This is a genomic window from Parabacteroides acidifaciens, from assembly GCF_003363715.1.
GTDB lineage: Bacteria > Bacteroidota > Bacteroidia > Bacteroidales > Tannerellaceae > Parabacteroides > Parabacteroides acidifaciens.
The window spans coordinates 1-57,671 of the sequence record NZ_QREV01000011.1 but is presented as its reverse complement, the minus strand read 5'-3'; the positions used below and the strand labels follow the sequence as shown (position 1 = coordinate 57,671).

39 protein-coding genes (1 of these 39 running past the window's edge) are annotated in these 57,671 nt (G+C 45.1%); 12 read left to right on the top strand and 27 right to left on the bottom strand.

What is annotated here, in order from left to right; translation table 11 throughout:
- The 13 genes from sppA to DWU89_RS20520 all read right to left on the bottom strand — a co-directional run.
- Positions 1-1,597: the 5' portion of a signal peptide peptidase SppA gene (gene sppA / locus DWU89_RS06800; protein WP_115498888.1), read on the bottom strand. It extends 179 nt beyond the left edge of the window; only the first 1,597 of its 1,776 coding nucleotides appear in the window; its start codon is at positions 1,595-1,597; its stop codon lies beyond the left edge, outside the window.
- 154 nt (positions 1,598-1,751) lie between these two features.
- A complete protein-coding gene (locus DWU89_RS06795) occupies positions 1,752-2,426 on the bottom strand; it encodes a DUF2461 domain-containing protein (protein WP_115498887.1) in 675 nt (224 codons plus the stop codon).
- A 19-nt stretch (positions 2,427-2,445) separates the two neighbouring features.
- Positions 2,446-4,656: a patatin-like phospholipase family protein gene (locus DWU89_RS06790; protein ID WP_187574923.1), complete on the bottom strand. Its 2,211-nt coding sequence runs from the start codon at positions 4,654-4,656 to the stop codon at positions 2,446-2,448.
- Between the two features lie 22 nt (positions 4,657-4,678).
- Positions 4,679-5,257: an ORF6N domain-containing protein gene (locus DWU89_RS06785; protein WP_115498935.1), complete on the bottom strand. Its 579-nt coding sequence runs from the start codon at positions 5,255-5,257 to the stop codon at positions 4,679-4,681.
- Between the two features lie 234 nt (positions 5,258-5,491).
- A complete protein-coding gene (locus tag DWU89_RS06780; RefSeq protein ID WP_115498885.1) occupies positions 5,492-6,688 on the bottom strand; it encodes a 6-bladed beta-propeller in 1,197 nt (398 codons plus the stop codon).
- A gap of 8 nt (positions 6,689-6,696) precedes the next feature.
- Positions 6,697-7,890, bottom strand: a complete 1,194-nt coding sequence (locus tag DWU89_RS06775) for a 6-bladed beta-propeller (protein ID WP_115498884.1) — start codon at positions 7,888-7,890, stop codon at positions 6,697-6,699.
- Positions 7,891-7,910: 20 nt separating this feature from the next.
- Positions 7,911-9,077 (bottom strand): 6-bladed beta-propeller, encoded by a 1,167-nt coding sequence (locus DWU89_RS06770; RefSeq protein WP_115498883.1) that lies wholly within the window; start codon positions 9,075-9,077, stop codon positions 7,911-7,913.
- A 7-nt stretch (positions 9,078-9,084) separates the two neighbouring features.
- Positions 9,085-10,260 carry a 6-bladed beta-propeller gene (locus tag DWU89_RS06765; RefSeq protein WP_115498882.1) on the bottom strand — a complete coding sequence of 392 codons (1,176 nt, stop codon included), beginning with the start codon at positions 10,258-10,260 and terminating at the stop codon, positions 9,085-9,087.
- 20 nt (positions 10,261-10,280) lie between these two features.
- Positions 10,281-11,858, bottom strand: coding sequence for a tetratricopeptide repeat protein (locus DWU89_RS06760; RefSeq protein ID WP_244205871.1), 1,578 nt, complete (start codon positions 11,856-11,858; stop codon positions 10,281-10,283).
- Between the two features lie 33 nt (positions 11,859-11,891).
- A complete protein-coding gene (locus DWU89_RS06755; RefSeq protein ID WP_115498881.1) occupies positions 11,892-13,445 on the bottom strand; it encodes a tetratricopeptide repeat protein in 1,554 nt (517 codons plus the stop codon).
- A 33-nt stretch (positions 13,446-13,478) separates the two neighbouring features.
- Entirely contained in the window at positions 13,479-15,218 is a 1,740-nt protein-coding gene (locus tag DWU89_RS06750) for a M56 family metallopeptidase (protein WP_115498880.1), read from the bottom strand.
- A gap of 20 nt (positions 15,219-15,238) precedes the next feature.
- Complete coding sequence (locus tag DWU89_RS06745; RefSeq protein ID WP_115498879.1) at positions 15,239-15,601, bottom strand: BlaI/MecI/CopY family transcriptional regulator; 363 nt, start codon at positions 15,599-15,601, stop codon at positions 15,239-15,241.
- Positions 15,602-15,860: 259 nt separating this feature from the next.
- Positions 15,861-16,220 carry a hypothetical protein gene (locus DWU89_RS20520; RefSeq protein WP_147292098.1) on the bottom strand — a complete coding sequence of 120 codons (360 nt, stop codon included), beginning with the start codon at positions 16,218-16,220 and terminating at the stop codon, positions 15,861-15,863.
- Between the two features lie 160 nt (positions 16,221-16,380).
- On the opposite strand from DWU89_RS20520, the gene DWU89_RS06735 reads away from it, so the two are divergent.
- The 12 genes from DWU89_RS06735 (at position 16,381) to uxaC (ending at position 33,714) form a co-directional block, all read left to right on the top strand.
- Positions 16,381-16,935: an RNA polymerase sigma-70 factor gene (locus DWU89_RS06735; protein ID WP_115498877.1), complete on the top strand. Its 555-nt coding sequence runs from the start codon at positions 16,381-16,383 to the stop codon at positions 16,933-16,935.
- 195 nt (positions 16,936-17,130) lie between these two features.
- Entirely contained in the window at positions 17,131-18,120 is a 990-nt protein-coding gene (locus DWU89_RS06730; RefSeq protein ID WP_115498876.1) for a FecR family protein, read from the top strand.
- A gap of 156 nt (positions 18,121-18,276) precedes the next feature.
- On the top strand, positions 18,277-21,705 hold the full coding sequence (locus DWU89_RS06725; RefSeq protein WP_115498875.1) for a TonB-dependent receptor: 3,429 nt from the start codon (positions 18,277-18,279) through the stop codon (positions 21,703-21,705).
- 19 nt (positions 21,706-21,724) lie between these two features.
- On the top strand, positions 21,725-23,293 hold the full coding sequence (locus DWU89_RS06720; RefSeq protein WP_115498874.1) for a RagB/SusD family nutrient uptake outer membrane protein: 1,569 nt from the start codon (positions 21,725-21,727) through the stop codon (positions 23,291-23,293).
- 189 nt (positions 23,294-23,482) lie between these two features.
- Positions 23,483-24,277: a cupin domain-containing protein gene (locus DWU89_RS06715; protein WP_115498873.1), complete on the top strand. Its 795-nt coding sequence runs from the start codon at positions 23,483-23,485 to the stop codon at positions 24,275-24,277.
- Positions 24,278-24,288: 11 nt separating this feature from the next.
- Positions 24,289-25,005, top strand: coding sequence for a 3-keto-disaccharide hydrolase (locus tag DWU89_RS06710; protein WP_244205870.1), 717 nt, complete (start codon positions 24,289-24,291; stop codon positions 25,003-25,005).
- Between the two features lie 19 nt (positions 25,006-25,024).
- Positions 25,025-26,368, top strand: a complete 1,344-nt coding sequence (locus DWU89_RS06705) for a Gfo/Idh/MocA family protein (protein ID WP_115498871.1) — start codon at positions 25,025-25,027, stop codon at positions 26,366-26,368.
- 166 nt (positions 26,369-26,534) lie between these two features.
- Positions 26,535-29,090 carry a glycoside hydrolase family 95 protein gene (locus DWU89_RS06700; RefSeq protein ID WP_115498870.1) on the top strand — a complete coding sequence of 852 codons (2,556 nt, stop codon included), beginning with the start codon at positions 26,535-26,537 and terminating at the stop codon, positions 29,088-29,090.
- A gap of 29 nt (positions 29,091-29,119) precedes the next feature.
- The gene (locus tag DWU89_RS06695; RefSeq protein WP_115498869.1) at positions 29,120-30,124 is read left to right on the top strand and encodes a BF3164 family lipoprotein; all 1,005 of its coding nucleotides are present in this window, start codon (positions 29,120-29,122) and stop codon (positions 30,122-30,124) included.
- Positions 30,125-30,465: 341 nt separating this feature from the next.
- Complete coding sequence (locus DWU89_RS06685; RefSeq protein WP_115498867.1) at positions 30,466-31,509, top strand: sugar kinase; 1,044 nt, start codon at positions 30,466-30,468, stop codon at positions 31,507-31,509.
- 112 nt (positions 31,510-31,621) lie between these two features.
- Positions 31,622-32,290 carry a bifunctional 4-hydroxy-2-oxoglutarate aldolase/2-dehydro-3-deoxy-phosphogluconate aldolase gene (locus tag DWU89_RS06680; protein WP_115498866.1) on the top strand — a complete coding sequence of 223 codons (669 nt, stop codon included), beginning with the start codon at positions 31,622-31,624 and terminating at the stop codon, positions 32,288-32,290.
- Between the two features lie 20 nt (positions 32,291-32,310).
- The gene (gene uxaC, locus DWU89_RS06675) at positions 32,311-33,714 is read left to right on the top strand and encodes a glucuronate isomerase (protein WP_115498865.1); all 1,404 of its coding nucleotides are present in this window, start codon (positions 32,311-32,313) and stop codon (positions 33,712-33,714) included.
- Between the two features lie 62 nt (positions 33,715-33,776).
- On the opposite strand, the gene porW is transcribed toward uxaC, so the two are convergent.
- The 14 genes from porW to DWU89_RS06605 all read right to left on the bottom strand — a co-directional run bounded on the left by porW (position 33,777) and on the right by DWU89_RS06605 (position 57,311).
- On the bottom strand, positions 33,777-37,391 hold the full coding sequence (gene porW, locus DWU89_RS06670) for a type IX secretion system periplasmic lipoprotein PorW/SprE (protein ID WP_115498864.1): 3,615 nt from the start codon (positions 37,389-37,391) through the stop codon (positions 33,777-33,779).
- A gap of 41 nt (positions 37,392-37,432) precedes the next feature.
- Positions 37,433-38,236, bottom strand: coding sequence for a metal ABC transporter permease (locus DWU89_RS06665; protein ID WP_115498863.1), 804 nt, complete (start codon positions 38,234-38,236; stop codon positions 37,433-37,435).
- Between the two features lie 88 nt (positions 38,237-38,324).
- Positions 38,325-38,747 carry a phospholipase gene (locus tag DWU89_RS06660; protein ID WP_115498862.1) on the bottom strand — a complete coding sequence of 141 codons (423 nt, stop codon included), beginning with the start codon at positions 38,745-38,747 and terminating at the stop codon, positions 38,325-38,327.
- 93 nt (positions 38,748-38,840) lie between these two features.
- Positions 38,841-40,067 (bottom strand): 3-phosphoshikimate 1-carboxyvinyltransferase, encoded by a 1,227-nt coding sequence (locus tag DWU89_RS06655; protein ID WP_115498861.1) that lies wholly within the window; start codon positions 40,065-40,067, stop codon positions 38,841-38,843.
- 72 nt (positions 40,068-40,139) lie between these two features.
- Positions 40,140-41,414 (bottom strand): hypothetical protein, encoded by a 1,275-nt coding sequence (locus DWU89_RS06650; RefSeq protein WP_208642460.1) that lies wholly within the window; start codon positions 41,412-41,414, stop codon positions 40,140-40,142.
- A gap of 27 nt (positions 41,415-41,441) precedes the next feature.
- Entirely contained in the window at positions 41,442-42,878 is a 1,437-nt protein-coding gene (locus DWU89_RS06645; protein ID WP_115498860.1) for a RagB/SusD family nutrient uptake outer membrane protein, read from the bottom strand.
- 11 nt (positions 42,879-42,889) lie between these two features.
- Positions 42,890-46,180: a TonB-dependent receptor gene (locus tag DWU89_RS06640; protein ID WP_115498859.1), complete on the bottom strand. Its 3,291-nt coding sequence runs from the start codon at positions 46,178-46,180 to the stop codon at positions 42,890-42,892.
- A 135-nt stretch (positions 46,181-46,315) separates the two neighbouring features.
- Entirely contained in the window at positions 46,316-47,299 is a 984-nt protein-coding gene (locus DWU89_RS06635) for a FecR family protein (protein ID WP_115498858.1), read from the bottom strand.
- Between the two features lie 64 nt (positions 47,300-47,363).
- Complete coding sequence (locus tag DWU89_RS06630; RefSeq protein ID WP_115498857.1) at positions 47,364-47,903, bottom strand: RNA polymerase sigma factor; 540 nt, start codon at positions 47,901-47,903, stop codon at positions 47,364-47,366.
- A 210-nt stretch (positions 47,904-48,113) separates the two neighbouring features.
- Positions 48,114-49,709: a sulfatase family protein gene (locus DWU89_RS06625; RefSeq protein ID WP_115498932.1), complete on the bottom strand. Its 1,596-nt coding sequence runs from the start codon at positions 49,707-49,709 to the stop codon at positions 48,114-48,116.
- A gap of 23 nt (positions 49,710-49,732) precedes the next feature.
- Positions 49,733-51,265 (bottom strand): sulfatase family protein, encoded by a 1,533-nt coding sequence (locus DWU89_RS06620; RefSeq protein WP_115498856.1) that lies wholly within the window; start codon positions 51,263-51,265, stop codon positions 49,733-49,735.
- Between the two features lie 34 nt (positions 51,266-51,299).
- The gene (locus tag DWU89_RS06615; protein WP_115498931.1) at positions 51,300-52,784 is read right to left on the bottom strand and encodes a RagB/SusD family nutrient uptake outer membrane protein; all 1,485 of its coding nucleotides are present in this window, start codon (positions 52,782-52,784) and stop codon (positions 51,300-51,302) included.
- A gap of 18 nt (positions 52,785-52,802) precedes the next feature.
- Positions 52,803-56,099 (bottom strand): SusC/RagA family TonB-linked outer membrane protein, encoded by a 3,297-nt coding sequence (locus DWU89_RS06610; protein WP_115498855.1) that lies wholly within the window; start codon positions 56,097-56,099, stop codon positions 52,803-52,805.
- 216 nt (positions 56,100-56,315) lie between these two features.
- A complete protein-coding gene (locus tag DWU89_RS06605) occupies positions 56,316-57,311 on the bottom strand; it encodes a FecR family protein (RefSeq protein ID WP_115498854.1) in 996 nt (331 codons plus the stop codon).
- Positions 57,312-57,671 lie beyond the last annotated feature (360 nt).

Sequence of the window (57,671 nt, the reverse complement as noted above, 5' to 3'; positions counted from 1 at the left end):
CAACCGTTACGGAGTAATCAGTCAGTTCAGCTAAAGAAGCCGCCTCTTTAATAGCATCATCCATACCGCCTAACTTATCGACCAGACCTCTTTCCAAAGCCTGTTCACCTGTCCAGACACGGCCTTGTCCGATTGAATCGATCTCTGCCTTTGTCATACCGCGGCCATCGGCGCAACGAGTCAGGAACAGATCATATGTTTGTTCAACACCACGCTGGATCAATGCTTTTTCATCTTCACGCATCGGACGGGTGAAATCGCCCAGGTCGGCATATGTATTGGTTTTCACGATATCGGTAGTGACACCCAGCTTGTCAAATGTTCCGGTAAAGTTGCGGACTACGCCGAACACGCCTATTGAACCGGTCAGTGTCGTACGTTCGGCAATGATCTTGTTTGCAGCACAAGAAATATAATATCCGCCGGAAGCAGCATAATTGCTCATCGAAACGACGATCGGCTTCTTTGCTTTCAGCTCAACAACCTCTTTCCATATCTGTTCGGAGATATACGCACTACCGCCCGGAGAATTTACGCGAAATACAACAGCTTTCACATCATCGTCATCTTTCAGCTTACGCAATTTCTTTGCCATTTCTTCGGAAATAACCTGTTCGTTTGCTCCGAAAGGAGAAGAAGAATCTTCGTCCCTGATTTCACCTTCGGCATAGAGGATTGCAATCTTATTCTTACTGTCTTTTTCTTTGACTTTGATTGAAGCGACTTTATCAACACCGGCTGTCTTCAGCTTGCCTTTCACGTCCTGTCCGGCCATTTCCTTTACTGCATTTTCCACTTCATAGCGGTAGCAAAGTTTGTCGGCCAACTTATAATCTACGGCATTCGTTGCCTGTCCCGTTGCTAAACCTTCATTCAGGTAACGGTTCAATTCGTCGGAAGAGATATTGCGGCTCTTTTCAATTGCAGATGTCATATTTCCCCAGACGCTACCCAGAAGAGAAGTAAGCTGTTCGCGGTTAGCGTCGCTGAACTTCTTCAGGAAATAAGGCTCCACTGCACTTTTATAGGTTCCAACCTTAAAGATATAATGCTCAACTCCGATCTTTTCGGCAAGGCCAGTATAGAAAATACCTTGTGAAGCAAGCCCGACAAGTGAAACGCTTCCCTGCGGATTCAAGAATATAGAGTCGGCTACGCTACACAGATAGTAGGAGCCTTGTGTATAGAAGTCGCCATAAGAAACGATAAACTTTCCGCTACTCTTGAAGTCTTCCAACTCGCGGCGGATTGCCTCAACTCCGGCAAAACCGGAAGAAAGGGAACCGGCTTCCAGATAAATACCTTTGATATTATCATTCGCCTTTGCACGACGGATCGCTTTGATCACATCCGGCACAGCCAACTGACCACTGTTCTCGCCCATCAACTCGGAAAAAGGATTCTTAACCGACTGTTCTACCAACATACCGTTCAAAGAAAGTTTGAACACCGTGTTCTTACTCGGTTTGTATTCAGTAGAACCACCAGAGCTGGCTGCTACTCCGATGAAAAAGAAAATGGAACCCATCGTTACGATTCCCAGCGCAATCAGCACGCCCAGCGTGGATGCAAATACTGTTTTGAAGAACTGTTTCATAATGTTTTATCTGTTTGTAGTTTGTTTCTCAAATAATATTTATCGTTATTCGATATGCAAAAGAATATATTATTTCCGAGACTACCAAACTTTTTTTATTGTTTTTCGATAAAAATATTACGAAACACATAAAATATATATTGAAAAACTCACATCAGACCCTTCCGGCATACTCATCCACCGTATAATTAAGGAATTGGTTGAACGGGTGCAACAATTTGAAATCGGCAACCGCTTTATCCATCCAGTCAGAGGCGAAGAAGAATTCGTCCGGTTTGTAGGAGACGACACTAAAATCTTTATGGCGAAGGATTTCATCGTATTTGAAATCGGAAGGATAGCCGGCAGGCATACGTTTCAGGACTTCACCTTCCATCACCGGATATACTTTCTTGAAAGCCGGTTTCTCCATGATCGCCACAAAATCCTCTATATTCTCATAAATATCCTTGCGAAGCGCCTTCAACAAAGCCGGCGGCGGACACCAGACACCGCCCGAAAGCAGACAACCACCCGGTTCGAGATGGATATAATAGCCCGCCCGTTCACTACCGCGGCCACCGCAAGAGGCAATATAGGCCGCAAAATGCGTTTTGTAAGGAGTCTTATTCGGAGAGAAGCGGATATCCCGGTAAATACGGAACAGGCAATCTTTCGCCTCCAACCCGGCAACCTCCGGATCGAACAGGGCAATCCGGTTGATTAGTTGTTGGACTTCGTCGATAAAGCCTTTGCGAAGAGCATCATAACGATCTTTATTTGCCTGGAACCATTCACGATTATTGTTCTGACGCAGTTCCGTCAGGAATTGTATTATTTCTGCATTCATACCTTTATATATTATATCGTTAAAACATAAATCCTAAATTCATATAAAACTGCAAGCTCGAGTTGCGGTTAGACATCCCGAACGTCGCACTCAGCGGTCCGGCTATGCTGTTATAGGCATATCCCAGGCTGCCTCCCCAAAGGCTTTTTCCTTGCAGTAAATGGAAAAAGTCGCCGTTATGGATACCATAGTTACCGGTCAATGTGATGTAATTGTTACCGGCAATACGTTGCCGCAACTGCAAACGGGCGATGACAACCGAATTGTCCAATATCTCCATATGGCTAATGCCGGCAAAAGGCAACTGCTGCGGCAAATAGCGTCCAAACGTCTCACCGCCTACCGCATTCAAAAACGGATAAGCCGTGTTTCCGCCGATCAGGACACGGCCGTAAAGCGCCGGCAAAAGACTCAGGCGCGAACTGATGGGGCAAACCGTCATAAACTTCAACCCGATAGCCGAGAAAGGAGAACTGCCGTTATACCCCACAAAGTTATCCGTATAAAGTGAATAATCCGCCTCTAAGGATACGCCCTTGTTCGGGAAATAGCGCCGGTCGAACGTCTCGAGGTGTGCCGTAGCAAAATAACTCAGGAAGCTCTCCGGGCGCACATCATACTGCTCGCTGTTTCCCGTATAAAGAAATGAATTATAATTGAAATACTCATAGCGGAGCCCAGCCCGGATCTTAAAGCTCAACCAGTTCATGTCCGAATAGGCAAACTCGGCCAGGTGATGCGTATAAGCCGTATTAAAACGCTTATCCCCCTTCTCATAAATATCCAGATCATTATAGCTGAATTTATACGACAGGTTAAAGTTACGAAGTGGCGAACGTTCAATCGAATACTCCAATTTGGCCGAAGATATCTTGCTTCCCACGCGCCCGGTAAAGGCAAACCGCGAATGATTCCGCTTGCCTTGATGATAAGTAGCGTTGAGCAGTACCCCGATAATCTCTTCCGAGTCGAAGCGTACTCCCAGGTTGACCGAGCTTTCCGATTTCGGCTGCAATGTCAGGATCAGGTCCTGCTGGTCCTCACCCGCGAGTTTATAATTCACATACGCGTATGCATTTGTCCCGACCAATACGGACATGGCCTTCCGAAGTTCTTTCAACGTGATACGACTGTTTTCTTTCAAAGCACAGATACGGTGCAACCAACCGATATCCCGCGGATCGGCGCCATCAAAACGGATATGACGGATATTGAACGTATCGGCAGGGAGGACCGGTCGGTGTTTCTGCCGGGAGGCCAAAATGGGAGGCGTATAATCATCCGGAAGGCCGATCTTCTGTTTCAAGGCAATGATCTCGTCCCAACGGCGGCGGGCATCCATCTCTCCCCGCCGCATCATCGTGTCGAGGGCGGCTGTTGTAAAACTGGCCGAGCGGTACGGCTCCATATCCGGCCGGAAAAGCAAGTCCGTCCGGTCACGATTACGGGCATATTTGTCATAACCATGCAAGGCGATGATCTGCGTCACGATATCACCGGGCGAATGCAAACGGTCGAAGGTACGCAGATCGCTGGTTGCCAGGTCTACGCCAATAATGATATCGGCCCCCATCGCAAGCGCGACATCCACCGGATAGTTGTTATTCAATCCTCCGTCGACAAGCACCATACTATCCAGCCGCACCGGGGTAAAGACTGCCGGAATCGCCATACTGGCACGCATGGCAAGCGGAAGGCTGCCTCCGTGAAACACATAGTCTTTGCCGCTGACCATATCTACGGCCACACAGGCAAAAGGTATCTGGAAGGTATTGAAATCGACCGAGTCATGATAGCCCATCGTCAGGTCGGAAAACAGGTTTTGCAAGTTTTGTCCCTTTACCACACCGTCGATCACACGGTCTTTCTTTTCACGTCCGAAAGGCAGGGAAAGGATATATCGTTCAGCTTTCTCCTTTTCGGGGAAAAACAGGTGGCTGCGCTTCACCTTATCGCTAAGCAGCATCGGCCAGTCTTGCGACTCGACCATCTCTTTAATCTCATCCGGGCTATATCCGATCGCGTACAGTCCACCGACAATCGCTCCCATACTGGTCCCTGTTACAATATCAACCGGTATGCCCGCTTCCTCCAGAACTTTCAACACCCCGATATGCGCCACACCTTTTGCCCCGCCACCGCCCAACACGACAGCAACCTTCTTGCGCTCCCCCGCCATCGCAGGCCACACAAGCAGAAACATGAGCAAAAGAGACAGGAATTTCTTCATCATTGCAAATCTTGAAGCAATCTTATTTACTTTTTTCTATTTCTTTCAAAATAACATCATATCCTACCGGCTTATGAGTTTCAGGAAACCGTCCTCGCCCTTGCAACTGTGCAATCGCCTGATTTATAAGTTCCAATTGCACTCTTGTGTCATCATTTATATCATTATAATCAGTAAATACATCTTCTATGTATTCCTTCAATTCTTTCATCTCATTCTGTAGCCTTTTAATATCATTATCCGGGGACATAACCATCGTGCGACGGATGGCAACAAAAGCACGCATAATGGAGATATTCACCTCTATAGCTACATCACTGTTCAAGACACCCGATAGCATAGCTAAACCTTGTTCTGTAAACGCAAATGGGAGTTTACGGGTTCCACCTCTACTTGATGTCGCAAATTGCGACATCAAACTTTCAAACTCTCCTTTAGTCAGTTGAAACATAAAATCAGAGGGGAAACGTTTGATATTTCTTTTGACAGCTTCATTCAATCGCCTTGTTTCCACCTGATAAAGCTCTGCCAGATCTCTATCAATCATGACTTTCTGCCCCCTAATATCATATATTCTATTCTGTATAATAGCTAATTCCATAGTCATATTTATATTTTACAAACATACTCATCATTTCGTTAGTACACAAGTAGCAGGAGTACTAAAAGATGAATTTGCATAAACTATCTCTTCCCTAAGGAGAAACTAACCCAAAGCTCCCCATCCACTAATTCATGGACAGGCTTTGTAGGGGCAGTTCGCGAACTGCCCAATAGTGACGAAGGATATAGAAATGTATTAAATGCCGAGTCTGTGCCGGGTTAATAAAATTACTTATTTCAAATAGACCAACATCAATACCGGATTATCATCCTCTGTCAATTTCTTCAATTGGGGATGATCCAATACAGCGGGATTCTTTTCAGCCTCTTTCATGATCTCTTCAACCTCCCAAACCGAGAGCAGAAGATTCTTATCCAGAGATGTTGCCGGACGCAAAGGTAAGGCACCGGGAAAGTCATTCTTTATATAACCGCCCGGGATGGAAAAACATTCCTTCGCTTTTTTGTCATAAAGCACCATGTGGCGGGTTCTCTCTCCCGCCCAATAATTATAAGGCATGAAAAGCAGAGAATCCGTTTCAATCACCTGGTTGCGGATATAAGGGGCTGCGACTGTGGCATACGTTTTCCAATCTCCATCACATACTTCCATCCGGCAGTCGAGAGGAATGGAATATTTACCCAGATCAATGATATAACGCGGTTGAAGTTCATCATTCGTAACAACAAATAAGGTATCACAATAAAACTCTTTATAACAAACCTTGCCATCATAATGGAACATATACCGGTCAATTCCACTCATCATTAACCTCCGGATTCCGCTTTTCATCTCAAACAAATCGGAACGGTAAAAGGTATTCAATATCTCACATTTCGGGTTCGAGATATGAATACGCTCTTTCTGTTGCCCACTGCTGTTAAGCATAAAGGTCGCAACCAGGCTATCATTCAACATGGCAAACTGAGCCGGATCTCTGTCGGGCGTCTTTATATCATAAAGAAACTTCCCCGTCTCCATATTATACACATTTATCTTCCCGGAAGTCGTCAGCATAAAGACCAACCCGGAGTCTTCATTTACGTCGACTTGCTGGAAATAATTGAATTGTCCGGGACCTCCACCCCGTGAACCGATCGTCCGGATAAATTTCCCGTCTAACGTATATTGGTATAACACTGTATTACTCGATACGAACCAGTATTTACCGGTTTTAACCACAGTACCCGAATTAATAAAATCAATCAGGCAATTATCTTTCGTCTCCAACGGAATATACCGTACCGAGTCGGCAATATCGCTCAGTTTCATTTCCCGTTCCACACCGACTCCCGCTTCAAACGGAACAGCTATGGGATATTCGGGTTCTACCGGTTCCACTTCGGCTACCGACTGTTGTTCGGTCTGCTTTCCACCACAGGCAAAAAGAGAGAACGCCAGGCTAATTAGAAATAAATGCTTACACATAGCTATTCTTATTTTAATGTTACCAACATCACCACAGGATTATCGTCATCCTTTAGTTTCTTCAATTGTTCATTTTGCCGGATAGCGGGAATGCTTTCCGCCAATTCCAAAAGTTCGGAGGCTTCCCAATAATAGAGCAGAACATCATCTGCCACACGGACAGCCGGATAGAAAGAAACTCCGCCTTGCATGTCATTCCTGATCTGCCCGTCTTTCACCTTATAGCATTCTCCCGTTTTCTTATTATACATCGCCAATTGAGGACGCTCGTCTTTATTGGTCACATCCCAAGTTGCATAAGGGAGAAACACCCATTGGGAAGTTTCCAAGAAATCCGGACGCAGATAAGCGCGCGCCGGTTCGGAATAAGCCTGCCAGTTTCCTTCCAACAGTTCGAAACGTCTTTCCTTCGGAATCTTATACTTCCCCAATTCCAGAATATAACGCGGTTGGAGTTCTTCCGGGGTAATCGTAAAGACTGTGTCATTATAATATTCCTTACAACAAGCCTCGTCTTTATAGGAATAAACATAACGGTCATAACGCCCCCACAAATAATAGTTCAGCCCGCTCTCGATCGTAAACTGATCGTATTGAGGGAAAGACTTCAAGGTATCACCTTTCTGGTCGACCAGAATCAGGCGATCTTTCTTCTGACCTGTATTATTATAAATATAACCTGCATAAATGCTGTCTCCCAACAAAGTGAACTGCCAGCAAAAAGGAATCTGGCTCTCCTTCAGAAATGTACCATCCAACGAATAGGAATGAACCTTTCCGTGATCCATCAGATAGACCTGTTTCAACCGGTCACTCACTGCGATATGGCGAATCATATTGTATTCTCCCGGCCCTTGCCCCCGTTTTGCAACCGAACGGACAAACTTCCCGTCATCCGTAAACTGCAACAAGCCTTCGCTGCACGGAATAAACAAATTATGGTCCACCATCTGAATCATTCCCCTGTTCACTTTGGCAACCAGACACTCCGGTCTTGTTTCCAGAGGCACGATCTTTACCTCTTTGGCGATCTCACTTAACAGCACTTCGCGCTCCGTCTCGATCCCTTTATCAAAAGAGATCGTGACCGGATATTCTAAAACCCGGGCTTCCGCTTCTTCCGGTTGCTCCGCCTGTTTGTTACCTCCACATGAAAAAAGGGGGAAAGCCAAACCTATTAGAAATAAGGGCTTGTATGTCATAAATATGTATTATTAAATTATCATTTAGTGTTTAATGTAATGACTTGCAACACTTGATTATCATCTTCCATCAAATCTTCTATCACCTGCCTTAAAGAACCTTTTGCCTGACCGGGCTTTACCTTATCCAGCAAGACAGAGGCAGGAACAACACCTATCAACTTGCCATCCCGCAGGAAATAAGGCATCACCGGGCAGCCCCCTTCCAGATCATCCGTAAAGCCATCCTTATCGGCATGAGGAGAACGGACACGGCAGACTTTCCCGGTTTGCTTGTCATACCAGGCAAAACGACGTTCATCTTCCTGCGCATAATAAATCCCCATCTGCTTACCGGTTTCCATAAGGGTATAGAAATAAAACTTCTTTTCATTCGAAAGGGCGGTGCCTGCTTTGTTTTTGGTATCTAATAAAAGTTTCTCTTCTTCTGCGGATAGTTTCTCATACTGTGACAAATCCAACTTGTAGACCGGCACCTTTTTCTTTCCATCCAAGCGGAAGATTGTCGATTCCAACGGATTCTTATAAAAGAGATTACCATCATACGGATAGAGTATAGCCGGAACAAACACGATTCCGGGATAACTTTTCCCCTTTTCAAAATGGAACGGCAAGCCATACAATCGTTTTCCATCCTGATTATAAACAAATAAGTCATCTCCCTTCCGGTCTTTGGAATGAAGATATTCGCTTGACATTGTAAATAAGTTTCCGGCCGCATCCACATAAGGACTTGTCGCCCCCACTTCCGTCTTTATATCTTTTATAAACGTCCCGTCAAAAGAATAGACCAGCACTTTCCCCTGCCGCATATCGCTCAAGAATATCTGTTTCTTTGCGGCATCATAGGCTACAGCCAAAACGCTTTGGTTATATTCACCCGGTCCTTGCCCCACTCTTCCTATCTGGCGGACAAATTTACCTTCCGGTGTAAACTGAAACACCTTGCCATAATCGCAGACAAACAGATAACCTCCGGCAAAAGTAACATCCAAAATATCTTGTCCCAACAAAGACTCTGCAGTTGTCTCCAATGGAATATATTTGATACCAGAAGCAACCTCACTTAACCTAATCTCCTTTTTCGTCTCAACACCTTTGGCAAAAGGGATTATCGTTTGCGCCTGCAATGAAACAGAAGCAGACATCAAAAGCGACACAAAACTAATTAATAAACGACATTTCATTCCGGGATTATTTTAAAGTTACCACTTGTAACACAGGATTATCATCCTCCAACAGATTCTCCATCGCTTTCTTTAGGGAACCTTTGGCCTGCGAAGGATTCACCTTTTCCAACAAGTATTCTGCCGGGATCATATTTATCAGAATCTTTTCATTCCCCCGAACAGGCATAAACGGAGTACCGCCTTCCAGATCATCTACAAATCCATCCTTTCCCATTTTGGAAGAGCAAACCCGCAAGACTTTTCCTGCCTGCTTGTCATACAAGCCCAGACGCCATTCTTCCTGTTGGTAAAAACGGATATACAAATAAGAATCTGTTTCAAATAGATTCGTAAACGTGAAACGTTTCTTTCCTGCTTCTGTCGGTAAAACTCCGCCAACACCATTCTTCTTATCCAATGCGATCTTTGAGGGATCTTCTTTCTCATATTTAGCATAAGTCCCCAAATCCAATTCGTAAGCCGGAACCTTCTTCTTTCCTTCAATTCTGAATATTTGATTCTCAAACGGGTTCTTATAATATACATTCCCTTGATAATTATAAAACAAGCCATCTTCGAAAATGGACGGATAACGTTTCCCTTCCACATAATTAAACCGGAACTCTTTCAACTTCTTCCCCTCGTCGTTCATCATTATCAAATCCACTCCTGTCCTATCTTTCGAGAATACATAATTTCCTGTATATTCATAGAGCCCATCGGGAGGAAGAAAAGCAAGGATTTGCCCTTTAATTTTAAAATCATACAGATATTTGCCTTCAAAAGAGAAAACGATTGCCTTCCCTCCTAAATAATCGGTTGCGATAATATGTTCTTTCGTCTCATCATAGACAACAGCAAGGATATGTTTCTGAAATTCTCCCGGCCCTTGCCCTCTTTTTCCGATCTTGCGGATATACTTCCCCTCTGGGGTAAACTGATAAATATGATGTCCATCACAAACAAACAGGTATTTGCCGGCAAAAGCCACCTTTAAATGAGTAGCTCCCTGATCCAACAGATTATCCGGTGTCGTTTCCAACGGAATATATTTTACACTTGCAGCAATTCTACTCAATGGTATTTCTTGCTTCGTCTCAACACCTTTGGCAAAAGGGATTATCGTTTGCGCCTGCGATGAAAGACAATTCACCAACAGGAATAATATTAGGCTGATATGTAGAAAGAAACAGTGCCTCATACAATGTGTTTATTTGTTGTTTAGTTCTCTTTCTGTTTAGCTTCGCCCTCTTGTTCTGCTTTCTGTACAGCTTTCCTGCCTGCGTTGAAAAGGGCGGTGTCCGTCTGGCCGTTCTTTTTCATTTCACGGGATTTCTTGATTGCGGCATCCATTTCGTCCATAAACTTTTTCTCATTGGCGGGGATTTCCGGCAGGCGGTCGATTAATGTCTTTAAGTCTTCAACAGCCAGTTTGCTCCTTTTTCCATTAGGAGCAATCATTACCAGTTCTTTTTTATTCTGGAAGAAGGCCTCTTCATACATATATTGCAGGAATCTCCGGTAGGCATGGAAACCTTCTGTCTTACGACGAGTACGGAAACACTCGTTCAGGAAAAGGTTCTTGATAAACAAAGCGCGTGACTTCCGCTCGTCAGTTCCGTAATCTACCACTCCCCAATTGCCATACTGCCGGTCAATACGAAACAGCAAATCGAGACGATCCTTATTTTCCAGCCAAGCTTTATAGAACATGGCATCCGCCTTATATCCCTGCCCGTCGGCCCATAAAGTCTCACCACGGGAAAACAGCAACATATTGGCCAACGCTTCATTCGGACGCATCAACTGCTCCGCCCGGTCAAACAGTTCGAGGGCGCGCTTCCGGTCATATGTCTTTCCTAAGGCCGCCCCTAAAAGCAAAGTCGTTTCCACATCCGCCGTATCTTTCAAGTAAGCTTTCTCGAGCAACGGGATTGCGTCGAAAGCGCGTTCGGACAGATAACGGGCCGCACCGCCATACTTCAACGTAAAGAAGGAAGAGTCTTTCTCCGCCAGCAAGACTTCATAAATGGAGTCTGCCTCCTCATAGTTTTTATTCATATAATAGGCCATCGCCTTGTTTCCCATCAGAGCATGGTTTCCGGGATTATAATACAGAGCTGTGTCGCATACCTCAATGGCATCCAGCACATTCGGCCCTCCCTGCCGGAGCAGGCAGTTGACCAAAGCACTGGCAAGACCGGCATTCTCCCGGTTGGCATCATGCGCCTGGAAATAGCAGATCGTAGCCGAATCGATCGCATTAATCTTCATATAGCAGTCTGCAAGATTCCGGTAGATGACAGGATTCACAACCGCAGTATCCTGATTCCGCAAAACATCGAAGCGGCGGATCGCATTCTCATAATCACCCAACTGGACATACAGGCGGCCTAACTGGTAATTGGCAAAGAAGTCCGTACTGTCGTTCTGCAACACTTTCTGAAAACAATCCTGCGCGACAGAAGCCTTCCCTAAATTCATAGCCATGCGTGCAACGGAACTCAGGGCATCATAGCTCGTCGTATCCATCCGATAACAATATTGATAACAGGCATACGCATCCCTATATTGAAGCAAACCCTCATAGGCTTGTCCGATAGCAGACATCGTAGCATAGTCGGCCGAGTCAGCCGGCGTAAGGCTTCCGGCGCGCGCCACGGCAGCAGCAAACTGTTTGCGGTTTACCAACTCCTGGAGTGTCGGGATCTGTTCCTGTCCGAAAACAGACAGCGAGCAAAGGGCCAGGCACATCCAAACCACTACCCGCTTCCGTATCGTTTGAATCTGCTTTTTCATATTATTTATCGATTTAATGTTTAGATATTCCGTTTATTCCAGCCCTGCCTCTTTCAACAATTTTCGCGCCTTTTCTTTTTCTTCTTTGGTGAGAGCGATCGTGTCGAGTTTCGCTCCGCTTTTATGTAGCGTTTTTTCCTTTTCCATGGCTTTCTTCATCTGGGCCTGCATCTTCTCACGCCTCTCTCTTTCTTCTGCCGGCATTTCGGGCAATTGGCTGATCAGGGCACGCAGGTCGGCAACCGCCAGCTTTGTTTTCTTTCCGTCGGGGGCCAGCATCGTCACTTCATCGTCGTTCTTGAAAAAGGCATCTTCGCAAACGGCTTCGAGGAAAGGACGGTAATTATACAGGTACTTCTGCGACTTATCCGTCTTCATATAGGCGGTCAGGTACGTATATTTACTGAAAATAGTTTTTTGCAGTTCTTTCTCGTTCTGAAACAAGGCGGGGTTCAAATCCCAATAGTGCCGGTTTATTTCATACAGGAAATTCAACTGTGTCGGGTCTTTCTTCCAAGCTGCATAATACAATTTTTCCGCTTCATTCCAACGTCCGTCACGTCGCAACGCATCTCCCCGGAAGGTTGTCAGCAGGTTGACAAAGAATTTCTTCGGTTGCATATTCAGTTCCGCCTGATCGAACAGCTCGTAAGCCCGTTTCCGGTCATAGGTCTTCCCGAGCGAAGCGCCGTACAGCATGGCTGTTTCCACGTCTGTCGAATCTATTTCATAAGCCTTCTCCAAGAGTTCGACTCCGTCCAGCGCATGCCCCGACATATAACGGGCAGCTCCTCCGTATTTCAGATTCAGGAACGAAGAATCGCCGTCAGCCAGCAAGCCGGTGTAAACCGTATCTGCCTGCAGATAATCTTTTGTCATATACAAGGCCATCCCTTTGCTTTGCCTTATCTGGCTGTTATCCGGATTATAGAACAAGGCAGTGTCGCAGACCTGCAAAGCGCCTTTTCCATCTCCCATCCGGAGCAGTGTGTTGATCAGGGAAGAGGCGACGCGTACGTTTTCCGGATTCAGTTCCAGTGCACGGGTATAGAGGGAAAGGGCAATCAACGTATTGGGTCCCGTGCCCCTTTTGATATGGCAATCCGCCAGGCCGGTGAGGATGGAAGGATTCTCGCCTTCAATGGAGGCAAGCACATGATAGTGTTCCGTCGCCCTGCCGTAATCTCCTAATTGGTAATAGAGACGCGCCAACTGGTAGTTTGCATAAAAGTTCAGGCTGTCGGCATCCAGCACCTTGTGGTAACAACGTTTCGCTTCCGCTATCCGGCCGAAGTTAATCGCATTCCGCGCAACGGCATTCAAGGCATCCACATTGTTCGTATCCATCTGCAGGCAATAGGAAAAACATTGGTATGCATCCTTATAGCGCAACAGACCTTCGTAGGCCTGCCCGATGGCAGACATGGTGGCGTAATCAGCCGAATCAGCCGGGGTCAGGCTGTCGGCGCGTGCTACAACTGCCTGAAACTGTTTCCTGTTGACCAGTTCCTGGAGTGTAAAACTCTGCGCCTGCCCCCAAAGGGACAGTGCGCAAAGAAACAGTAATAGAGAAAACTTACATTTCATATAGTATCGTATTTCGTATAACTCCAAAGCAAATTACTGCAAGCGGAATGTCACAGGAACGGTATATTTCACAGCAACCGCCATATTATTCTGGACACCCGGTTTCCATTTAGGCATCGATTTGATAACCCGGACAGCTTCCGCATCCAGCGAAGGATCCACGCCCCGGATTACTTTTACATCGCTCAATGCTCCATCCGCCCCTATGACAAAGGAGCAAGAGACGCGGCCTTGTATTCCGTTTTCCTGTGCTATGACCGGATATTTAATCTTTTGTGACAGATATCGCAACAACGAATACTGCCCGCCCGGAAATTCGGGCATCCGCTCTACAACTGTAAAAATGCGGCCGGAAGTATCGATTCCTTTTGCCGGCGTCCCGGATACAGAGGCCTTGTGCTTATTGGCCAGGCGGAAAGATACCGGCACCGTATATTTCACATTAACCGCTTTCCCTCTCTGCTCGCCGGGCGACCATTCCGGCATAGCGTTTATGATACGCAACGCCTCCGCATTCAATGCCGGGTCCACACCCCGGATCACTTCCGCATCCGTTATAGAGCCATTCTTCCGGACGATAAAGGAACAACTTACGCGTCCTTCGACTCCGTTCCGCATCGCAGATTCCGGATATTTGACACTGGAAGCCAAGTATTTCAACAAAGCTTTTTGTCCACCGGGATACTCCGGCATTTTCTCGACCACCGTAAAGACTTGCTCTTCGGCCCGCTTAATAGCAGCCAATTCTTCTTTCGAAAGGACATATCCTCTGTGCATTTCAGCCGGTTCCTCCTTATTCACGGCAGGGAACAATTGTATCGGCAACTGTATGGCCTCCGGCATAAGAGCTTCGGCAAAAGAACTTTCCACCAGCTCATCCGTGATACGTGCCACGGCATCTATATTGCTAAAGATCAGCAGCCCTCCCACGATCGGTATAAAGATCAGGTATTTGGCCCTGCCGATACCATGCGAACGTTTCTTGTTCATCATGCTGATCCGGTTCTTCAGGTGCAGCATATTAAAACTATTGGATAAAGAGGTTGCCGATTTATTCGTATGGGACAGCCCCAACAGATGGTATTGATAGCTTCTGCTGTCGTAGCCAGACTCGAGCACGGTATCGTCCGCCAGATATTCGAGATTATGGCGCACTTCCCTCTTCAACAGCCACACAAAGGGATTCACCCAGCAAACGATACAGATCAGCTCACAAATGATCACGTCGATCGAATGCCATTGGCTGACATGCGTACCTTCATGTGTCAGGATTTCGTCGATCTCCTTGTCCGAATGACTACCGGGATGCAGGAATATCAGCCGGAAGAAAGAAAAAGGTCCGGCCGGACGGTCTAAAACATGCACACGCGTATCATAAATCTGCATGACCTTCGATTTGCGCGCCAATAATAATATACTGCTCAACTGCACCAGGAAACGGAGCAACAAGGCGAGAACGCCTCCCCAATACAAATAGGATACACCGGAAAGAAGCAAGCCATGCCAATCTGTTTCAGGGACATTATCGGGAGTAATCGTGGTTTCGGGTAAAATGGCCGAATACATCTGAATGACTTCCACCATCGGTTCCTGTTCCCGTATCCAATCCTGAATATTCATCAACGGATAAAGCAACGCCACCCCGAAGAACGCCAACAAGGTCGTACGGCGCAATTTGAAGAATGTGTCCCTGTAAAAGAACAGTCTATAGAAGGCATAAAGGAGTACAAAAGCTACATTTACCTTCAAAAAGTAGGCAAATTCCGGTGTCATGGCAATACGGATTTAACGGTTTATTCTCGTCCTTTCTCTATCATATCGATGATCTCTTTCAGCTCATCAGCCGAAATCTTCTGCTCTTTGGCAAAGAAGGAGACCATTTCCTTGTATGAGTTCTCGAAGTAGTTGTTCACCACACTTCCCATAAACGTCCGTTTATATTCTTCCTGTGGGATCAGCGGCCTGTACTCGTAAGTATTACCGTAACGCTTCGCTTTCACGTACTTCTTGCGTTCCAGATTTTTCACAATAGAGGCGAGTGTCGTATAAGGAGGTTTAGGCTCTTCATACTGCGCCAAAATGTCTTTGATAAAGCAAGGAGCGATCTGCCAGATCCAGCGCATCACATCCTCTTCTTGTCTTGTTAATCTTTCCATGTTTGTATATTAATTTTACGATCGTATCGCAAAGCTACGAATCCATCGTAAATATGCAAGAGATAATGCGTTAATTTGTATTAATGTCTCGTCTTTTTATAAAACCCCGGGATTTTCCGCCAAATCTTCTATAAGGTGTCGATACGCCAATTATAAGAGTATTCGAACCTTCTGCAAACCATCGAAATATACAAGAACCCCCTTTCCGGCCGTTTTTCTATTTCGTCCAAAATTCTGATCCATTTTGGATTGACTCTTTTCACGGTTTAAGCTTTCCTTGCTGACAATAAGAAAAACGAGGTGCGCAGCCCGTTTCGATAAACGGGCAATTTGATTGCCGAAAGCCGGAAACGCCGACAAAGTGATAAAGCTTAACTCCCGGAGAATCGAATATTTGAAAACAAAACGGACGGCGTTCCAAATATCGCAAGGAATTTTTAGGGGCCTTGTCGCCGTGACGACCGTCTTCATCGCCTTCGCGACCGTCTTCATAGGGTATGACGACCGTTCTCATGGCGATAAAGTGCCGGAAAAACGAAATAAAGTCCGACTTCACGGCAATAAACTCCCGAAAAAGAGAAAAGAGCACCTTTTTGACGGCTGAAAAGATGGTTGACATTTGCTTGGTCTCGGATGCTTTTCAAGGATGGAAAATACGTTTTTTACAATAACCCCCTCCTATTTTTCATATTCTCCCTCAAAAAATTGTCCCTTCAAATTATTTTCCATACCTTGCGTTGCTCATTTGTAAAGTAAAGAGAGTTCAATACATTATAGAGATGGATATCAGCCTTGAATCAAAATATCTGAAAGAGCTTGGGAATGGAAATCATAAAGCCTTCGACACGCTTTACATCCAATACAGCCCGAAGGTGAAGCATTTCTTAACCGGCTTCATCAAAAATCCGGACGAAGCCAGCGATATGGCACAAGATATCTTTTATAAAATCTGGACAAACCGTGAAACGATCTCAAAAGTCGATTCATTTAAAGCGTATCTCTTCCGCATGGCCCGCAATATGATCTACGATTATTACGAGCACAGCCTGATCGAAGAAAATTACCAACAGAAGGAACAATACAAATCCGACTACAGCGACTTGATAGAAGAAGAGCTGTATGCCAAAGAGTTATCCCTGCTTATTGACATCGCCGTAGAAAAAATGCCTCCCCAACGGCGCAACATATTCATCATGAGCCGAAAAGACGGATTAAGCAACGAAGAAATCTCTCTGCGCCTGAATATCAGCAAACGAACCGTCGAAAACCATCTGACACAAGCGCTTGCCGAACTGCGCAAGATTGCATATTCTATTATTTTGCTTTTTTTCTGATTGATTAGCTAATTTACCAGATAATATTACGATATAGCACCATGACAAAGTCAATATTATGTTCCTAAAAATGGCAAAAGCGCACAAAACAGGTTCCTGTTTGGTGCAAATATAAAATAATAAAGGAATAAAAATCATTTCCCAGCTGTGTGTGTTCGTCCACTTGTCCGTCTGCTATAATATAAAGACGAAAAAATGGACAAAAGCTATATACATATACTAATTGCTAAATTTTTCGGTAACGATCTGTCCCCGGAAATACAAAAGAAGTTTCACACCTGGCTTCTTGACGAGAATTTTCAGAAGGAAAAAGAAAAAGTATTAGCTGCTTTATGGGAGGAAGATCCGGCTGTGGCAGACGATTCAACGTTCCAAGAACTCGAACAACTGCATAAACGGATGAAAACAACCGACCGGCAGCCTTATAAATCCATTGGTTTGTATGTCCGGAGAATTGCCGCGATCCTGCTTTTGCCTTTACTCGGAGCTTTTGGAACGTACTTTTATTTAACGGAGATAAACCCGGTTGTTGAAAAAACAGAGTTGGTGGAGTGTTCGACTTCTTATGGAGAGAAAAAACAAATCACCTTGTCGGATGGGACGATTGTCTGGTTAAACGCAGGTTCGCTTCTTGTCTATGAAAAGGATTTCAAAGGTGCCACTCGTACTTTGTTTTTAAGCGGAGAAGCCAATTTCAAAGTAGCCAAGAATCCCCGGAAACCATTCATCGTAAATACAAAATACATGGACGTCGAGGCATTAGGGACCATTTTTAACGTACAATCCTACCCGGATTCCCCTAATACAATCGCGACATTAGAAGAAGGAAAAATCAAAGTCGACACGAAATATCCTGTCCGGCAATCATTTATTATCAAACCCAATGAACAAGTTGTGTACAATCATATAAATAAGAAAGTATCCTTCAGCAAGGTTGACGCAAACAAATGCTCCTACTGGAAACAAGGCTACCTGATATTCCAGGGAGCTACATTCGGGGAAATCGTACAAACGATCGAACGTAGCTTCGGGGTTACCGTCAACTATGAAGCCGGCCGATACAAAGAGCGGACATTTACAATCAAGTTCACTCCGGATGAAGGATTGGAGCACGTGATGGATATTCTCCAAAAAATAATCGGCTTCAAATACAAGGTAGAGAACAATAACGTATTCATTTATTAAAAAGAGGAGGCACATACCATGAAAAAAAGAAACCGGGGAGCCGACGCCAATCATTCTCCCCGGAATTGAAATCGTAGAACACCACGCCTGATATCTTTTTACAGATAAGGGCATTTTATTCTAAGTATTCAACTAAAAAATCTAATTTACAAAGATATGGAAATAAATAAAGAATCACAACACGGCAGGCTAAATAGTCTGTTCATCTTTACTTTTATTTGTTTACTTCTTACACTCCCGCAACAAATCTTTGCGGAAAACCAGAAAGTAACATTGACTACAAAAAGTATAACCTTAAAGACTGCATTTGAAGAAATCGAAAAGCAAACAGGATACTCTGTCGATTATGAAGATACAAACATCAGTTTGAATAAAATCGTAAATGTTTCTATCAATAATCTGAATTTGCCGGATGCTATAAAAACCGTGTTGAAAAATACCGGATATACCTACTCTATCGAAGGGAAACACATCGTTATTTCAACACAGAAAGTCAATCAGGCACAGAAACGTAAAATCACCGGAAAGGTGAATGACGCCAATGGCGAACCGATTATCGGAGCCAATATCGTTGAAAAAGGGACGACTAACGGTACGATAACAGACATGAACGGAGATTTCACATTGGAAGTCCCGGAAAAAAGCATATTGCTGATCAGTTACATCGGATATGCTCCACGTGAAATCGCGGTCGGAACTCAACAGAATATCAGCATAAAACTGAATGAAGACACGGAAATGCTGGAAGAAGTGGTCGTTGTCGGTTACGGTACACAGAAAAAGTCGGATGTAACAACGGCAGTCGCTTCTGTTTCCTCCGAAAACTTGAAAAACCGGGCAGCCGTAAGTTTTGGCGAAGCAATGGCCGGACAGGTTCCGGGTGTACTTATCCAACAAACGAATGGTGCTCCCGGCGGTGAAGGATTGACGATTAAAGTCCGTGGAACAGGCTCTATCACACAATCCAATGACCCGCTCTATGTAGTAGACGGTTATCCGATGGAAGGGGGAGCCTTCCGCCTGTTGAATTCTTCCGATATAGAGAGTATCCAGGTACTGAAGGATGCATCTTCCACTGCAATTTACGGTTCAAGAGGTGCAAACGGCGTTGTGATTATCACGACGAAGAAAGGACAGATAGGGAAACCGAGCGTACAATTGAATGCATACGTCGGATTCCAGCAACGTGAGAAAAAGGTCGAGATGATGAACCGCGACCAATATGTACAGTGGTTTATCGACGGCCGCAACCAGGCATGGTTGGACGCAAAGGTCATTTCATCCGATCCGGACCAGTCCCCGCATACAATCAACGATCCGAATTCCCGCCGTGCCCTCTATTCGGGAGCAAGCAGCCAGTATATGATACCGGACGGGACAGGCAGCTACAAATACAACTTCCTCGATCCGGCTTCCGTTGCACAAATGCCGGACAACGATTGGCAAGACCTGCTATACCGGAATGCGATGATGCAACAATATGAGCTGTCGGTTTCAGGAGGTGCGGAAAATACGCGCTATACATTCTCCGGCAGTTATACCAGCCAGGATGGTATCGTCTTGAATACGGACTATGAACGTTATAATTTCCGTACCAACATTTCTTCCAAGATCGCAAATTGCCTGAATGTCGGCATGAGCCTGATGGCTTATTATGCAAATGGAACGGAGCAGGCCAACGGAAAAGACTCTCCTGTCATGTACGCATTGAACCTGCCGCCTATCTATCCTCTTTATAATGATGACGGTACATACGGCTCGATGGTCCGCAATCCGGAAATTCTGGCAGGCGACGTAGCCAACCCGATCGGGATAGCCGAACAGGTCATGAACAAACGGAAACGTCACGGATGGTTGGGTACGATTTTCGCAGAGTGGGAAATCATTAAAAACCTGAAATACCGTATCAGCATAAATGGTAGTATTCAAGACAATATCAACAAGAAGTTCGAACCGTCGTATGTCGATTTCGATAGTTCCAAAGCGCCGCGTCCGGCAAAAGGGATCAATGAACGTTGGACAGATCGGGACTGGGTAATCGAAAATACATTAAACTATTCATTTACACTGGCAGACAAGCATAGTTTCAACGCCTTGTTAGGATATACCACACAATCACATTCTTACGAACATATGTACGGAGAAGCCAGAGGGTATGCGAACGACAACATCACGACGTTGAACGCAGGAACCATGTATTCCTTGACAAGTGACGAATCCGAATATTCGATGATCTCTTATCTGGGACGTATCAATTATGTATATGATAACCGGTATATGTTGACAACGACTCTCCGTGGCGACGGTTCCTCCCGCTTCGGACGGAATAAGAAATGGGGTACCTTCCCGTCCGTCTCCTTAGGATGGCGTATTTCACAGGAAAAGTTCATGCAGGATGTGAAACAGATCAGTGACCTGAAGATCCGTGCCAGCTTCGGTATTTCCGGTAATAACCGTATCGGTAATTATTCTGCCATCGGCTTGTTATCCACCGGATTCTATCCGACAGGAGATGCAGTCCAGAACACGGTTAATCCGAACACGATGACAAACGACGATTTGGGTTGGGAACGTACACGCCAATATAATTTGGGTTTTGAATTAGGTATGTTCAACAATAGAATCCGTTTGGAAGGCGACTTCTATGACAGCCGGTCTATCGACTTGCTTTTGAACGTCCCTGTCCCGACCATTACAGGCTATTCCACTCAGATGCAAAATATAGGAAAAGTCCAGAATAGAGGTATGGAATTTTCTTTGAATACCAAGAACCTGACAGGAGCATTTACCTGGTCCAGTAACTTTAACATCTCATTCAATAAGAATAAAGTGTTAGAGGTTGGCGTTGACGGCCGCCCGATCTACGGAAGCGCACCGAATGCCAATAATGCGTTCATCACCCAACCGGGATATCCGATTGCCAGTTTCTATGGATATAAATATCTCGGAGTTTTCCAGAGTGAGGAAGAATTAGCCAAATATCCTCATCTGAGTGGAGATAAAGTGGGTGACGGCCGCTATGAAGATGTAAACAAAGATGGGAAACTCGATCAGAATGATAAAACGATATTGGGAGACAACAATCCGTTATTCACAGCTGGTTTCAGCAACTCTTTCAGCTATAAGAATTTCACGCTGGACATTCAGTTTACAGGTTCATACGGTGCAGAAGTATTCAGCTTCTATAAACGCATGTGCGGCATCTATCACGGTGATCGTAACGGCATGATTGAACAAATGGGACGCTGGCGTTCGGAAAACGAACCGGGTGACGGTATTCACTTCCGCCCGACCCGTACACCTTCCGGCTGGCAACGCGATCCTTCTTCAGCCTGGGTACAGGATGCATCCTACCTGCGATTGAGAAACCTGACTTTCGGCTACAACTTCGACCAGAAAGTGTTGGATAAAGTAAAGATGAAAGGGTTGCGCCTGTATGTAACAGGACAGAACCTCTTCACTATTACGAATTATGTAGGCTACGACCCGGAGACCAGCAGCCAAAGCGGCCTTTCACAAGGGGGTGACTATCTGGGATATCCGACTGCCCGTTCATTTATAATCGGTGCCAATATTACGTTCTAAATGCTTAATACTATTCATTATGAAAAAGATATATTTATTATTCGTACTATCGCTTTTATGTATCTCTTGCAGTGATGATTTCATCACCAAGAATCCCCCTTCCGATCTAAACTCCGAAGGGTTCTACAAGACTGAGTCAGATATGAACCAGGCTGTACTGTCGGCTTATGCTAATTTACGATCTCTTTATAATCAGACTTATGTCAGATTGGGGGAAATCCGTTCGGACAACACGACTTATTCCTGGTTAAGCGGAAACCCGGCTAACGAGAAGGGAGTGGATGAATTTGCTTCGCCTCTGTTACCTGAAAACAATTTTTTAGCCAGTTGCTGGAATGACAGTTACAAAACTATTTTGCGTTGTAACATTGTTATCGGGCGAATCGGAAATATCGAGTTCAAAGACGAAAAGCTAAAGACTCAGTATATTGCGGAAACCCGTTTCTTACGTGCATTGCTCTATTTCTACCTGAATCGTACGTTTGGCGGTTACGGATTAAACGGCGAATTGCTGGGAGCGATCAAAGTGGATAAAGAAATCACCCAGGTCGAAGCGTATGAATTGGGCAGAGCTCCTTTGCAGGAAATGTACGATCTGATAATCGAAGACTTGAAGTATGCGGAAGGCAATTTACCTGAAGCATACGGTTCTACCGATATCGGCCGTGTGACAAAAGGAGGAGCAACCGCTCTATTGGGGAAAGTATATATGACAATGGCCGGTTATCCGCTGAACAAAGGGGACGAATATTACAAATTGGCGATTGAACAGTTCAAATCGACAATCAATAATCCCCGCTATTCTCTGGTCGCGACCTATAAAGACTTGTTTGAAGTCTCCAACAAAAATACGTCAGAGTCTCTGTTCGAAGTCCAATACAAAAAAGGCACTCAGGGCGGAGCTACCGGAAGTCCTTGGAATAATAATTTCGCACCTCGATTCTCCGACAAAGAAGTGGTCCTGGTCGGAGATAAAGGAGGGGAAAACTCGCCTACACAAGATATGTCTAATGCATATGAAGTCGGAGATCCCCGTAAATATGTATCCATGCGTGATGGTTGGACAAATGCAAAAACCGGAAGCTGGGAAAATGAGAAATATGTCTGCAAATATTACGACGTTTCATCCAGTGGTTCGGATAATGACAACAATTGGATCGAGTTGAGACTGGGAGACATTTACCTCTTATATGCAGAAGCTCTTGTCCGTACAAACGGAGATAAGCAAACAGCGATTAATTACGTGAATAAAATCAGGGAACGTGCACGCAATACACCGGGAGATCCGGATATTACACCGGCAGCTGATTTACTACGTGACTATGCACCCGGCGATTTCCCAACGGCGAATGATTTATTACTCGCCATTGAAAAAGAGCGCCGCGTGGAACTGGCTTTTGAGAACCACCGCTGGTTTGATCTGGTCCGTACCGGAAGGGCGAAAGACGTAATGACTGCCGAACAAAAGTTCGACGGATATCCCGAATTTACTTGGAGTGATGATGCATTGGCTTATCCGATTCCGATGACCGTTATGCAGTCTAATCCGGGAAAAATCATTCAGAATAAAGGATATACGCAATTATAAACTATCTTTGGAGGTGTGTCAAAAGTAAGTTCTAACGTTTTAGCGTGTCATTGCGGGCTTGACCCGCAACCTCACACTAAACTGATTTACAATAATTAGGATGAGATGGCGGGTCAAGCCCGCCAGGACACAGACGTTATAAATAGGACTTTTGACACACCCCCAATAAACTTATAATCCTATATTGTTATGAATAGATTAAGAATTACATTCAGTCTTTTATTATGCAGCCTTTCTTGTGTCTGCCTTGCTCAAAAAGAAGAACAAAAGTGTACAATCTCAGATTGCATAACCACTTTTTCGGAGGAACATGTGAATAAGAACAGTACAGGCTGGGCTTTCTGGTTCATCCCTGCGGACGGAATTGCGGATACGCTTTCGGTTAAAATGTCCTATGTAGACAAAGGGATAAAAACCCATGAGCCGCATTCCCATTTTGAAGATGAGCTATTCTATATGGTCGAGGGAACATCTATTGTCCGCCTGAATGAAGAAGAACATGTTCTCAAGCCGGGGGATGCTTTTTATGCGCCGGGAAATTCCTCTCACAACATCCGCAGGACAGACGATCATCAAGCCATTAAGTATGTCATGTTCAAACGTGAAATTCGTGGGAAGCTGTCGGAACCGTTTTTGCCGGGAATAAAAAATTACTCGATGAAGGACTGCCTGATTCCTTTCAAAGAATCAGCTCTGACTAAAAACGGCAATGACAAGACCATGTGGTATCTGACAAAAGAAATGTCTGCCGGAGGACTGAATGCCCGACTTCATATCCTTTCCGGTTCTGCCTTGCATGAAGCGGATGGCTATTCAGGACAAGAGGTTTATTTCATACTGGATGGAAAAGCAAATGTTTCGGTTAACGGTGAAAGCCGGACCATCGAACCGCTTTCATCCTGCTATTGCCCTGCCGGCTCCAAACATAGTATCCGGAATGCCGGCAAAGACGTTTTGAAATTTATTGTAGTAAGGACAAAATAATTAAAATCGATATGACTAAAATAATCACATTTCTAACAATGTTCCTGTTCTTATGGACAGGGAACATTTATTCTCAGAATAACCAGCTTACAGCTAAAGAAAAAAAGGAAGGCTGGGTCTTGCTCTTTAACGGGAAGAATCTGGATGGATGGACTTCCGTCGGGAAAGACACACCGCCTGCATTCGGCTGGGTTGTTGAAGACGGTATCCTGAACGTGCGTAAACAGGGTGACAAAAGGGGAGGTGACATCATCACCCGGGATCAATATTCGGACTTCGACCTGAAAGTGGATTTCCGTATCACCAAAGGAGCTAACAGCGGGATCAAATACTTCTTTACCAAATACGAAAAAGGGGGATGGCTCGGGTTGGAATATCAGATTCTGGATGATGAAAACCATCCGGATGCCAAATTGGGACGCGATGGGAACCGGTTGGAAGGCGGACTATACGACATGTTGCCGACCTCACCCAAGCAAGTCAATCCGATAGGAGAATGGAACCAGGCACGTATCGTGGCAAAAGGGACAAAAGTCACCCATTATTTGAACGGGAAAAAGATCCTTTCTTTCGACCGCAGCAGCGAACAATACAAAAAAGCATGGCAATTAAGCAAATACAAAAATTCCAAGCCGATGTTCGGTGATGTCAAGGAAGGACATATCCTTTTACAGGACCATGGAGACGAAGTTTCTTTCCGCAATGTGAAAATAAAAGTATTCAAATAATCTTATAACAAATTGAGACATGAAAAATACAACAAGAAGAGGTTTTATCAAACAGGTAGCCGCCACGGGTGTGGGGCTGACAATCGGTGGTATGTCTTTCAAGGCATCAAGTGCAAAAAGTTATGCAAATATCGTAGGGGCGAATGAACGGGTGAACATGGCTGTTATGGGAACAAACGGACGTGGCGCAGGTATGGCACGCAACTTCCAGAATCATAAAGATGTAGAGATGCGGTATGTCTGCGATGTCGAAGAAAAGGCATTGGCAAAAGGGGTTGCAGCCGTGAAAAAAGCGGGCGGTAATCCGAAGACGGAAAAAGATATCCGGAAAATATTGGAAGATAAAAACATCGATGCGATCCTGGTAACAGCTCCGGACCATTGGCATGCACCTGCTACTATCATGGCTTGCCAGGCTGGAAAACATGTCTACTGCGAGAAACCGTGTAGCCACAACCCGCACGAAGGGGAACTAAGCATTGCCGCCGCCCGCAAATATAACCGTGTCGTACAGGTCGGTGCACAACGCCGTTCCTGGCCCGGACTGACAGAGGGCATCGAAGCGTTGCACAATGGCGTTATCGGACATATCCATTTTGCAAAAGGCTGGTACACGAATAACCGTGCATCCATCGGTTTCGGGAAGGAAGTTCCTGCTCCTTCAACGATCGACTTCGATCTGTGGCAGGGTCCTGCACCCCGCCGCTCCTACCGCGACAACCTGATCCATTACAACTGGCACTGGTTCTGGCATTGGGGTACAGGCGAAGCATTGAACAACGGCACACATGAGATAGATGTCATCCGCTGGGGATTGGGATTGGATTTCCCGACAAGTGTCAGTTCCGAAGGCGGCCGTTTCCGCTTCAAGGATGATTGGGAAACACCCGATACACAGACAATCGATATTCGCTTTGGCGATAATTGCCTTGTTTCCTGGGAAGGACGCAGCTGTAATTCCCGCAATACGGAAGGACGGGACCGTGGAGTCATATTCTATGGAGAAGGCGGCGCGCTGGAAACGGGTGAGAACGGATATCGTATTTTCGATATGAAAAACAAGTTGATCAAAGAAGTCGCATCCAAAGATGTGATCGATGGACGCGACCCTTCCAGCCCGAGTGCAAACCTGGATATGGGACATATCGCTAACTTTATCGAATCCATAAAGACAAACAGCCGTCCGAATGGAGACATAGAAGAGCTGCATAAAAGCACACTGCTGGTTCAATTAGGCAATATCGCCTGGCGCACAGGACACCGCCTGATGATCGATCCGACAAACGGACACATCATCAACGACCCTGAAGCACAACGCCTGTGGAGCCGCACTTACGAACCGGGTTGGGAACCCATTGTTTAAAGCGTCATATCATGGTAAAATAGACGATGAAAAGCCGGACATTTGTTTGTGAAAGCAAATTCCGGCTTTGTTTTTTTACCAAAATAGGCACTTGCAGACATTAAGAATCAGGGATATTTATGTATGTTTGCAACCAAAACACTTTTTTGTATAATCTAAAATCACCATGAATATGCGCATTATTCCTTATTTCGTTTTCTTTTTATGTTTCGCTGCGTGTACGGGAACACCACAAAAAGAGCCTCTCACCCTTTGGTATCATGAGCCGGCACACAATTGGGACGAAGCCCTGCCGGTAGGAAACGGACGGGCCGGAGCGATGGTCTTCGGAGGAGTTGAGAAAGAACAACTGCAATTGAATGAAAACACCTTGTACAGCGGGGAACCATCGGTCGTCTTCAAAGATGTGAAGATCACGCCGGAGATGTTCGACCGGGTTACCGGACTGATGAAAGCCGGGAAATATACGGCTGCATCCGACCTGGTCTGCAAGAACTGGCTGGGACGCCTGCATCAGTATTACCAGCCGTTCGGAGACCTGCACATCCAAAACAATAAACACGGAGATGCCGGACAGTACAAACGGACACTCAACATTTCAGATGCTATCGCAACAACAGCATACGAACAAAACGGCATACGCTATGAACGGGAAGTCTTCGCCTCCCATCCGGACGATGTCATCGTCATTCATCTGAAAAGCGAGACCTCAAAAGGCATCGATATTTCACTCGACTTCACCTCTCCCCATCCGACAGCCGTACAGAAAGGGGAAGACGACCGCCTGATCCTGCACGGACAGGCTCCCGGCTATGTGGAACGGCGCACATTCGAACAACTCGAGCAATGGGGCGACCAATATAAACATCCCGAACTCTACGATGCAAAGGGAAACCGCAAATTCAACAAACGCATACTCTACGGAGATGAAATCGACGGAAAAGGGATGTTCTTCGAAGCCCAATTGAAACCGGTCCTTCCGAAAGACGGAAAATGCGAAATCACGGATTCCGGCATACACGTCTACAATACAGGAGAAGTCTATTTCCTGCTCAGCATGGCAACCAGCTTCAACGGTTTCGACAAAAGTCCGAGCCGGGAAGGTATCGATCCAGCCGCCAAAGCAGCCGATATCCTCGACAAAGCGCTTGCCTATGATTACCCGACATTGAAACAACGCCATACGGAAGACTACCGTTCTCTCTTCGACCGTGTCAATTTAGAACTGGTATCTTCTCCCGGACAAAAGGCGATGCCGACCGACACACGCCTCGAGCGGTTTGCACAAACTGCCGATCCGGATCTGGCCGCACTTCTCTTCCAGTTCGGACGCTACCTGATGATCAGCGGTTCACGTCCCGGAGGGCAACCTTTGAACCTGCAAGGAATGTGGAATAAAGACACGATCCCCGCCTGGAACTGCGGTTATACAATCAACATCAATACGGAAATGAACTACTGGCCGGCCGAACTTACCAACTTGTCGGAGTGCCAGGAACCGCTGTTCCGGATGATCCGCGAGTTAGCCGTCTCAGGAGCTGAAACCGCTCAAAACATGTATGGCCGCCGTGGCTGGGTAGCGCATCACAACACTTCCATCTGGCGGGAATCCCTGCCGAACGACAATGTGCCGACAGCCTCTTTCTGGCCAATGGTACAAGGTTGGCTTTGCAGCCATCTCTGGGAACACTACCAGTTTACACAAGATACGGACTTCCTGAAAAACGAGGCATACCCGCTGATGAAAGGAGCAGCCGAGTTCTTCGCCGATTGGCTGATTGACGACGGCAACGGACATTTGGTTACCCCGGTAGGCGTCTCTCCCGAAAATACCTTTATCACGGAAGACGGGCAGCAGGCGGCCATGAGCATGGGACCGACAATGGATATGGCGATCATACGGGAAACTTTCACACGCACACTCGCTACTGCCGAGATGTTCGACCTCGACGAACCGCTCCGCGCCGAACTGAAGGACAAACTGGAACGCCTACTCCCCTACCAGGTCGGGAAACGGGGACAACTACAGGAGTGGATGTACGATTTCAAAGAACGTGAACCCCAACACCGCCATTTCTCCCATTTATACGGCTTCCACCCGAGTGACCAGATCACACCGGATAAGACGCCGGAACTTTTCAATGCCGTCCGCAAAACCCTCGAATTGCGCGGTGACCTGGCTTCCGGCTGGTCGATGGGATGGAAGATCAACTGCTGGGCGCGTTTGTTAGACGGTAACCACGCCTATAAAATCATCGCCAACCTGTTCAACCCGGTCGGATTCGGCAACAGCGAACACAAAGGCGGCGGTCTGTTCCGGAATATGCTTTGTGCGCATCCGCCTTTCCAGATCGATGGGAACTTCGGCTATACGGCCGGTGTCACGGAAATACTGTTACAAAGCCATGCCGGCTACATCCACCTGCTTCCTGCCCTGCCCGATGTATGGGCGGAAGGTACGGTTTCCGGCTTGAAAGCAAGAGGAAACTTTGAAGTCGCAATGAATTGGAAAGAGGGTAAGCTGACGGATGCAAATATCCATTCCCTGGCAGGAAAAAGCTGTACGCTGCGTGCCGGACAACCTTTTACAATCAAACAAAACGGCAAAGTCGTTGCCACTTCTACTCCTATCCGATCGAACGGCAAGGAATACCACCAAGCAACATTCCAATCAGATACGCATTTGTCGAATAGTTACAAATTAACACTTTTATTCGATTAACTATTTAGCAATCAATAATAATAACAATCATGAAATATTATAAACAAATTCACATTGCCGCCTTTCTTTTTTTACTTATTGGCTGCAATCAGCATCCTCAAAAAATAGAACGAATCAACATGATTCCAAAAGTTATCACCAATGAACTATATATTTCAAAGAATTGCAAACTAATCAAGACAAATGATTTTTTCTATATATCCGATATAAAAGAAACCGATGGATTTATTAAAATCTATAATCCGGATGGCTCTTTTAATACAAGTATCGGGAAAATTGGAAACGGACCGGAAGAATTTACAACTCCCTATATCACTCCCTATAAAGATGAGGGCATCTTGGTATGGAATCAATGGGGAAGATATAATTCTGCAATTTCTCAAAACACAAAAGAAGGCATGCTTTTAAATCCTATTACGACTTGTTTTATCAATGAAAACGTAGCCTCTTTACAAACAGATTTTGAAGGGAATTTCATTATTTACAATCCAACTAAAAAAGAGGGTATTATCACACTCTATTCTAAAGATGGAAAAGAAATCGCTTCTGCCGGGAAGTTGCCATATCCACAAGATATATCTAATAGACAAGAATGTTTTTCGGGCAATATCATGTACAACCCTTATAACAAAAAACTTGTGCTTGCTTTAAACACGCTTCCATATACAGCTGTTTATCAAATTAAGGATAACAACATTACCCTTTTAAATGAACAAGAAATAGGGGACGCCGAGTATCATATTTCAGACAACAACATGAACATTCCTAATCCGGGAAAAGATTGTCTTGTCGGATTTTGTCTGACCAAAGATTACATTGTGTCTATTTTAAATGACCCGGATTATAAAGGAACTGACCGCAGCCAGACTTCCCCTAAACGACACACAGTAGGAGTTTATGATTACAACCTCAATTTAATTAAAATCGCCAATCTCAATATGCCAAGAATCAATTTGGCATCTCAAGGGAATGACAATAGTTTTTATTCTATCGTGTTAAACCCGGAATATAGTATTGTCAAAGCAGAGTTATAAGATGCTGTTTAAAATTTATTCAGCTGTCTTTTGAGAGTTCTTTTGATATCTTTCTTCTGTTTTCAGAAAAGCTACTACTCTTCATGGCAGGCGACAGCGGATGGGTATATTGGACGAAACGGAAGCGTATTGGCGCTGGCGGTGTTTGCGGGGGCGTCCTATCGGGGTCGTCAGTATGCCGAGCCAGGCCATGCTGATGACCGGAAAAGCAGAAGAGGACAAAATGATACGTCTGTTTTCTGGAATAATTTCAGTTATTAATCATGTTTTCGCGCACACACCATGTTTATTTAAAAATAAACTCCTACTTTTGTAGTCTGAACACATTATAAACCATTGATATGGATAAGAAAGTAATAACCTTTGGAGAAATCATGCTTAGACTGGCCACTCCAGACTATCTCCGTTTTTGTCAGAGTGATAAATTGAATGCTACCTTCGGTGGCGGTGAAGCAAACGTAGCTGTATCACTGGCTAACTATGGTATTGCAACAGAGTTTGTAACCCGTTTGCCGAAAAACGACATTGCACGTGCCTGTGTGATGGACCTGCGTAAATATGGTGTCGGAACTTCCCACATTGTTTACGGTGGAGACCGCTTAGGTATCTATTTCCTGGAAACAGGTGCCGTAGCCCGTGCCAGCAAGGTGGTTTACGATCGCGCCCATTCGGCTATCTCTGAAATCAAACCGGGAATGGTCAATTGGGAAGAAGTATTCAAAGATGCATCCTGGTTCCACTGGACAGGTATTACTCCCGCTATTTCGCAAGGCGCCGCAGACGCTTGCCTGGAAGCAATCCAGACAGCAAACCGAATGGGTGTACCCGTATCCTGCGACATCAACTACCGCAAGAACCTGTGGAAATATGGAAAGACGGCTTCTGAAGTGATGCCTGCATTGGTTGCCGGTTGCGACGTGATCCTGGGTAACGAAGAAGATGCAGAAAAGGTATTCGGCATCAAACCGGAAGGTTTCGATGTGACAGCCACGAACGGTGAAGTAAACGCTGCCGAATTCGAATCGGTATGCACACAGTTGATGGCTAAGTTCCCGCGTGCCAAGAAAGTGATCATCACACTCCGCGGCGCTATCAATGCCAACCACAATACCTGGGGTGGTGTCCTCTATGCTGACGGCAAACTGTATCAGTCCCGTCGTTATGACATCACGCATATCGTTGACCGCGTCGGCGGTGGCGACTCTTTCATGGGCGGCTTGATCTACGGTCTTTTGACTTATACAACAGACGACCAGAAGGCGCTCGATTTCGCTGTTGCAGCTTCCTGCCTGAAACACACGATCTATGGTGACTTCAACCAGGTGACTGTTGATGAAGTTGAAAAACTGATGGGTGGAGACGCTTCAGGACGAGTATCAAGATAAGAAGAATAATGCGACAATTAGACAATGTGCCAATATGCCAATGGAAGAGACAGATTCGGGACATAAGCTAATTGGCACATTGGCATATTAACACATTAATAAATTATTCATTATGGCAAGATTCAATAAAATGCAGGTACTCGACGCGATCGTCAGCACTGGAATGGTACCTGTTTACTACAATAAAGATGTAGAAACGGCAAAACAAGTCGTAAAGGCTTGCTACGAAGGTGGCGTACGCGCTTTCGAATTTACAAACCGTGGTGACTTCGCTCACGAAGTATTTGCCGAACTGATCAAGTTCACAGCTAAAGAATGTCCGGAAATGATTTTGGGTGTCGGCTCTATCGTAGACGCCGGAACAGCTTCCCTCTACCTACAATTGGGTGCAAACTTCATTGTCGGCCCGTTGTTCAATCCGGAAATTGCGAAGGTTTGTAACCGTCGCCTGGTTCCTTATACACCGGGTTGCGGTTCCGTATCGGAAATCGGTTTCGCCCAGGAAGTAGGTTGCGACTTGTGCAAGATCTTCCCGGCCGGAAACGTGGGCGGTCCGTCATTCGTGAAGAATATCAAAGCTCCAATGCCCTGGTCCATGATTATGGCGACAGGCGCTGTCGAACCGACGGAAGAAAACCTGTCGGCTTGGTTCAAAGCAGGTGTGACCTGTGTCGGTATGGGTTCCAAACTGTTCCCGAAAGAGATGATCTCAGCCGGAAACTGGGAAGCAATCTCCACTCTCTGCCGCGACGCGCTGGCTACTATCAAAAAATATCGTTAACAACATAAACCACTAATAGTATGAAGACATTTCTCGATTCCAATTTCCTGCTCCAGTCGGATACCGCCCAGAAACTGTATCACGAACACGCAGCGAAAATGCCGATCATCGATTATCACTGCCACCTGATCCCACAGCAGATAGCCGACAACTACCAGTTTGCCGACCTGACGGAGATATGGCTTGGTGGCGACCACTACAAATGGCGCGCCATGCGTGCCAACGGTGTACCTGAAGAATATATCACAGGAGACAAACCGGCTTACGAGAAGTTTGAAAAATGGGCGGACACCATGCAACATGCCATGCGTAACCCGCTCTATCATTGGACTCACCTCGAGCTGAGCCGTATCTTCGGCGTAGACAAGGTGTTGAACCCGTCCACCGCCCGCGAGATCTATGACGAATGTACAGCCAAGCTGCAAACACCCGAATTCCGCGCCCAGGCGATCATGGAACGGATGAATGTGGAAGTCGTTTGCACGACGGACGATCCGATCGATGATTTGCAATATCATGCAGCTATCCGCAAAAGTAGCCTGAAAACAAAAGTTCTTCCTGCCTGGAGACCGGATAAGGCAATGGCGATCGAGAATGTCGCAACATACAATGAATATCTGACGAAGCTGGAAGCCGCCGCCAATATGTCGATTCTGAACTTCAAGGATCTGATCGGTGCCCTGCAGAAACGTCACGATTTCTTCGAATCGCAGGGTTGCAACCTGTCCGATCACGGTCTGACCACTTTCTATGCCGAGCCCTACACAGATGCCGAAATCGAAGCCATCTTCCTGAAAGCTCGCATGAAGAAAGAGCTGACAGCCGAAGAAATCGACAAATTCCGTTCCGCCATGCTCTATGAGTTGGCAGTAATGGATGCCCGCAGCAATTGGGTACAGCAGTTCCACATTGGAGCTACGCGTAACAACAACGCCCGTATGTTCAAGAAGTTAGGTCCGGACACCGGTTACGACGCTATCGCCGATGCCGAAGTCGCCACTCCGCTATCCCGCTTCCTGAGCCGCCTGGACGAAGAAGGCATGTTGGCGAAGTCGATCTTCTACAACCTGAACCCGCGTGACAATGAACTGATGGTCACCACGATCTACAGCTTCAACGATGGTACGGTGCCCGGAAAGATGCAATACGGTTCCGGCTGGTGGTTCCTGGATCAGATCCACGGTATGGAAAAGCAACTGAACGCTCTGTCAGACTTAGGATTACTAAGCCGCTTCGTCGGTATGCTGACAGACTCACGCAGCTTCCTGTCTTATCCGCGTCACGAATACTTCCGCCGTATCTTGTGTAACATCCTCGGCCGCGAAGTAGAAAATGGCGAATTGCCCGCATCCGAACTGCCTTTCATCGGCAAGATGGTTGAAGACATCAGCTACAATAATGCAAAACAGTATTTCGGATTCTAAGAGTCCTTTCCTCAAAAAGGGGGTGCAGTTCATCTGAACTTCACCCCCTTTTTCATTATGCCTTATCTTCTTTTCGCCTTTGCCGCCGCCTCTTTCGCCTTTTGGGCTTCGCGGCGGGCTTTTTCTTTGGCTTTCAGCTTTTCCTGGTATTCGCGTTCTTTTTGCTTGCGCTCTTTTTCCTTCTGCTTGAGGCGCTCTTTGTAGTCGCGTTCCTTCTGCTTGCGGAGTTCTTCGCGGGCTTTCAGCTTCGCTTTACGTTCGGCTTCAGTTTGTTTCAACTTGGCTTTACGATCACGTTCGAGTTGTTTTTCCCGGTCGGCTTTCGCTTTCAGCAAAGCTTCTTCTTCGGCTTTCTGCTTCTTCAGAAGCTCTTCATTCTCTTTCGCTTTCTTTTCCTGCAACTCTTTTTCGGCCTTTTGTTGGGCTTCAAAGGCTTTACGGGCTTCTTCCTTGCGGGCGGCTTCTTCGGCGGCTTCACGCTTGCGGAGTTCTTCGATCTCTTTCAGGGTGAGTTCCTTTGGTTGCTCGACAGGGGCAACAACGGCTGGAACGGTATCGGCCTGTACCGGGGCCACAGTGTCTTTAACAATCTCCTCTTCCTGACGGACAATCGTAGTATCAGCAACAGACGGACGCTCAACCGGAACCGTGTCTTTTACGACTTGTTGTTCTACCGGAGGCTCGACAGCTTGCTGTTGTTGCTGTTCCTTCGGACGGACGGTTTTCTTAACCGGCTGTTCTTCCTTAGGCTGTACGACAGGCGTTTCTTCCGGGATGTTTTCCTCTGCCTCTTCGATCTCTCCGGCTTCTGCTTCAGCTTTTTCAGCCTCGGCTTTTGCATCTTCTTCCTTGATTTGCTCGGCAGTCATGCGTGCTTTCCAACGGGCGGCCAATTCAGGTGCAGCCTCGCCGAAGTTTTCCTGGAAGAAGTCGACGTATTCCTCGAGCGTCTTACCACGCATCAGTGTTTCGTAATTATCATCGGAAATCGGGAGGATGGCAACATTCTTATCCAAAGCCGTCGCATACCCGTCTTTTCCGTAGATCATCTTATAGTAATGGAGAATCTCATCGAGGTTGAAGAAACCATGAATGGTCAGCATAGTCATCGGACCTGCCTCCTCGAAACTCAAGTCGAACTCTTTCACCATAAAGTTGGCGAAGTTATAAGCGGCAACGGCAAAGAGCAACTGGTTACGGTCGAGCGTTCCGGTCGGATACATCAACAGCATCCGGTAAGAGGTGTTCGGTTCAGCCGTAAAAGTACGAGCCGAGTCGGCAGCCGAAAGCGTGCCATCGTCACCGACACCAAAACGCAGGTTCCAGGTCATTCCCCTGACACCGCCTTGAACCATCATACGTCCGCGAAGGACACCTTTCAGCATCTCGCCAGCCAATTCCGTCACATCGGCGGACGGATATTTCTCTACCAATGCTTTCAGGGCATTCTTAAACCCTTCGGCATCTCCCGCCTGCACATAGGTCAAAGCATCGAGGAACATGAACTTGGGCAGCAGGTCCGCCAACGGATACTTGGCGCTGACTTCGCGGAAGTTACGGCGCACAGTCACAGTATCTTCAGCCAAGTAGCTGCTATAAGTAGCCTGGTAAATAGAATCCTGCATCACATCCATCATGCGGATATTGTATTCGTAATTGGGATCGGCAATCGCAATCGCATAATCCGATTCGGGGAACGTATTGATCAACTTGTTCTTATACTCGGTAGCCAAAGTCGTATTACCCGAACGAAGCGCCATCAGATAGACCTGATAATAGCTCTCCAAAAGATGGTTGTGTTTCGGGAAACGGCGTTCCAGTTCCTCAAAGGCTTCGGTGGCCAACGGGATATCTTCGAGCTTGTCCTTATAGATCATCGCCATATTATAGAGACCGTCTTCTATAATGATATTGGAAGCTTCCACATCTTCAGGTGTCATCGGAAGTTGCTGGATATAGTATTCGCGCGTCTTCGGATCATCGGCGGCAACCGGTTCCAAGCCGGCTTCCAACGAATCGGCAGCTATCGGCAAGCCGTCAGGACCTAAAGCGACAGAGTCTATTGCCGCTTCTTCGCCGTTTGCCATCTCTTCATTAAAGGTGGACATTTCCTTTTTACGCCGGCGCCAGTTATCTTCCAGCGTTCGCCGTCCCCATTTACGCTGGAAAGCGGTTTTTCCCTGCGCGACGGCCTGCGGGTTGTAGAAATAGAAGCCGGCGCCTCCGGATGCGGTCGGTAAGGTGATGCCACCCGTTTCCGTTCCCGGACGGTCGATACCTGTTCCTTTTGCCTCCTGTTCAGCGAGGTAAGCCTCCTTCTCTGCAAGGGCTTTCGCCTCTTCTTCCTCTTTCTTTACCTGTTCGATGATCTTGTCGATCACGGCAAGGCGTTCCGCTTCGGGCATTTTGGCAAGTGTCTGTAAACTGTCCTGCAAATGGACGGCTTCCACATGGACGACCAGTTCGTCCAGGATGGCGGAGAGTTTGGACACACGTTCATAGTCCTTATATTCTTTCTGGATGCCGGACAGAGCGCCGCTGAAATTCGGCTGCGCCTTGACATAGTCACGTTTCTGGAAATAGAGGTCTCCCAGTTTGATCTGGCAGATCGCCTTGTCCAAGCCGTTCTGGGTACTTTTCTCCACGCCTAACTCATAGTTTTTGATAGCGTTGACCGTATCTTCCCGGCTCAGATAGACATTTCCCAAAGCATAATAAACCTGGTCGAGCAGGTCTTTATTCTTGTCGCTCTTCGCCATCCGCTGCAACATCTTGACTACTTTCTGGAAGTTTCCGCCGGTAAACACTTCGGTCTGGCGGATGCGGGCGGCAAATTCGAGTTCATACGGAGGATTGGCTTTTATCACCTGCCCGAACATCTGGTAAGCAAGTCCGTTTTGCTCCTGGTCGGCATATATCTGTCCTAACAGGTACTTCATACGAGTCCGTTGGCGGCGGTTCTTCTCCGCCTTGATAGCCGTCTTGAAGTAAGGGACGGCTTCTTCATATTGCTTATTCTTCACCAGGTAATCGGCATAAACCGTTGCATACTGGTTCAGGTTCTTCCGGGGAATACCGTTCGTGTTGAGTTTGCCTAAGATATCTTCGGCCTCGTAGAACCAATCCATCTCCGAATAGCAGCGTGCCTGCCAGAGACGGGCTTCGGCCACGACTTCCTCGTCGTGCGCATAATGGCGGGCGATATAGGAAAAGGTCGCGGATGCTTGCAGAAAGTCGGCATTGTAAAACTGGGCCTGCCCCATCATCAGCCAGCACTTTTTCAGGAAAGGGTTATATTCCTCCTGTTCCTGCCAGGCGCGTTGTTTGGGGTCGTTGCGCCATCCCGGTTTCTTGGGCGGCTTTGTCTTGATGGAGTGGAGCTTGATGGCTTTATTGCTTTTCTCGATTGCGCGGTCGAAAGGACCTCCGGCGGTTTGCTTGTCTTTGGGCTGTGCACTGATCGGATACATCAGGATCATGTCGGAATAGCTCTCTTTGTAGCCGTTCTGCATGGAAAGCAAGGCTTCGTCGAAAGAGGTCTTACCATTGAAATAGATATTGTAGCGGGAGTTAAAGGCATGGTAAAAGCGGTTCGCCTTGGTATTCTTTTTCGTACTGCAAGACCAAAACAAAGAGACAACTATTAATGCCAATATATAGTAGAAACCTTTCTTCATTGTATTCGTTTGTGATATAAATGAGGATTTATATCATTCATTTAACGCTTGGAGACCGCTTTTATTGCTTTCACTATCAAAAAGAAAAGGACGAGGACGAGAATGATAAACGCACCGGAAGGAACATTCAGGAAATAGGATAAGACCAACCCTGCCACACAACCTAAAAAGCCGATGGCAATACTGCCGAACATGATCTTTTTGAAGTCTGACGTAAAGAGGTTTACCGTGATCTGCGGTAACGTCAGCAGGCTCATCAACAACATGATACCGACCAGACGGATCGAAAGGACAATCGTCACGGCAATGAAGAACATCATCACATATTCGATCCACTTGACAGGCAACCCTTGCGTAACGGCAAAATCTCTGTCGAACGCCACATAGACAATCTCACGCAGGAAAAGACTGAAAAGAACGACCAGCAACAGTGCCAATGCCGCAATCCAAACGATATCGCCTGTCGAAATCGTCAGTATATTCCCAAAGAGGTAAGCAGACAGATTCGGCGCATAGCCGGGAGTCAGGAAGATAAAGATCACTCCCAACGCCATGCCCAACGACCAGACGCCGGCAATGGCGGAATCTTCCCTCACATTCTGCGTCTTGCTGACCCACTCCACACCGAACGCGGAAAGCACCGAAAACAGCATCGCCATCAAGATCGGATTCGTCCCTAAATAGAAACCTAATCCCAATCCCCCGAAAGAGGCATGCGTAATACCACCGCTGATAAAGACCAAACGGCGGGACACAATATACGTTCCCACAATGCCGCAGGCGATCGCAGTAAGCAGGCTGCCCAGAAGGGCATGTTGAAAAAAGCTATATTGCAGTAAATCCATTCTTTTTCTTATTACATCCTTTTTTTATTCCATGGGCATGAAAATTTAGTTCCATGCCCATGAAACTAAAATTCCACAGGCATGGAACTTAATGCACACGCCGTTCGCCGACAATCAGAAACGCCTCGTCTTTCAGGGCATCCGGCAAACTGATCGCACGAAGTTGCAGGCTGCGCAGCCAACCGGCCACCTCCACATCCTGCAAGGTATAAAGCACGTCGCGAAACTCGTTCACGGCTTCTTCGTCATACGCATCGGAATCAACGCCCTGGAATCGGTCCAGTTCTTCATCATCGTAATATTCGATTTTCTTGCTGACGGCAGCCAGCAGACTGTCGCGTTCGCAGGTTTCATGCTGCCCGCAACACTCGTCCGTGACAAGCTCCTGCGCTTCGGGAATCTCCGAAATCTCGCCGCGTTCCAACATCTTCTGCAACTTCCGGTTCCGGAAATAGCCGGCGATGGCGGCGATGACACCCAATACGATAATACCTATGACAATATACCACATAATTTTAACAATTGACAATTGAGAATTGACAATTGACAATGAATACTGACAAAGGAGAAGGTTTTCCAACCCCTAATTGTCAATTGTCCATTGTCAATTGTCCATTATTAAAAATCCGGCCATCTTCAGGTCCTCCCAAAAATGAGGATAACTCTTGCTCACCACCTCCGGATCAGCAATCTCGATCCCTTCCGGACGCACCAGGGCAGCAGGCGCAAATGCCATTGCCATGCGATGATCCTCGTAGGTCGCAATGACCGGATGCGCTTCCGGCTCACAACGTTCGCCGTTCCATTCCAAGATACTGTTGTTACTGTCCATCAGCAGATAACCCAACTTGCGAAGCTCTGTTTTCAGCGCCTCGATGCGGTCTGTCTCCTTTATCTTCAGACTTTGCAAACCTGTAAAACGGAAAGGGGTATTCAATAACACACAGGTGACAACAAAGGTTTGAGCCAGGTCCGGCTCATTCACGAAGTTATAGTTCAGCTTCTTCACACTGTTGCCGTTGTGTTTCAGGACTACGCCGCGATCAGTAAAAGTGGTGCCGACACCGAGTTGCGCAAACAGCTTCGCCCCGGCAGCGTCTCCCTGCAGGCTATTCTTAAACAATCCTAACAATTCGATCTCCGCATTCCGCGATAATGCCATCATGGAATACCAATAGGAAGCGGCACTCCAATCGGATTCGACCGTAAAAGGAACCGGGTTATATTCCTGCGGGCGCACTTTGATCGTCTGCCCGTCCCATTCCGCCTTCACCCCGTATTGCGCCATCAGTTGCAAAGTCAGGTTAATATAAGGTTTCGAAATAATATTCCCCTCCAGATGTAACGTCAAACCGTTTTCCATCAAAGGAGCGATCATCAGCAACGCTGAAATATACTGTGAGCTGACTCCGCCGGCAAGCGAAATCTCGCCTCCGTGCAACGCACTTCCGAAAATACGGAGCGGAGGATAGCCTTCTTTCTCCATATATTCTACCCGCGCCCCGAGTGCGTTAAGCGCATCCACCAATATCTTGATCGGCCGGTTCTTCATCCGCTCCGTCCCCGTAATCGTCCATTCGCCCACCACCTTAGACAAAAAAGCCGTCAGGAACCGCATTGCAGTCCCCGCGGCTTTTATATCAAAGTCACGATCATTCGAGTCGAGCGCCTTCACCATCACCTCCGTATCATCGCAATCCGACAGATTCTGAATCTCATACGGACTATAACTCAGCGCATTCAGTATCAACGCACGGTTACAGATACTTTTGGAGGCGGGAAGCTTGACGGAAGCTTTCAGCAGGGAGGGAGCTGTTATCTTGTACTTCATTTGACTATCACATTAATGGAGCACAAAAATACTGATTTTATCGGAATAAACAGCTCTCCCTATAATCTTTCACTACAACGGAACGCTTTCCGTATTTATCCCGAATTTCTTCGCTTTCCAATAAGATGCCACATGAAATATTATTCCACAACTGGATATTCGAGTATAATCGATTGCCGAAAGATACTCATTCAATATCTTAAATTCCTCCTCGTGCAATTTCTCGTTGTCCTGCATATAAACGACTAAAGAGGATTCTCCGATTTCCCGAATCAGCTCCCATATTTTACGATATTCTCCCCATCGAGGAATCTTATACCCCTTTTGCATATCCCATACCTCCACATTTCGCCAATCAGGGCCCAATACAGCCAACTGTTCCCGGTTTAATTTTATCAACTTATCCAAGCTCTCTTTAGAACGTTCTAATGCCATTTTCCCTACACGTTCTTTCAAGCTACATAATCTTTTCTGAAGATCGGAATCTGTTTCCAACGAAAACAACAAATCAAAAGAATATAGCATCTGGACAAAAACATAAGCAGAATGATTCTTCTCGATTGCTTCCGACTGTACCACCGCATCATAGACGTATTTCCGATACAACTCATAATATGCTTTTTTACCGGTTACATCCCATGCTGCAGCATAAAACATAGGAAGCCTAGCTGCTTCGTGCGATTGAACATTCCACATTTTACAAATACCAAGAGGACAAGGCTTATTGTCCATCCGCAAAAAATCATAATTATGCTCAGGAGTAACATTCTGTATCATCCGGTTGGCAATATTGGAGAGGATCAATCGTATTGTATCTTTTGCACCATCACTCGGCATTGAGCTTTTATAATATTTCCACAATCCATAAACACAATGTGTATATTGATCTCGGGATGAATTGATATAAAAGCTTTTGCCATCTTCTACACAAAGTCCTCGCGCAACAAACCCAGGAGCATTCTCTATAAGAGAGCTTTTCGCAATACCTCTTAAAACAGCAGATGCATATTCTTTCAGCTTCTCATCGGCCGTAATTTTATACCTATCGACTAAGGCATCCAACATCGTCCCTGTCAGAATCATACAATCTTCCATTCCTGTGCCATAACCACAAGGGTTGGGATATTGCCTGTTTACTTCCTGCACAGAAGGTAAGTGGGAAAGCTCCTCCCCTTTTTCATAACTACTTATATAGTCATAAAAAAGATTTGTAGAAGGATGATAGAATTTTGTCCAAGATACATTCCAGGCTATCTCTGCATTTTCTTCAATTCCAGGCTGTTGCCCAAAAGCTATGTTTGGGATAGCAAAAAGAATCAGTATCAAATAAAATCTTAACTTTTTCATATATATCATCAATCTAATCAGATAATACTAATACCCTGGATTTTGATCCTTCACCGGATCAATCGCTTTATTGTAGTTTGTCTCCACTACTGGTATTGGCCAAAGAGACATTGACATATTCAAATCTACACCTTTTCCTTTTTTTATGTATTCTCCAGCCAATCCCGTTCTCAGCAAATCAAGCCATCTTTTACATTCTAAAATCATTTCATAGCCCCGCTCACGAAGAACCAGCTCTGAAAAAGAATTTTTGTTATAATTGCCAGCATTCAGATCTACAGGGGATGGAGTTCCCGGAGCATAACCATATCCACGACGCCGAACTTTATTCAAACATTCCATAGCTTCAGACGTAGGACCACCATTCACTTCATTTGCCGCTTCTGCATAAATTAGTAATAGTTCAGGATAGCGATATATCGGCCAATCATTAGAGGCCCCGGATGTTCCATTCGGATCTATGTACTTTTTGAATAGCAGTGTATTATCCCCCAGTCCAATATCCCAGGCGTAAAATAGATGTTGCTTCCTCAAATCCAGATCATCCCATTCTGTATAAAACGGATTATCCATATAAGTATAAAAAGAATACCAGTTATTTCCATAAGGTTTATATCCATCCCCCGTTATATGGAAGAAATTCATCAACTCCCAACCTTTCTGGTCCGTGTATTTAAAATAAAATATTTCTTCACTACTCGTCAATAAATCTGCACCATATATATTTTCAAAATCATCAGAAGACTTTACCTCTACCAAAGAATAAGCCTCAGAATCAATAACTTCCTTTGCTTTATCACGAGCTTTTTCCCATTCCTTTATATTCAAGTAAACATCCGCTAATAATGTTTTAGCAGTCCACTTTGAGGGAGTTCCTAACAGACGGGGTTTATCCGGCAAATAAGTCTCGGCCCATTCCAGGTCTTCAAGAATCAAATCATATACATCATCTTGAGAAGAACGTGGTATTTCTATAACATCCATATTCTCTTCTGTCCTGATCGGAACGCCAGCCCATAAACGGACAAGGTTGAAATAATCAAATGCACGTAAAAACTTCGCTTCCCCTAAAAACTGATTTTTCTTATCTTCTGGAACAATCGCATCAGGTACATTATCAATAACGACATTTGCATTTCTGATTGATAAATATAATGCAGTCCATACCGACCCCATATTTGTAATATTAGCAGAGCTAAATCCCTTGTATTCACTTATAGATGCAAGGCTACCTTTCCCATATACATTATCAGGACATGCTTCAAGCAAAGTAAAATAAGAGGTAAACTTACTTCCATGTATCGGTTCATAAACACCATTTAATGCAGAAGTAATTTCGTCTTCTGTATTATAAAACGTTTCACTTGCTATTGCTTTAGGATGTTCTTCCAACATATCACTACATCCGCAAAACAACATACATATTATAACGACTATATTATAATAAAACCATTTCCTTTTCATATTCAATAACTTTAAAATGATAACTTAGCTCCAACTGTAAATCCCTTAGTTGTAGGATAAGAATAATAATCTATCCCTTGGTTGATAGAAGTGCTGCCACCCTTAGAATTGACTTCGGGATCCCACCAAGGATATTTTGTAATCGTCAACAGATTCTGTCCACTAATATAGATTTGCCCCCTTGTTAGCCAGTTTATTCCTAACCTATCGACTGGAATATTATAGGCTAACTTTACATTTTTCAATCTCAAATAAGATCCATTATAAACAAAGCAATCTGCCATCTTTGTCGAAATCACATTATCCACAGCAGGATATTGGGCTCCCGGATTTTCTACAGTCCAATGATTATAGTAAACCTCTTTCAATGCATTATTTCCCAAATAAGTTTTATAATTCTGATTTATCATGCTAAAACCAAATATATCATTTCCTTGCGAACCTTGTAGAAAGAAACTAAACTCAAAATTCTTCCATGACATATTAGAGGATAAACCATAAATAAAATCAGGATTAGGATCACCGATTATAGCTTTATCTGCATCAGTAATGCTGCCATCACCATTATTATCTTTATAAACATAATGTCCATTTTCATCAAAGCCATCTGTCTGATAACCATAAAAGATACTCATCGGATACCCTTCTCTCAAGATATTAACATAATCATTCGCAACATTTAGGTTATAAGTCGTACCTTGGATATCTTGTCCGTCTTGAAGTTTTATTACCTTATTTCTGTTCAAGGATATATTGGCAGAAATATCCCATTTGAACACTCCATCCAGTATATTGGCATCTAATTGAAACTCAAATCCTTTATTTCGAACTTCTCCTACATTTTTTACCGTTGTCGTATACCCCAAAGAAGCCGGTAACTGCACAGTATTCAATAAATCACGAGTATTCTTCAAATAAAAATCAAAAGTAACACGAATTCGATTGTTCATAACTCCCAGATCTAAACCGACATCCGTCTGAGAAGTTGTCTCCCATTTAAGATCACTTGGTAAACGAGTTCCCGGCGCATAATATGTATATAATGCATCTTCAAAACTAACCTTACCTGATGATAACATATTAAGAGTATAATATGGATCGATTGCCGTACTCCCTGTTTGCCCATATCCAATCCTTAATTTCGCATTTGAGATAAAAGATAAATCTTTCATAAACTCCTCTTCCGATATACGCCAAGCAAGAGCTCCGGAAGGGAAATACCCCCATTTATTATTTTCACTATAACGAGATGATCCGTCCGCTCTAAAACTAACCGTTGCCAAATATTTACCTCTATATGAATAATTGAACCGGCCAAGCCATGATAACAAAGTCCAGTCCGTATAAGAAGAAGATGGAGTATTTATCGTTGTAGCAGAACCAATATCATATGGGCCTGTCGCATCACTTAAAAATCCAGCCCCCGACACATTTACAGACTCTCCAGAATATCGCTCATAAGTGAATGCCCCTGTTGCAGTAATGTTATGATCTTTATTGATTGTTTTATTATAGGTCACAATATTATCACTGTTCACAGTCTGGTTATTCCACGAACCTAAACCTGCAGTTCCTGTTGAATTCGGATACTTTACACCCGTATAATTATTAGATCTACCATCCGTATTCGAAATATTTCCAGAAATCTTAATTGACAAATCCGGTATCGGTTTATACGCAACAGCAACGTTAGCCATTACCTTATTATTTATTTGCTTATTTGCAACTTCATTAAAGTAAGCAATGGGATTGATTAAGTTATCTGGACTGAAAGGGTAAACCCCTGTCAATAAACGATAATCTCCATTCTCCAAATATGGACCCACAGTAGGAGTAGCTGATAACGCAGACAGCAATATATTATTTTCATTTGTCAGATGTCGATTAGTTTTACTCAATATCGAATTGTATGAAACAGAAAATTTATCATTAAATTTATGATTTAGATTCGCTCTCAATACAATTCTCTGATAACGATTCTCTTTGATCACTCCCTCTTGGTCATAATAACTTGCACCTATGGCAAATTGTGTTTTATCTGTACCTCCATTCACCGTTAATGAATGGTCTTGAACAGCAGCAGATCTGAATATCAAGTCCTGCCAATCCGTCCCTTGCCCAAAACCAGCTATTTCACTCTCGGTAAAATAATCTTCCCCATGCGTGTTTTTCCAAAATGTATTATAATAATCCGCATATTCAGCCCCATTCATTAATTCTAGTTTTTTTCTAACTGTTTGCGTGCTAAAACTGCCTTCATAATCAACACTAACCCGGCCCTCTTTCGCTTGTTTAGTTGTAACAATAATTACTCCATTCGCTCCACGAGATCCATAAATAGCAGTCGCGGATGCATCTTTAAGAACCTCGACACTTTCTATATCTGACGAATTTATCATACTTTGATCTCCAGGAAAGCCGTTGATTATCCATAGTGGTTCATTACTTCCAGATATAGAATTAGCACCTCTAATTCTAATTTGCATATTAGCACCCGGTTCTCCTGAATTCTGTTGGATTTGAACTCCAGGTATACGTCCTTGCAATGCCTGAGATATATTATTCGAAGGTAAATCCATAATTGCATCATTTTTAATTGATGCAACAGAACCTGTCAAATCTGATTTTTTTACTGTCCCATAACCAATTACCACTACCTCATCTAAATATTCCGTATTTTCTGCTAATGATATATTTAATATATCTTTTCCGTTAACTTTTACCTCTTTGGTGTTATAACCAATATAAGAAACCTGTAAAATAGCTAAAGACAAAACCTCCAAACGATACTTGCCTTCCAAATCTGTAACAGTTCCATTTGTCGTTCCTTTTTCTACAACATTAGCCCCAATAACAGGTTCTCCCCTCTCATCTTTTACAATACCACTAATTAATCTTTTCTGTGGAAATTGATTTTGATAATTTTTATTTGGTTTTTCGACAGGATTGATCAATATGAGATTATTATCAGTTATCTCATAATCAACACCCTCATTTTTAAACAATTGCTTCAACACAATTTCCACCGTTTCTTCTTCTACCTGAATAGATACTTTTTTGTCCAGATTAATTTTCCCACTCTCATAAATAAAGCGAAAATTGGATTTATTTTCGATCAAATAAAGGATTTCCTTTATCGACTGATCCTGTACATTCAATGACAATTTTGTCGTTTGTGAATATACAGTTGCAGAAATACTCAATGAACATACGACTAAAAAGAGAACAGTTAATCTCATAATAGATAATATCTTTTTAAGGGCCGGAGATGAGTCCAGCTCTAACATATTAAATAAATTCATATATTTGTAAATTGATTGTTAGTTAACTATTAGTGTTGCAAGCACTAATTTTTATGATCAAACTTATAACGGGAGATGTTCCAGCATTTCCCGTTTTTGTGTATTCACATGGTGTTTTCTACTTCATAGGCAATACTATTTAGAGGTTATACTTATATGTTTTCCTTTCACATGATAGCTTATATGACTCAGGCGGGACAAGGCTTCCATTACATCCGTCACGGTTTCTTCCTGTATAACACCGTTGTAGCGGATATCTTCGCCCAGGCCGGATTGCAGCGTAATTTCCACATCATACCATCTTTCCAGATACTTGCAGACAACCGACAACGGCATATCTTCCATGTACAGTTTATTGTCCAACCAACCATACGAATGGGACAATATGCCTCCCACCTGCTTGATCTCATTGGTATTCTTATCAAAGACGGCTATTTCACCCGGCTTCATGATCAGTTTTTCTTTTCCGCTCTCCAGTTCGATGCAACCTTCGACCAGAGAAGCCTGGACAACCGAATCATCGGTATAAGCCTGCAGGTTGAAGGATGTTCCCCAAACTCTCACATTCAAACCGCCGGCCGTCTTTATCACAAAAGGCTCTTTGCTCTTAGACACATCGAAAAAGCCTTCCCCTTGAAAGGCAACCTCCCGTATTTTCTTTTTCGGGTCATAAGAATAAGCAACTTCCGATCCTGAATTCAGCTTGACGAGCGACCCGTCCGGTAAAACAATCTCCGAACGATTCCCATAATCGGCAGTCATACGTACCAACACATCCGATTTTTTTTGAAAAACACCCATAAAAGAAAGGGTAAGAATGATTAATAACGAAGCGGCAGCACCAGAAACCGCATAGGATATATTCCGCAAATATTGCCGGGAACTCTTCTTTTGCCCGTTTATCGCATCCACCTTTTCCCAGGCAAGACCGGAATCATAAGCCCCGGATTCCGTATAAAGATGGGATTCTTCCCAAATCTTCTTATACAGATCGAAATCCTTCCTGTTTGATTCATCCTCCGCCAACCATTCCGCCAACACCGGATCGACGCCCTTTCCCGCATCCTCCTCCAACAGATAATCGACAATATAATCTTTGATATGTTTTTGTTCTTCCATTAATCCCGCTTTTATTATATGACACGACAAATAAAAAAAGGTCCTATCGAGGACCTCAAAAAAATTATATTCCTTTCAATTCCAGGCAACGCTTCAGCTTCTGGAGTGACGACCAAATCTGATTTTTGATTGTTTTTACAGAGATTTCGAGTTTTTCCGATATTTCTTTCTGCTTCATTCCTTTTATCCGGTGAAGCAACAGTACTTCCCTGCAACGGTCCGGCAGATGGTCTATACAGCCATAAAGAGCGATCCTGAATTCTTCGGATTCGACCCTGTTGTCTTCATAAGAAAATTGATCCTGGCTCTCCGACAGATTATTAAAATGCACCTTTGAACGGAGATGGTTTAAGGCCAAATGTTTAGCTGCCCTATATAAATACCCGCTGACATTTTCTCTAATTTCAATCCGTTCCCGGTTCTTCCATAAAGTAAGAAATAAATCCTGCACGACATCTTCCGCATCGTCCTTGTCCATAAGAAGACTATAGACATATTGGCAAAGACAAGCATAATAACGTTCGAACAGTTTATTATAACTAACGTAATCACTCTTCCCAATCGCTTTTATCAGCTTTTCATCTGTGGTAAATGTATTAGACATATTCCTCCGGTTTTATCTCCTCAGCCTTCAAATATACGATAAATTTCGGATTGCAATCGAATCAGCCTAAAGAATAGGCTTTTTATACAAACTGATCGACATATCTCTCTATTCCGGAAGGGAACTTATTGTAATCTATTTAACATGAAGATGTGCCATCCTTGTTCCCACACCTTTGGCACATCCTCATGTTTAGAAGGAGTAAGCTCCTTAATATTCATCTACTTTCTGATCCACTCTGAACTGATCCAGCTGTTTCTGCAAACGAGCGGTAACGTCGGCATAATCCGGATTACCGTACAGGTTGTTCAACTCATTCGGGTCGTTCTGCAGGTCGTAGAGTTCATCACAGTTGATCGCCTCGTTGACCTCATTCTTATCGCCGTAGAAATGGATCAATTTATAGCGACTGTCCCGCACGCCATCATGACGGCGTACCATGTGGATAGCCGGATAATCATAGTAATGATAATACAGGTATTGGCGCCAGTCCTGCGGAGTCTCGCCGCCGAACAAAGGGGCCAAAGAGGTTCCTACCATATAATCCGGTTTCTCGATTCCCGCTATATCCAAGTAAGTCGGGGCATAGTCTATATTCTGGACCAGGGCCGTGCATTCGCTTCCCGCTTTGATCTTGGCAGGATAACGGATGATGAGCGGCGTACGGAAAGATTCTTCGTACATGAAACGCTTGTCGAACCAACCATGTTCGCCCATGTAGAAGCCTTGGTCGGAGGTATAAACAATCACGGTGTTATCCATCAGCCCTTCCTTTTCCAGATAGGCGATCAAACGGCCCACCTCATCGTCGATAGACTTGATGCAACGTATATAATCCTTGATATAACGTTGGTACTTCCATTTCACCAAATCTTCGCCTTTCAGGTTCTGGTTGATGAACTTTTCGTTACGGGGTTTATAGGAAGCGATCCAGGCTTCCCGCTGCTCGGGAGTCATACGGTCCAGGGAGCCGTCCCAGCCTTTCAGGTTCCACTCGTTTTGGCAAGCTTCGCTGTGTCTCAACTCATCGACCTTCAAGTCGTAGACTAAAGTCATATTTTTGTCGATACGCATTTCCTGCGTACGGGCGGCGTCGCAACGGGTGGCATAATCATCATTGAACGTATCGGGGTATGGAAATTCCACATCCTCATACAAATCCATATACTTCGTATCCGGCATCCAGTTACGGTGCGGGGCCTTATGGTGGACTAACAGGCAGAAAGGCTTATTCTTATCCCTTTCCTCGAGAAACTCGATAGCATGGTCGGTAGTCAGGGTCGTAGCATACCCTTCTTCCTTTATATACTTGCCGTTTGACTCTTTGCTCTTGAACTCCGGATTATAATAATCCCCCTGGTCCCACAACACATGGTAATAATCGAACCCTTTCGGCTCGCATTGCATATGCCATTTACCGACAACGCCGGTCTGATAGCCGTGTTGCTGCAATATCTCGGAGAAGAAAGTCTTCGTCGTGTCGATTCCTTTTCCCAACTGCCGTTGCCCGTTCTGATGGCTGTAGAGTCCGGTCATCAAGCAAGCCCGGCTGGGTGTAGAAAGTGAGTTTTCCACGAAAGCCTGCCGGAACAACATACCTTCCGCGGCTAAACGATCCAGATTCGGCGTAGGCGCCAACTTGCCCAAGGCATGTCCATAGGCGCTGATCGTTTGATACGAATGGTCATCCGTCATGATATGGATGATATTAAGCGGCTTCTCCGCCACCTCCTTTTGCCCCGTTCCGCAGGCGGAAAGCAAAAGTGCGGGAGCTAATAAAGCTCCGTAGTTGATTGTATTTTTCATCTCCATGTGAATTTATTAGATGCTTACCAATAATATTTCTTCGCGATTTCGGTCATCACCGGATACTTACTGTCCTCATCGTCATATTGGCGTTTTAATTCCAGAAGTTTAGTTTTCAGTTCCTTTATTAAAGCCTTATTTGCCGGGTCATTATAGATGTTTTTCATTTCCATGGGATCATTCTCCAGATCGAACAGTTCCCATTCCGGTGTGATCGAGACATTCTTGGTGCCGGTCATGCCTAAAGACTCTCCATAATAGAATACCAATTTATAACGATCCGTACGGATACCGTAATTTGCGGTAACATTATGGTCGTTATCCGCGTTCATCCAATAACGATAATACATGGCTTGCCGCCAGTTGCCCGGAGTCTTGCCCTCCAAATTCGACCGGAAGCTTTCCCCTTGCATTTGCCCGGGTTTGCCCACTCCCGCATAATCGAGAAACAGAGGGGCGAAATCGATGTTCAACGTGATGTCCTTATTCTCCGTCCTCGGTTTAATCTCCTTGGGATAGCGGATCACGAATGGCATACGCAGGCATTCTTCATACATCAGCCGTTTGTCGAACCAACCGTGTTCTCCCAGGAAAAATCCCTGGTCGCCCGTATAGATGATAACCGTATTATCCGTCAAACCATTATCGTCGAGGTATTTCAGGATGCGCCCGACGTTCTCGTCTATTCCGGCGATGCAACGCAGGTAATCCTTGATGTATATTTGATAAGCCCAATGGCGGAACTCATCCCGGCTCAGATTGGTCGGAAGGTCGGTCTTCACGTCGGACGGACGGAAATTTTCCATGCTCATCCGGAGCAATTGCGCGTATTGCCCTTTGCCTTCATAGGTATCTAAGAGATTTTCCGGTTCCGGTATCGTCACATCTTTCAGTAAATCCTTAAACCGTTCCGCCGGAGTCCACGGGCGATGCGGCGCCTTAAAATGGCACATCAGGAAGAATGGTTTATTTTTATCCCTTCCTTCCATATATTTGATCGCCTGACTGCCGATCACATCCGTAGAGTGGCCCTTATAAACTTCTCCGGTCCGCGGGTCCGCCTTCGGATCATCCCCCCATTTTCCTTTTTCGATAAGCATCGGATCGATATAACGTCCTTGTCCCGGCAAGACATTATAATAATCGAATCCGGTAGGCTCTGCATGCAAATGCCATTTGCCGATAATAGCGGTCTGGTAACCGGCCTGCTGCAAACATTTCGCCACGTTCGGATGGTCCGGATCCAAGGGGTCTTGTAAAGTATATACCCCGTTCTTTTGGCTATACTGTCCGGTGATAATAGCGCCACGGCTGGGGGTACTGATCGAATTCGTAACGAAACAGTTCTGCAGGATCGCACCTTCATGTCCGATCCTGTCAATATTAGGGGTTGGCAAGATATCCGATAGGATTCCACCATAGGCACTTACCGCTTGCGAGGCGTGATCGTCGGACATGATATAAATGATGTTGGGGCGATCCCGGTCTGCGGCAATCATAGTTTGTGTGGCGAAAACGCCACACAAACATACTGTTGTCAGATTATTCCTTTTCATACGCTATATTTATTAGTCACCTGTTCAACTAATATCAATTCCATCCGGGGTTTTGAGTCAGCTCCGGATTCAAGTCCATCTCATGTTGGGGGATAGGCATAAGGATCATGTGATCTTTTACGTTACTCGCAATGTCTGTCTTATTACTTTCCGCGATGGAGGCTTCATAAGCGCTATGTTCCTTCATACGTTCTACGAACTTGCCCATCCGTACCAGGTCGAACCAGCGATGTCCTTCCAACGGGAATTCCAGCCATCTTTCTTTCAGTATGGCATCCCGGAACGCATCTTTTGATAATCCTGCATAGTTACCGGAAGCATCCCCGTAGGCCCGCTCGCGAACCCTGTTCAAAACCTCGTGGGCTTTCGCCGATTCCCCCAGTTCATTCAAGGCTTCGGCATACATTAACAAGGCATCGGCATAGCGGATGATATGCATATTTATCTCGCATTGATTCTCAGCTTTCAGGCCTTCCTGCCAATATTTTCCGAACAGAGGGATCGAGGATTCCATCTCATGCCCGTTATTGGGATTCGTAAAATGTGTACGGAAATTAACCGGCCAGCGCAGATCATTCTTGTCATAAGCATTATACAACTCCATCGTCGGGATATCCGCCTCATTTGAACCGGCAACACCTATCGGTTCCGGGATAGAGTATTTAGGCCCCGCCAATCCCATTTCCTGGTTGAACACCAGCGGTTGCGGCTTAAACTCCACATACAGGACGGCTTCTTTTCCTGTTTCAGTAGCAGGATTCCAGTTATCCGCATAATTTTGATGCAAGCCATATCCATAAGTTCCTTCATTCTCGATCACTTCTGCCAGTGTGCTTTTCGCATTCGCATAATCCCCTTTAGTCAAGTAGACTTTACCTAACAATATTTTAGCCGCTCCTTTCGTGACACGTCCCAGATCGGTAGAGCTATAATCAGAGGAAACCGGCAATGCCTGAGATGCGTCCGTCAGGTCCGCAATTATTTGTCCATAGACCTGTTCTTTATCTATCCGGGGACCCATTGCATCATCTATATTGTCCAATTTCAAGACAAGAGGAACATCCCCGTAGAAGCGGACCAGGTTGAAGTAGAATAAAGCCCTCAAGCATTTCGCTTCACCGATCAGGCGGGCTTTCAAAGTCTCGTCCATCGTCACTCCCGGGATATTATTGATAGCGGCATTCGCCCTCATCACTCCCGAGTAATTGTTTTTCCACATATCCCGGACAAACGTATTTTCCGAATTATGACGCAGGAACTCCAGGTCTTGCAAAAAAGCATTCGGCATTCCCAATCCGTTCTTCATGGCATCCGTCGGTAAGTCGCACATCAAGTACATCTGACGTTTGTATATCTCATAGAATTCCTGATAAATAGCGTCGACTCCTGATTGCGCATCCTTTTGATTCGTATAAAAGTTATTCGTAACCAGGCGATCTGTCGGATTCTCATCGAGGAAAGAACAACCGCTCAACAAACTGGCTGCTATCAAATAGCTATATAGAAATATTCTTTTCATGATCATATTAGATTTCATTTATTTAATATCAAGTTTTAAACCAACCATAAATGTCCGGGCTTGCGGATAACCTCCGTAATCCTCACCGGCTTCCAGTGTGGAGGCTCCCTTATAGCTCACTTCAGGGTCATAGCCGCGATACTTTGTCCAAGTCAATAAATTTTGTCCGGTCACATACACCCGCAAACCTTGTATATGCTTCAGTTTCAACTTGGAAAAATCATAGGATAAGGACAGCGTCTTCAATTTCAGATAAGAGCCGTCTTCCACAAAGCGGTCGCTAACCAATATATTACGGTTCGTAGAGGCTTTCGGATAAACATTACTCGGATGTTCCGGAGTCCACCGGTTCACCAAGTCTGCGTAGGCATTCGTACCTCCTGTCGGCGTTTCCAGCTCCATCGCGTTGTAGTTGTATATTTTGTTTCCTACGGAATACTGTAAGAAAACATTCAGTTCGAAACCTTTATAATAGAACGTATTCGTCATACCCCCGAAGAATTTAGGATTTGCATCTCCCAAGATTTCCCGGTCGTTGGTTGCATCCACTTTACCGTCTCCGTTCAGGTCTTTGTAACGTCTTAGCCCTACGCCGATCGGGGAAGCGGAAGAGGTTTGCTTTTTGCATTCTTCTTCATTCTGGAAGATACCGTCAAAGCGGTAGCCATAGAAGATACCGATCGGTTTACCCACGATAAGCCGGCGAATGGCTCCGGTCTTCAAGTGCCCGTCCCCTTCGCTCATCTCTTTATAATCTTCTCCGCCTAATTCCAGGACCTTGTTCCGGTTGAGTGAGACATTGAATGCCGTTGTCCAGGAAAAATCCCGTCCTGTGATATTATCACTCTCGATAGACAATTCCCAACCGTGATTTTCGACGCTACCGATATTCTTCAGCATGGTCTGATAACCGGAAGTATAAGGTATGGCAACATCATATAGCAAATCTGTTGTCTTCTTCTTATAATAGTCTGTCGTAATACGTAAGCGGTTATTCCATAATCCAATATCAAGTCCCACGTCGAATTGTCCTGTCCGTTCCCATTTCAAATCCGGATTGGGTATTCGATTGGGAGAGAAGCCTGTTACTTGTGAATCCCCGATCACATAGCTGTAAGAATCCAGTGTCGCCAATGATTGGTAAACACCAATCTCGGTATTTCCCGTAAAACCATAGCTGGCTCTTAACTTCAAATTAGGGATCAGGTCTTTTACCGATTCCATAAAAGACTCCTCGGAAATACGCCAGGCGGCTGATGCGGAGGGGAAGAAACCATATTTGTTGTTCGATCCGAACCGGGAAGAACCATCGATACGCGCATTGACCGAGAACAGATAACGATGATCGTAGGAATAGTTTACACGGGCCAGATATGACATCAGATTCCATTGGGTAGCGTTGGATTCCGGCTTGTTATAGATGGAACCTGCTCCCAGGTTATTATACAGCATAATGTCGTTCACGAAATTTGAGGAAGAGGCCAAAGCGTACTCCGTATTATTCTGCTGCATGGTAAATCCACCCAATACACTGAAATCATGCTTTTCCGCAAACGTCTTATTCCATGTCACCGTATTTTCATTCAGCCAGTTGATGCTCTTGTTAATGCCGACATCAGCGGAGGCGATACCCCGGGCCTGATAAATGGAAACCGGCGTATATCGGTTCGTTTTATGATACATCACATCCGCACCCGCTACGATCTTTACTTTCAGATCGGGAATGATTTCCCACTGGGCGTATATATCCCCCAATAAACGCGACGTTGCATTATTGAATTTCCGTTCTTTGGCTGTCCCGACAGGGTTTGGGATTAAAAGACCCGGCACATTTATCTGGGTATAAGTTCCCGCCAGCTCGTCTTCATATATAGGAAGCGCCGGATTCATTCTTAACGCACCGGAAACAGTTCCATCCTCTCCACCGGTATCCGTAGCTACTGCATTATTAATCGTGTGAGTTCCCGTAGCATGCGTACCGACCGTAAAATTACTAAAGATATTACGGTCGAAATTCAAGCGGATGGAATAACGCTTAAAGTCCGAATCTAAGATAATACCTTTTTGGTTGGTATAGTTCCCGGAAATGGAGTATTGCGTTTTCTCGTCACCTCCGGAGAAATTCAGTTGGTAGGTTTGGGTAAGGCCTGTCCGGTAAATCTCATCCTGCCAGTCCGTGCCATCCCCGACTTTGGCGATCTCCGCTAAATCGGTCGCACTATAATAGGGGTCCAAACCGTCGTTGGTATAAGCCTCATTGACTAACTTCACGTAATCTTGGGCTTTCATCACGTCTATTTTCTTAGAGACATTAGACCATCCGAAAGAAGTCTCGAAAGAAATCACATCACGTCCCTTCTTACCGCTTTTCGTCGTGATCAATACGACACCATTTGCAGCACGCGCCCCGTAGATTGCCGTTGCGGCAGCATCTTTCAAGATTTCGATAGACTCGATATCCGATGGGTTTACGGTCGACAGGCCGCTCATCTGTGTCTTGCCACCGGTGTTACCGAAACCGCTACCGCTATAAACCGGGAAACCGTCGATGACATAAAGAGGCTCGTTTCCTCCCTGTAGAGAACTGCTACCACGTACCCGGATAGAGGCCACGGCTCCCGGCATACCGGATGTTTGGATGACTTGCACACCGGAAGCACGTCCAACGAGGCCCTGGTCGATGGAAGTCATCGGCGTCTGCTGCAATTCCGCCGTTTTGACGGAAGACACGGAACCGGTCAAATCGCTCTTCTTAACAGATCCGTAGCCGATGACAATCACTTCATCGAGCCCCTGCGAATCTTCCGCTAATTTGATAGCAAAGGAGTTTTTGTTGCCAACTGGGATTTCCTGTGTGAGGTATCCGATATAAGAAACCTGAAGTATGGAAGAAGCGGAAACACTGAGGCTGAAGTTCCCGTCCATATCGGTTATAATACCGTTTGTCGTTCCTTTTTCCACGATATTCGCACCAACCACAGGTTCACCTCTTTCGTCCTTCACAACACCTGTTACTTTTTTTACTTGGGATGGGGCGGATGCTTTTTTTGAAATAATAATATGCCCGTTACTGAATGACACAGAACAATTCGTCCCTTTAAGAAGTTGTTCCAACACATTTTTCACGCTGTTTTCCTTCGGTAATTGTTTAATGACTTGAGAGTCATTCACCTCTTGTGTATTGTAGTCTACAAACAATTTTGTCTGTTGCTCTATTTGTTTAAAAGCAGACTTTAAGGTTAAACTATTTCCGGACAACCGAACTTGCTGATTTTGAGCAAACACAAACGAGCTGTTGATAAACAATGCTCCCATTATAAAAATACGGAAAAGAGTTTTTCCCGCTTTTATATGTATTAGATTCATAAAGTTTATATCTTTGTATGTTTGAAATTTATTTATTATTTATTTTTCAACGCTTTACGTTGAGTTCAAAAAAGTTATTATTTGATTTCAAACGCCGGAAAGAGGGATTTTCGCACTTTCGTTCTTTCCGGTTTTCTTTTGTTCATGGTTTTTTCCTCCTTTATTTTAGTTTATAAATACTACATTCTCTTTTATTTTATAATGAATACCTATTAATTGATGCAGGACGTTCAAGACATCCTCCAATGTTTCATGCGGGGCAAACTTGACGTTATAAGACTCACCGGCATACTTCTGTGAATTATAATGAATCGTCACATTAAACCTCCGTTCCAAAGAGGCCATAAGAAGACTGAAGGGTACGTTTTCATAAATCAGATAACCGCTACGTTTCAATCTATAAAGCGAAGCATCGACTGGCTGGACCGTCACAGTATGCGCCGTATGTGAATAAATCAACTGTTCATTCGGCTTTAATATCTCAGACTGATGCTCGTCGGATCTCACGTCGACCTTGATGCTCCCTTTTTCCAGAATAGCACTCGTGCATGAATCACCCGGATAGGAAACAACCGTAAAAAGAGTTCCTAATGCTTGTACTGCCAGATAGGTCGTCTTTACGATAAAAGGTTTTTCCTTATCTTTCTGCACCGCAAACGAAGCCTCGCCTGTCAGGTAAACCGTACGTGTTTCCGCATCAGTAAAATCTTTCGGGTAAACAAGCAATGAGCCGGCATTCACCCAAACACGGGAACTATCCGGAAGAATCACCTGCCGGCTTTTGCCATAGGGAACAAACAATTCCGCCATCTCCACATGCCGGGCGGGTTTCAGGCGGTCAGTAGCAAAGAAAGTCGCTGCTCCGGTCAACAACATTAACGCTATCACTGCCGCATATTTCAATTTCCGCTGAAACGACAAAAGAGTTTGTTGAAAAACCGTCTCCGGCTGCAGGCATCTCAACAAGCCATCCCAATCCTCCAGGGTTTCCTCCGTCACGTCAGCCGCCGATTCTTCCCAACAGTTTTGCAGCGCGGCTGTCTTTTCCTTCATTCCGTCTTCAGCCCGCAACCAGCGGCCAAACAGAATGCGCCCGGAACGGGAAAAACGCTTCCCGAAATAGAGTTGTATAAGTCGTTTTATATTGTTGTTTTCTTCCATAAAATCCCTGTGCTTTATAATGGAGTCGGCTTACTACGGAAATACACACAACCTAATATGCACTTTTTTTCAATTTCTTGTAAAACAGTCAGCAGATTGCCTGTAAAATGGTATTGCAGTGCTTCATGGGGTTATTGTGCCGTAAAGGAAGGAACCACCCGGCAGATAGAATGAACGATGCGGAATGTGCGTCCCCTCCATACCGACCCGCTATTCATGTCACAGCCGTAAAACAGAAGAAATCCAACTGTAACATAGAAGGTAGACAATTGTGACATAAAAGGAATACAGCCGTAACTGACCTTTCCTGAAATCAGTTTACAGATTAAACAATTATAACTAAACTCAATTTACATAACA

Excerpts from the sequence above, each read along its gene's own strand:
- DWU89_RS06795 (WP_115498887.1), bottom strand. The coding sequence starts at position 2,426 with ATGAATGCAGAAATAATACAATTCCTGACGGAACTGCGTCAGAACAAT.
- DWU89_RS06790 (WP_187574923.1), bottom strand. The coding sequence starts at position 4,656 with ATGAAGAAATTCCTGTCTCTTTTGCTCATGTTTCTGCTTGTGTGGCCT.
- DWU89_RS06785 (WP_115498935.1), bottom strand. The coding sequence starts at position 5,257 with ATGGAATTAGCTATTATACAGAATAGAATATATGATATTAGGGGGCAG.
- DWU89_RS06780 (WP_115498885.1), bottom strand. The coding sequence starts at position 6,688 with ATGTGTAAGCATTTATTTCTAATTAGCCTGGCGTTCTCTCTTTTTGCC.
- DWU89_RS06775 (WP_115498884.1), bottom strand. The coding sequence starts at position 7,890 with ATGACATACAAGCCCTTATTTCTAATAGGTTTGGCTTTCCCCCTTTTT.
- DWU89_RS06770 (WP_115498883.1), bottom strand. The coding sequence starts at position 9,077 with ATGAAATGTCGTTTATTAATTAGTTTTGTGTCGCTTTTGATGTCTGCT.
- DWU89_RS06765 (WP_115498882.1), bottom strand. The coding sequence starts at position 10,260 with ATGAGGCACTGTTTCTTTCTACATATCAGCCTAATATTATTCCTGTTG.
- DWU89_RS06760 (WP_244205871.1), bottom strand. The coding sequence starts at position 11,858 with ATGAAAAAGCAGATTCAAACGATACGGAAGCGGGTAGTGGTTTGGATG.
- DWU89_RS06755 (WP_115498881.1), bottom strand. The coding sequence starts at position 13,445 with ATGAAATGTAAGTTTTCTCTATTACTGTTTCTTTGCGCACTGTCCCTT.
- DWU89_RS06750 (WP_115498880.1), bottom strand. The coding sequence starts at position 15,218 with ATGACACCGGAATTTGCCTACTTTTTGAAGGTAAATGTAGCTTTTGTA.
- DWU89_RS06745 (WP_115498879.1), bottom strand. The coding sequence starts at position 15,601 with ATGGAAAGATTAACAAGACAAGAAGAGGATGTGATGCGCTGGATCTGG.
- DWU89_RS20520 (WP_147292098.1), bottom strand. The coding sequence starts at position 16,220 with ATGTCAACCATCTTTTCAGCCGTCAAAAAGGTGCTCTTTTCTCTTTTT.
- DWU89_RS06735 (WP_115498877.1), top strand. The coding sequence starts at position 16,381 with ATGGATATCAGCCTTGAATCAAAATATCTGAAAGAGCTTGGGAATGGA.
- DWU89_RS06730 (WP_115498876.1), top strand. The coding sequence starts at position 17,131 with ATGGACAAAAGCTATATACATATACTAATTGCTAAATTTTTCGGTAAC.
- DWU89_RS06725 (WP_115498875.1), top strand. The coding sequence starts at position 18,277 with ATGGAAATAAATAAAGAATCACAACACGGCAGGCTAAATAGTCTGTTC.
- DWU89_RS06720 (WP_115498874.1), top strand. The coding sequence starts at position 21,725 with ATGAAAAAGATATATTTATTATTCGTACTATCGCTTTTATGTATCTCT.
- DWU89_RS06715 (WP_115498873.1), top strand. The coding sequence starts at position 23,483 with ATGAATAGATTAAGAATTACATTCAGTCTTTTATTATGCAGCCTTTCT.
- DWU89_RS06710 (WP_244205870.1), top strand. The coding sequence starts at position 24,289 with ATGACTAAAATAATCACATTTCTAACAATGTTCCTGTTCTTATGGACA.
- DWU89_RS06705 (WP_115498871.1), top strand. The coding sequence starts at position 25,025 with ATGAAAAATACAACAAGAAGAGGTTTTATCAAACAGGTAGCCGCCACG.
- DWU89_RS06700 (WP_115498870.1), top strand. The coding sequence starts at position 26,535 with ATGAATATGCGCATTATTCCTTATTTCGTTTTCTTTTTATGTTTCGCT.
- DWU89_RS06695 (WP_115498869.1), top strand. The coding sequence starts at position 29,120 with ATGAAATATTATAAACAAATTCACATTGCCGCCTTTCTTTTTTTACTT.
- DWU89_RS06685 (WP_115498867.1), top strand. The coding sequence starts at position 30,466 with ATGGATAAGAAAGTAATAACCTTTGGAGAAATCATGCTTAGACTGGCC.
- DWU89_RS06680 (WP_115498866.1), top strand. The coding sequence starts at position 31,622 with ATGGCAAGATTCAATAAAATGCAGGTACTCGACGCGATCGTCAGCACT.
- uxaC (WP_115498865.1), top strand. The coding sequence starts at position 32,311 with ATGAAGACATTTCTCGATTCCAATTTCCTGCTCCAGTCGGATACCGCC.
- porW (WP_115498864.1), bottom strand. The coding sequence starts at position 37,391 with ATGAAGAAAGGTTTCTACTATATATTGGCATTAATAGTTGTCTCTTTG.
- DWU89_RS06665 (WP_115498863.1), bottom strand. The coding sequence starts at position 38,236 with ATGGATTTACTGCAATATAGCTTTTTTCAACATGCCCTTCTGGGCAGC.
- DWU89_RS06660 (WP_115498862.1), bottom strand. The coding sequence starts at position 38,747 with ATGTGGTATATTGTCATAGGTATTATCGTATTGGGTGTCATCGCCGCC.
- DWU89_RS06655 (WP_115498861.1), bottom strand. The coding sequence starts at position 40,067 with ATGAAGTACAAGATAACAGCTCCCTCCCTGCTGAAAGCTTCCGTCAAG.
- DWU89_RS06650 (WP_208642460.1), bottom strand. The coding sequence starts at position 41,414 with ATGAAAAAGTTAAGATTTTATTTGATACTGATTCTTTTTGCTATCCCA.
- DWU89_RS06645 (WP_115498860.1), bottom strand. The coding sequence starts at position 42,878 with ATGAAAAGGAAATGGTTTTATTATAATATAGTCGTTATAATATGTATG.
- DWU89_RS06640 (WP_115498859.1), bottom strand. The coding sequence starts at position 46,180 with ATGAATTTATTTAATATGTTAGAGCTGGACTCATCTCCGGCCCTTAAA.
- DWU89_RS06635 (WP_115498858.1), bottom strand. The coding sequence starts at position 47,299 with ATGGAAGAACAAAAACATATCAAAGATTATATTGTCGATTATCTGTTG.
- DWU89_RS06630 (WP_115498857.1), bottom strand. The coding sequence starts at position 47,903 with ATGTCTAATACATTTACCACAGATGAAAAGCTGATAAAAGCGATTGGG.
- DWU89_RS06625 (WP_115498932.1), bottom strand. The coding sequence starts at position 49,709 with ATGAAAAATACAATCAACTACGGAGCTTTATTAGCTCCCGCACTTTTG.
- DWU89_RS06620 (WP_115498856.1), bottom strand. The coding sequence starts at position 51,265 with ATGAAAAGGAATAATCTGACAACAGTATGTTTGTGTGGCGTTTTCGCC.
- DWU89_RS06615 (WP_115498931.1), bottom strand. The coding sequence starts at position 52,784 with ATGAAAAGAATATTTCTATATAGCTATTTGATAGCAGCCAGTTTGTTG.
- DWU89_RS06610 (WP_115498855.1), bottom strand. The coding sequence starts at position 56,099 with ATGGGAGCATTGTTTATCAACAGCTCGTTTGTGTTTGCTCAAAATCAG.
- DWU89_RS06605 (WP_115498854.1), bottom strand. The coding sequence starts at position 57,311 with ATGGAAGAAAACAACAATATAAAACGACTTATACAACTCTATTTCGGG.